This window comes from Rhodococcus sp. NPDC056516 (assembly GCF_042794655.1).
Lineage (GTDB): Bacteria > Actinomycetota > Actinomycetes > Mycobacteriales > Mycobacteriaceae > Rhodococcus_F.
The window spans coordinates 368,940-424,463 of the sequence record NZ_JBHTTG010000004.1 but is presented as its reverse complement, the minus strand read 5'-3'; the positions used below and the strand labels follow the sequence as shown (position 1 = coordinate 424,463).

The 55,524-nt window shown below is 62.0% G+C and carries 60 protein-coding genes and 1 tRNA gene (2 of these 61 running past the window's edge); 24 read left to right on the top strand and 37 right to left on the bottom strand.

Annotated elements, in window-relative coordinates; all coding sequences use genetic code 11:
- Nucleotides 1–845 carry the 5' portion of an alpha/beta hydrolase gene (locus ACFQ6Y_RS14825; RefSeq protein ID WP_378633830.1) on the bottom strand. Its footprint begins 166 nt before the window's first position, so only the first 845 of its 1,011 coding nucleotides appear in the window; its start codon is at nucleotides 843–845; its stop codon lies off the left edge, out of view.
- Nucleotides 846–1,244: 399 nt separating this feature from the next.
- Here ACFQ6Y_RS14825 and ACFQ6Y_RS14820 point away from each other — a divergent pair, with 399 nt between their 5' ends.
- From ACFQ6Y_RS14820 to ACFQ6Y_RS14805, 4 genes are all read left to right on the top strand, one after another.
- Nucleotides 1,245–1,865, top strand: a complete 621-nt coding sequence (locus ACFQ6Y_RS14820; RefSeq protein ID WP_378536672.1) for a LysE family translocator — start codon at nucleotides 1,245–1,247, stop codon at nucleotides 1,863–1,865.
- Nucleotides 1,866–1,890: 25 nt separating this feature from the next.
- The gene (locus ACFQ6Y_RS14815; RefSeq protein ID WP_378633826.1) at nucleotides 1,891–2,295 is read left to right on the top strand and encodes a DUF4259 domain-containing protein; all 405 of its coding nucleotides are present in this window, start codon (nucleotides 1,891–1,893) and stop codon (nucleotides 2,293–2,295) included.
- A 160-nt stretch (nucleotides 2,296–2,455) separates the two neighbouring features.
- Nucleotides 2,456–3,664, top strand: a complete 1,209-nt coding sequence (locus tag ACFQ6Y_RS14810; protein WP_007731694.1) for an aspartate transaminase — start codon at nucleotides 2,456–2,458, stop codon at nucleotides 3,662–3,664.
- A gap of 25 nt (nucleotides 3,665–3,689) precedes the next feature.
- Nucleotides 3,690–4,358 (top strand): 4-carboxy-4-hydroxy-2-oxoadipate aldolase/oxaloacetate decarboxylase, encoded by a 669-nt coding sequence (locus ACFQ6Y_RS14805; RefSeq protein ID WP_007731695.1) that lies wholly within the window; start codon nucleotides 3,690–3,692, stop codon nucleotides 4,356–4,358.
- 59 nt (nucleotides 4,359–4,417) lie between these two features.
- Here ACFQ6Y_RS14805 and ACFQ6Y_RS14800 read toward each other — a convergent pair whose 3' ends face one another.
- The 6 genes from ACFQ6Y_RS14800 to ACFQ6Y_RS14775 form a co-directional block, all read right to left on the bottom strand.
- A complete protein-coding gene (locus ACFQ6Y_RS14800) occupies nucleotides 4,418–5,461 on the bottom strand; it encodes an L-idonate 5-dehydrogenase (protein ID WP_378633821.1) in 1,044 nt (347 codons plus the stop codon).
- A gap of 11 nt (nucleotides 5,462–5,472) precedes the next feature.
- Nucleotides 5,473–6,228 carry an SDR family oxidoreductase gene (locus ACFQ6Y_RS14795; RefSeq protein WP_007731698.1) on the bottom strand — a complete coding sequence of 252 codons (756 nt, stop codon included), beginning with the start codon at nucleotides 6,226–6,228 and terminating at the stop codon, nucleotides 5,473–5,475.
- Nucleotides 6,229–6,323: 95 nt separating this feature from the next.
- Nucleotides 6,324–7,658 carry an MFS transporter gene (locus tag ACFQ6Y_RS14790; protein ID WP_047271513.1) on the bottom strand — a complete coding sequence of 445 codons (1,335 nt, stop codon included), beginning with the start codon at nucleotides 7,656–7,658 and terminating at the stop codon, nucleotides 6,324–6,326.
- Nucleotides 7,655–8,728: a biotin-dependent carboxyltransferase family protein gene (locus ACFQ6Y_RS14785; protein ID WP_007731701.1), complete on the bottom strand. Its 1,074-nt coding sequence runs from the start codon at nucleotides 8,726–8,728 to the stop codon at nucleotides 7,655–7,657. Before ACFQ6Y_RS14785 ends, ACFQ6Y_RS14790 begins: the two co-directional genes overlap by 4 nt.
- Nucleotides 8,721–9,428: an allophanate hydrolase subunit 1 gene (locus ACFQ6Y_RS14780; RefSeq protein ID WP_378633817.1), complete on the bottom strand. Its 708-nt coding sequence runs from the start codon at nucleotides 9,426–9,428 to the stop codon at nucleotides 8,721–8,723. The genes ACFQ6Y_RS14785 and ACFQ6Y_RS14780 overlap by 8 nt, the downstream gene beginning before the upstream one ends.
- Nucleotides 9,425–10,228 (bottom strand): LamB/YcsF family protein, encoded by an 804-nt coding sequence (locus ACFQ6Y_RS14775; protein WP_054827080.1) that lies wholly within the window; start codon nucleotides 10,226–10,228, stop codon nucleotides 9,425–9,427. The genes ACFQ6Y_RS14780 and ACFQ6Y_RS14775 overlap by 4 nt, the downstream gene beginning before the upstream one ends.
- A 191-nt stretch (nucleotides 10,229–10,419) precedes the next feature.
- Between ACFQ6Y_RS14775 and nac the strand changes: the two genes are divergently transcribed.
- Complete coding sequence (gene nac, locus ACFQ6Y_RS14770; protein ID WP_030535780.1) at nucleotides 10,420–11,343, top strand: nitrogen assimilation transcriptional regulator NAC; 924 nt, start codon at nucleotides 10,420–10,422, stop codon at nucleotides 11,341–11,343.
- On the opposite strand, the gene ACFQ6Y_RS14765 is transcribed toward nac, so the two are convergent.
- The 15 genes from ACFQ6Y_RS14765 to ACFQ6Y_RS14695 form a co-directional block, all read right to left on the bottom strand.
- A complete protein-coding gene (locus ACFQ6Y_RS14765; RefSeq protein WP_007731707.1) occupies nucleotides 11,337–12,263 on the bottom strand; it encodes a D-isomer specific 2-hydroxyacid dehydrogenase family protein in 927 nt (308 codons plus the stop codon). The genes nac and ACFQ6Y_RS14765 overlap by 7 nt on opposite strands.
- A gap of 45 nt (nucleotides 12,264–12,308) precedes the next feature.
- Nucleotides 12,309–13,091 carry an SDR family oxidoreductase gene (locus tag ACFQ6Y_RS14760; protein WP_378633813.1) on the bottom strand — a complete coding sequence of 261 codons (783 nt, stop codon included), beginning with the start codon at nucleotides 13,089–13,091 and terminating at the stop codon, nucleotides 12,309–12,311.
- Nucleotides 13,088–13,609, bottom strand: coding sequence for a gluconokinase (locus tag ACFQ6Y_RS14755; RefSeq protein WP_064442978.1), 522 nt, complete (start codon nucleotides 13,607–13,609; stop codon nucleotides 13,088–13,090). Before ACFQ6Y_RS14755 ends, ACFQ6Y_RS14760 begins: the two co-directional genes overlap by 4 nt.
- A gap of 104 nt (nucleotides 13,610–13,713) precedes the next feature.
- Entirely contained in the window at nucleotides 13,714–14,757 is a 1,044-nt protein-coding gene (yut, locus tag ACFQ6Y_RS14750; protein ID WP_378633806.1) for an urea transporter, read from the bottom strand.
- A gap of 34 nt (nucleotides 14,758–14,791) precedes the next feature.
- Nucleotides 14,792–15,739, bottom strand: coding sequence for an urease accessory protein UreD (locus tag ACFQ6Y_RS14745; protein ID WP_378536659.1), 948 nt, complete (start codon nucleotides 15,737–15,739; stop codon nucleotides 14,792–14,794).
- Nucleotides 15,736–16,377 carry an urease accessory protein UreG gene (gene ureG / locus ACFQ6Y_RS14740; protein ID WP_003943822.1) on the bottom strand — a complete coding sequence of 214 codons (642 nt, stop codon included), beginning with the start codon at nucleotides 16,375–16,377 and terminating at the stop codon, nucleotides 15,736–15,738. Before ureG ends, ACFQ6Y_RS14745 begins: the two co-directional genes overlap by 4 nt.
- Nucleotides 16,378–16,387: 10 nt before the next feature.
- Nucleotides 16,388–17,101 carry an urease accessory protein UreF gene (locus ACFQ6Y_RS14735; protein ID WP_378633803.1) on the bottom strand — a complete coding sequence of 238 codons (714 nt, stop codon included), beginning with the start codon at nucleotides 17,099–17,101 and terminating at the stop codon, nucleotides 16,388–16,390.
- Entirely contained in the window at nucleotides 17,085–17,732 is a 648-nt protein-coding gene (gene ureE, locus ACFQ6Y_RS14730) for an urease accessory protein UreE (protein WP_003943839.1), read from the bottom strand. Before ureE ends, ACFQ6Y_RS14735 begins: the two co-directional genes overlap by 17 nt.
- Nucleotides 17,733–17,741: 9 nt before the next feature.
- The gene (locus ACFQ6Y_RS14725) at nucleotides 17,742–19,460 is read right to left on the bottom strand and encodes an urease subunit alpha (RefSeq protein WP_378633798.1); all 1,719 of its coding nucleotides are present in this window, start codon (nucleotides 19,458–19,460) and stop codon (nucleotides 17,742–17,744) included.
- 35 nt (nucleotides 19,461–19,495) lie between these two features.
- Nucleotides 19,496–19,933, bottom strand: a complete 438-nt coding sequence (locus ACFQ6Y_RS14720; protein WP_378536654.1) for an urease subunit beta — start codon at nucleotides 19,931–19,933, stop codon at nucleotides 19,496–19,498.
- Nucleotides 19,934–19,962: 29 nt separating this feature from the next.
- Entirely contained in the window at nucleotides 19,963–20,265 is a 303-nt protein-coding gene (locus tag ACFQ6Y_RS14715) for an urease subunit gamma (RefSeq protein ID WP_003943837.1), read from the bottom strand.
- Nucleotides 20,266–20,316: 51 nt separating this feature from the next.
- Entirely contained in the window at nucleotides 20,317–21,996 is a 1,680-nt protein-coding gene (amt, locus tag ACFQ6Y_RS14710; RefSeq protein WP_378633794.1) for an ammonium transporter, read from the bottom strand.
- A gap of 574 nt (nucleotides 21,997–22,570) precedes the next feature.
- Nucleotides 22,571–23,284 carry a squalene cyclase gene (locus tag ACFQ6Y_RS14705; protein ID WP_378633789.1) on the bottom strand — a complete coding sequence of 238 codons (714 nt, stop codon included), beginning with the start codon at nucleotides 23,282–23,284 and terminating at the stop codon, nucleotides 22,571–22,573.
- Nucleotides 23,277–23,570 (bottom strand): hypothetical protein, encoded by a 294-nt coding sequence (locus ACFQ6Y_RS14700; protein WP_378633785.1) that lies wholly within the window; start codon nucleotides 23,568–23,570, stop codon nucleotides 23,277–23,279. Before ACFQ6Y_RS14700 ends, ACFQ6Y_RS14705 begins: the two co-directional genes overlap by 8 nt.
- Before the next feature lie 91 nt (nucleotides 23,571–23,661).
- The gene (locus ACFQ6Y_RS14695; RefSeq protein ID WP_378633781.1) at nucleotides 23,662–24,357 is read right to left on the bottom strand and encodes an Imm52 family immunity protein; all 696 of its coding nucleotides are present in this window, start codon (nucleotides 24,355–24,357) and stop codon (nucleotides 23,662–23,664) included.
- A gap of 245 nt (nucleotides 24,358–24,602) precedes the next feature.
- Here ACFQ6Y_RS14695 and ACFQ6Y_RS14690 point away from each other — a divergent pair, with 245 nt between their 5' ends.
- Nucleotides 24,603–24,740, top strand: coding sequence for a hypothetical protein (locus tag ACFQ6Y_RS14690; RefSeq protein WP_378536644.1), 138 nt, complete (start codon nucleotides 24,603–24,605; stop codon nucleotides 24,738–24,740).
- 285 nt (nucleotides 24,741–25,025) lie between these two features.
- Here the strand turns inward: ACFQ6Y_RS14690 and ACFQ6Y_RS14685 are convergent, their stop codons facing one another.
- On the bottom strand, nucleotides 25,026–25,703 hold the full coding sequence (locus tag ACFQ6Y_RS14685; protein WP_378633776.1) for a hypothetical protein: 678 nt from the start codon (nucleotides 25,701–25,703) through the stop codon (nucleotides 25,026–25,028).
- Between the two features lie 315 nt (nucleotides 25,704–26,018).
- Nucleotides 26,019–26,420, bottom strand: coding sequence for a hypothetical protein (locus ACFQ6Y_RS14680; RefSeq protein WP_042950357.1), 402 nt, complete (start codon nucleotides 26,418–26,420; stop codon nucleotides 26,019–26,021).
- A gap of 81 nt (nucleotides 26,421–26,501) precedes the next feature.
- Here ACFQ6Y_RS14680 and ACFQ6Y_RS14675 point away from each other — a divergent pair, with 81 nt between their 5' ends.
- Complete coding sequence (locus ACFQ6Y_RS14675; RefSeq protein WP_378633770.1) at nucleotides 26,502–26,684, top strand: hypothetical protein; 183 nt, start codon at nucleotides 26,502–26,504, stop codon at nucleotides 26,682–26,684.
- A 50-nt stretch (nucleotides 26,685–26,734) separates the two neighbouring features.
- Here the strand turns inward: ACFQ6Y_RS14675 and ACFQ6Y_RS14670 are convergent, their stop codons facing one another.
- From ACFQ6Y_RS14670 to ACFQ6Y_RS14650, 5 genes are all read right to left on the bottom strand, one after another.
- On the bottom strand, nucleotides 26,735–28,771 hold the full coding sequence (locus tag ACFQ6Y_RS14670) for a hypothetical protein (RefSeq protein WP_378633766.1): 2,037 nt from the start codon (nucleotides 28,769–28,771) through the stop codon (nucleotides 26,735–26,737).
- Nucleotides 28,768–29,106 (bottom strand): hypothetical protein, encoded by a 339-nt coding sequence (locus tag ACFQ6Y_RS14665; protein WP_378633762.1) that lies wholly within the window; start codon nucleotides 29,104–29,106, stop codon nucleotides 28,768–28,770. The genes ACFQ6Y_RS14670 and ACFQ6Y_RS14665 overlap by 4 nt, the downstream gene beginning before the upstream one ends.
- 62 nt (nucleotides 29,107–29,168) lie before the next feature.
- Nucleotides 29,169–29,561 carry a hypothetical protein gene (locus ACFQ6Y_RS14660; protein ID WP_095969688.1) on the bottom strand — a complete coding sequence of 131 codons (393 nt, stop codon included), beginning with the start codon at nucleotides 29,559–29,561 and terminating at the stop codon, nucleotides 29,169–29,171.
- 91 nt (nucleotides 29,562–29,652) lie between these two features.
- Nucleotides 29,653–30,336 carry an MspA family porin gene (locus tag ACFQ6Y_RS14655; protein ID WP_378633759.1) on the bottom strand — a complete coding sequence of 228 codons (684 nt, stop codon included), beginning with the start codon at nucleotides 30,334–30,336 and terminating at the stop codon, nucleotides 29,653–29,655.
- A 591-nt stretch (nucleotides 30,337–30,927) separates the two neighbouring features.
- Nucleotides 30,928–31,779 (bottom strand): glycoside hydrolase family 43 protein, encoded by an 852-nt coding sequence (locus ACFQ6Y_RS14650; RefSeq protein WP_223257880.1) that lies wholly within the window; start codon nucleotides 31,777–31,779, stop codon nucleotides 30,928–30,930.
- 251 nt (nucleotides 31,780–32,030) lie between these two features.
- On the opposite strand from ACFQ6Y_RS14650, the gene ACFQ6Y_RS14645 reads away from it, so the two are divergent.
- Nucleotides 32,031–32,525, top strand: coding sequence for a DUF1877 family protein (locus ACFQ6Y_RS14645; RefSeq protein WP_378633754.1), 495 nt, complete (start codon nucleotides 32,031–32,033; stop codon nucleotides 32,523–32,525).
- 81 nt (nucleotides 32,526–32,606) lie between these two features.
- On the opposite strand, the gene ACFQ6Y_RS14640 is transcribed toward ACFQ6Y_RS14645, so the two are convergent.
- The 3 genes from ACFQ6Y_RS14640 to ACFQ6Y_RS14630 all read right to left on the bottom strand — a co-directional run bounded on the left by ACFQ6Y_RS14640 (nucleotide 32,607) and on the right by ACFQ6Y_RS14630 (nucleotide 34,540).
- A tRNA-Ser gene (locus ACFQ6Y_RS14640) sits at nucleotides 32,607–32,696 on the bottom strand.
- Nucleotides 32,697–32,747: 51 nt separating this feature from the next.
- Entirely contained in the window at nucleotides 32,748–33,173 is a 426-nt protein-coding gene (locus ACFQ6Y_RS14635; RefSeq protein ID WP_020968140.1) for a MarR family winged helix-turn-helix transcriptional regulator, read from the bottom strand.
- Between the two features lie 128 nt (nucleotides 33,174–33,301).
- Complete coding sequence (locus tag ACFQ6Y_RS14630) at nucleotides 33,302–34,540, bottom strand: lactate 2-monooxygenase (RefSeq protein ID WP_044480920.1); 1,239 nt, start codon at nucleotides 34,538–34,540, stop codon at nucleotides 33,302–33,304.
- Here ACFQ6Y_RS14630 and ACFQ6Y_RS14625 point away from each other — a divergent pair.
- Nucleotides 34,539–35,528, top strand: a complete 990-nt coding sequence (locus tag ACFQ6Y_RS14625; protein ID WP_378633750.1) for an NAD(P)H-quinone oxidoreductase — start codon at nucleotides 34,539–34,541, stop codon at nucleotides 35,526–35,528. The genes ACFQ6Y_RS14630 and ACFQ6Y_RS14625 overlap by 2 nt on opposite strands.
- Before the next feature lie 15 nt (nucleotides 35,529–35,543).
- Here ACFQ6Y_RS14625 and ACFQ6Y_RS14620 read toward each other — a convergent pair whose 3' ends face one another.
- Entirely contained in the window at nucleotides 35,544–36,746 is a 1,203-nt protein-coding gene (locus ACFQ6Y_RS14620; RefSeq protein ID WP_378633746.1) for a cysteine desulfurase-like protein, read from the bottom strand.
- A gap of 132 nt (nucleotides 36,747–36,878) precedes the next feature.
- On the opposite strand from ACFQ6Y_RS14620, the gene ACFQ6Y_RS14615 reads away from it, so the two are divergent.
- From ACFQ6Y_RS14615 to ACFQ6Y_RS14590, 6 genes are all read left to right on the top strand, one after another.
- Entirely contained in the window at nucleotides 36,879–37,448 is a 570-nt protein-coding gene (locus ACFQ6Y_RS14615) for a bacterial proteasome activator family protein (protein WP_378633742.1), read from the top strand.
- Nucleotides 37,449–37,512: 64 nt separating this feature from the next.
- The gene (locus ACFQ6Y_RS14610; protein WP_378536604.1) at nucleotides 37,513–38,385 is read left to right on the top strand and encodes an ABC transporter permease; all 873 of its coding nucleotides are present in this window, start codon (nucleotides 37,513–37,515) and stop codon (nucleotides 38,383–38,385) included.
- A gap of 10 nt (nucleotides 38,386–38,395) precedes the next feature.
- A complete protein-coding gene (locus ACFQ6Y_RS14605) occupies nucleotides 38,396–39,202 on the top strand; it encodes an ABC transporter ATP-binding protein (RefSeq protein ID WP_050655610.1) in 807 nt (268 codons plus the stop codon).
- On the top strand, nucleotides 39,199–40,095 hold the full coding sequence (locus tag ACFQ6Y_RS14600; protein ID WP_019746444.1) for a glycosyltransferase: 897 nt from the start codon (nucleotides 39,199–39,201) through the stop codon (nucleotides 40,093–40,095). Before ACFQ6Y_RS14605 ends, ACFQ6Y_RS14600 begins: the two co-directional genes overlap by 4 nt.
- 198 nt (nucleotides 40,096–40,293) lie before the next feature.
- A complete protein-coding gene (gene rsgA / locus ACFQ6Y_RS14595) occupies nucleotides 40,294–41,382 on the top strand; it encodes a ribosome small subunit-dependent GTPase A (protein WP_378633738.1) in 1,089 nt (362 codons plus the stop codon).
- A 46-nt stretch (nucleotides 41,383–41,428) separates the two neighbouring features.
- Nucleotides 41,429–42,256, top strand: a complete 828-nt coding sequence (locus tag ACFQ6Y_RS14590; protein ID WP_378633733.1) for a TylF/MycF/NovP-related O-methyltransferase — start codon at nucleotides 41,429–41,431, stop codon at nucleotides 42,254–42,256.
- A gap of 3 nt (nucleotides 42,257–42,259) precedes the next feature.
- Here ACFQ6Y_RS14590 and ACFQ6Y_RS14585 read toward each other — a convergent pair whose 3' ends face one another.
- Nucleotides 42,260–44,113 (bottom strand): glycosyltransferase, encoded by a 1,854-nt coding sequence (locus tag ACFQ6Y_RS14585; protein WP_378633729.1) that lies wholly within the window; start codon nucleotides 44,111–44,113, stop codon nucleotides 42,260–42,262.
- A 136-nt stretch (nucleotides 44,114–44,249) separates the two neighbouring features.
- On the opposite strand from ACFQ6Y_RS14585, the gene ACFQ6Y_RS14580 reads away from it, so the two are divergent.
- Entirely contained in the window at nucleotides 44,250–46,469 is a 2,220-nt protein-coding gene (locus ACFQ6Y_RS14580; RefSeq protein ID WP_378633723.1) for a hypothetical protein, read from the top strand.
- Here ACFQ6Y_RS14580 and ACFQ6Y_RS14575 read toward each other — a convergent pair.
- On the bottom strand, nucleotides 46,424–47,107 hold the full coding sequence (locus tag ACFQ6Y_RS14575) for a class I SAM-dependent methyltransferase (protein WP_378633719.1): 684 nt from the start codon (nucleotides 47,105–47,107) through the stop codon (nucleotides 46,424–46,426). The genes ACFQ6Y_RS14580 and ACFQ6Y_RS14575 overlap by 46 nt on opposite strands.
- 107 nt (nucleotides 47,108–47,214) lie before the next feature.
- Between ACFQ6Y_RS14575 and ACFQ6Y_RS14570 the strand changes: the two genes are divergently transcribed.
- Nucleotides 47,215–48,243, top strand: a complete 1,029-nt coding sequence (locus tag ACFQ6Y_RS14570) for a glycosyltransferase (protein WP_378536588.1) — start codon at nucleotides 47,215–47,217, stop codon at nucleotides 48,241–48,243.
- A gap of 2 nt (nucleotides 48,244–48,245) precedes the next feature.
- The gene (locus tag ACFQ6Y_RS14565) at nucleotides 48,246–49,172 is read left to right on the top strand and encodes an NAD-dependent epimerase/dehydratase family protein (RefSeq protein WP_378633715.1); all 927 of its coding nucleotides are present in this window, start codon (nucleotides 48,246–48,248) and stop codon (nucleotides 49,170–49,172) included.
- Here ACFQ6Y_RS14565 and rfbB read toward each other — a convergent pair.
- Nucleotides 49,169–50,176, bottom strand: coding sequence for a dTDP-glucose 4,6-dehydratase (gene rfbB / locus ACFQ6Y_RS14560; RefSeq protein ID WP_378633712.1), 1,008 nt, complete (start codon nucleotides 50,174–50,176; stop codon nucleotides 49,169–49,171). The two genes, ACFQ6Y_RS14565 and rfbB, sit on opposite strands and share 4 nt — an antisense overlap.
- A 107-nt stretch (nucleotides 50,177–50,283) precedes the next feature.
- On the opposite strand from rfbB, the gene rfbA reads away from it, so the two are divergent.
- Genes rfbA through ACFQ6Y_RS14530 form a run of 6 tightly spaced genes read left to right on the top strand, consistent with a single transcriptional unit; the run spans nucleotide 50,284 to nucleotide 55,125 of the window.
- On the top strand, nucleotides 50,284–51,159 hold the full coding sequence (gene rfbA / locus ACFQ6Y_RS14555; RefSeq protein WP_378445567.1) for a glucose-1-phosphate thymidylyltransferase RfbA: 876 nt from the start codon (nucleotides 50,284–50,286) through the stop codon (nucleotides 51,157–51,159).
- A gap of 1 nt (nucleotide 51,160) precedes the next feature.
- Nucleotides 51,161–51,772, top strand: a complete 612-nt coding sequence (locus ACFQ6Y_RS14550; RefSeq protein WP_378633708.1) for a dTDP-4-dehydrorhamnose 3,5-epimerase family protein — start codon at nucleotides 51,161–51,163, stop codon at nucleotides 51,770–51,772.
- The gene (locus tag ACFQ6Y_RS14545; protein ID WP_378445565.1) at nucleotides 51,772–52,242 is read left to right on the top strand and encodes a GtrA family protein; all 471 of its coding nucleotides are present in this window, start codon (nucleotides 51,772–51,774) and stop codon (nucleotides 52,240–52,242) included. The genes ACFQ6Y_RS14550 and ACFQ6Y_RS14545 overlap by 1 nt, the downstream gene beginning before the upstream one ends.
- Nucleotides 52,239–53,069, top strand: a complete 831-nt coding sequence (locus ACFQ6Y_RS14540) for a glycosyltransferase family 2 protein (protein ID WP_378536575.1) — start codon at nucleotides 52,239–52,241, stop codon at nucleotides 53,067–53,069. The genes ACFQ6Y_RS14545 and ACFQ6Y_RS14540 overlap by 4 nt, the downstream gene beginning before the upstream one ends.
- Before the next feature lie 42 nt (nucleotides 53,070–53,111).
- The gene (locus ACFQ6Y_RS14535) at nucleotides 53,112–54,230 is read left to right on the top strand and encodes a S1C family serine protease (protein ID WP_378633703.1); all 1,119 of its coding nucleotides are present in this window, start codon (nucleotides 53,112–53,114) and stop codon (nucleotides 54,228–54,230) included.
- Nucleotides 54,231–54,264: 34 nt separating this feature from the next.
- Complete coding sequence (locus tag ACFQ6Y_RS14530) at nucleotides 54,265–55,125, top strand: RimK family alpha-L-glutamate ligase (protein ID WP_378633700.1); 861 nt, start codon at nucleotides 54,265–54,267, stop codon at nucleotides 55,123–55,125.
- Here the strand turns inward: ACFQ6Y_RS14530 and ACFQ6Y_RS14525 are convergent.
- A protein-coding gene (locus tag ACFQ6Y_RS14525; RefSeq protein ID WP_378633696.1) for an alpha/beta hydrolase crosses the window boundary here: on the bottom strand, nucleotides 55,111–55,524 show its final stretch. The gene runs 558 nt beyond the window's last position; the window shows 414 of its 972 coding nt (coding positions 559–972); the start codon falls outside the window, past its right edge; its stop codon occupies nucleotides 55,111–55,113. The genes ACFQ6Y_RS14530 and ACFQ6Y_RS14525 overlap by 15 nt on opposite strands.

Sequence of the window (55,524 nt, the reverse complement as noted above, 5' to 3'; positions counted from 1 at the left end):
AGCGGTCCGCCTTCGATGGCTGTCTGCAGTCCACTCGGGGTGAAGACGTTGTCGTACTCTCCGGGCGCACCTGTGCCAGAGGACACGTAGATCGTCTTCCCGCGCAGCGTTTCCGCGTTGGTGGACGGGTCGTGCTTCTGCCAGTCGGGGTCCGACGCCGGGCCCCACATGTTGGTGGCGTCGCCCGCCTTGCTGGCCACGGTGAGCCGCACGGAATCCTGCGAGGACGACTCGGAGTTGTCGAGACAGCCACTGTACGAGGCTAATCCGGTGTAAAGCTTCGGGTGATGTGTGATGAGGTTGGCCGCGCCGAGTGCACCCATGGACACCCCACCGACCACGTTAGTCCCGTTTCCGGAGAACGCCGAATCGATCAATGCCGGAAGCTCCTCGGCGAGAAACGATTCCCACTTGTTCACACCGAGATTCGGATCGTCGTTCTTCCAGTTGGTGTAGAAACTGCCGGTACCGCCTACGGGGAGAACGACGTTGACGTTCTTGTCGGCGAAAAACGTTTCGATGTCGGTCTTCTGGGTCCAGGTGCTCTCGGAGTATCCGGATTCCGAACCGGCACTGACGCCGTCGAGTAGGTAGAAGGACGGACGCGCACCGGTATCGGTGGTGGGATGAAGAACCTGCACTTGCACCTCGCGTCGCATCGCCGGCGAATCGACGAACACGACGCTGCGAGTGGGCGACAACCGCTCTATGCGATTGATGTGGGCGCCGGTCTGACCGGCCGGATCTCCTGGTGGATTTTCAGGCGCCGGTTCGGCATACGCCACTCCGGCCACGACAAGCGCGAGCACGACCAACACAATTCCGACAAACCCAAATCTCCGCATCCGTCAAGCGCCCCCTGAGCATCGCACGACTATCGCTAACCCTCGATTGGACAGGACGAACGTCCCGGGGTCAACCCACTGGTTGGGATTTATTACTCGCGGGTATCCAATGGAGTTGGACAGTTCTCCACCGATGCACACACAGGTGTGGATAACTTCATTCACATCCACTTCCCAGTTGTGCATAACCTGTGGACCAAAGGATGAATTACAACAGAGTTATTCCTCCTACCTGCAACGATCCGTTTCCCCACAGTGTGCATAACTTTGTCGAACAGGGCTCGCGAGACGCCGGTTTCCGGGCGTGTCCATGCAGTTCACACCGCCGCGCCACTCTTTGTTCACAGGCACGACACCACCGCCCGACTGTGCTCCCCACCCCGACTTCATACTTGTTGCATGCTGACCGCTCTGCTCGCCGCCACAGCTGTGCTCGCCCTACTGACTCTGGTCCCGGGGCCCGACATGGCCGTCGTGACACAGGCTGCTCTCGGCGCCGGAAGATCCGCCGGATTTCGGGTAGCGGCCGGCATAGTCTCCGGCCTCCTCGTGTGGGGGCTGCTGACCGTTCTCGGGCTTTCAGCGATCCTGGCCGCATCCGCCGAGGCTTACACCGTCGTCAAGCTCGCGGGCGCCGCCTATCTGATCTATCTCGGGGTACGAGCACTGTGGGAGAGCCGGTCTTCGCGCATGCAACACGATGTCGGCACTCCACGGTCGCAGAAAGCCGGAACGTGGAAGACGGGCTTCACCACCAACCTGCTCAACCCCAAGATCGCCGTCTTCTACACCGGACTGTTGCCACAGTTGGTTCCGGCCGGATGGCCCACAGGACCGTCGCTTGCACTGCTGGTGCTCATCCACGCAGCCATCACCATCGTGTGGCTCAGCGGCTACGTCGTCCTTCTCTCGCGGGCACGTAGCACCTTCGAGAAGCCCCGAGTGCGACAGGCACTGGAGCGCATAACCGGAACAGTTCTTCTAGGATTCGGAGCAAAGATCGCGCTCGAAGCGCGCTGAGACCGCAATCGGAAAAGAGCAGACAGTGGGCGCGTGGGGATCGGGACCGTTCGAGAACGACGGTGCAGGGGATTTGATCGCGTCCATCGGGCACGGTGATTTCACCTTCGAATCGGTGGAGTGGGCATTCGAAGACGACTACCTCGAGGTCGACGGCGGCCAAATCGCCGTCGCCTTACTCGAATTGGTGCTGATCGTGCGCGCCGATCGCAAGCGTGACCCTGCCGCCCAAGACCTCGACCTCGACTCCTTCGCCGCGGCCCTGACCAGTGAACGGCTCACCTGGCTGATCGAGATGGTGGAGCGCACCATCGCATCGACCGATTCGGAACTGTTCGAACTGTGGGACGAGCAGGGACCGGAAGAGCTTGCGTCGTGGCGCGTTCCCGTCGTGGACGGTCTCGAGGATCTGCGCGTTCTGTCGGTCTGATTCCGTCGCCGCTCCATCACGTTTGCTTATCGGGCCACAACGGTTCGGTCTTGGTCAGATGCCCTGGTAGGACCCTATGGTCGAACGGATCACCGAGTGAGAACTGTGGCTCGTCGACGACGGGAATCCACGCTCACCCCGGACCCAGGAGCAGACCATCATGGCGACTTTCGTTCCGGCTGCGCGCGTCGACAGAATCAGGGAGTCGCCGAGTGTGGCTGCCGCACAACGAGTGCGCGAGCTGAAGGCCCAGGGCCGTGAAATACTCGACCTGACCGTCGGGGAGCCCGATTTCGACACACCCGACAACATCAAGTCTGCGGCGATCACTGCGATCAACACGGGTCAGACCAAGTACACCGCAGTCAACGGCATCCCGGCTCTACGCGAGGCAATCGCAGCACGCGCGGCTTCGCGAACCGGAATCCAGTACGCGGACAACCAGATCACCGTCGGCGGCGGCGCGAAACAGGTCATCTTCCTCGCTCTCATGGCGACGGTCGAAGCCGGCGTCGAGGTTATCGTTCCCGCCCCTTACTGGGTTTCGTACCCGGATATGGTCCTCGCTCACGACGGAACTCCGGTGATCGTTCAGTGCGAGGAGTCCGACAACTTTCTTCTCACAGCCGAAGCACTATCCGCTGCAATCACTTCGAACACCAAGTGGGTCATCCTCAATGCCCCGGGCAACCCCACCGGATCTGTGTACACCCGCGAGCAGCTGCAGGCCCTCGCCGAAGTGATCGAGGCCAATCCCCATGTCAGTGTGTTGGTGGACGAGATCTACGACGAGATCAACTTCGGCGACGCTCCGATCCCGAGTCTGCTGCAGGTCGCTCCGCACCTCCGTGATCAGGTACTGGTCACCAACGGAGTCTCCAAGTCTCATGCCATGACCGGGTGGCGACTCGGATACGGACTCGGAAATTCCGGATTGATCGGCGCCGTCAACAAACTGCAGGGTCAGAGTTCTTCCTGCCCGTCCTCGATCAGCCAGGCCGCAGCCGTGGAAGCCCTTACCGGCGACCAGAGTTTCCTCACCGAATCCGTACGAAGTTACCGACGACGACGCGACCTCTCGGCTCACCTCCTCAGTGTTGTCCCCGGGCTCGAGCCCGTCGTGCCGCAGGGCGCGTTCTACCTGTTCGTCAACTGTGCCGGCTTGATCGGCAAGCAGACCCCGGATGGCACCGTGATCGAGTCCGACCAGGATCTCGTCCTCTATCTCCTCGACGAGGCGTCGGTTGCCACCATTCAGGGTTCGGCTTACGGCGCATCGCCGTACTTCCGTATCTCCTTCGCCACCTCCGAGGCCGTCCTCGAAAAGGCCGCGGCACAGATCGCCGCGGCAGTCGAACGCCTTTCCTGATCTTTCATACTTTCTGGAGTACAAGATGATTCACGTCAAGACGAAAATTGATCGCGCGGACAAGGACCTGATTGCCGAACTGGGGACGTTCTCCGCGGCCACGATTCACGAGGCACAGGGACGTAAGGGGTCGCTGCATCCGGCGATCAAACCGATCGACCGCGACATGAAGTTCTGCGGCTCCGCCTTCACAGTCAAGTGCCATCCCCGTGACAACCTCATGCTGCAGGTTGCGATCAGCTACGCACAGCCGGGTGACGTCCTGATCGTCTCTTCAGGTGATCAAGCCGCCGGCCAGTTCGGCGATGTCCTCGCCAATGCCTGTGTTGCGCGCGGCATTACCGCACTGGTCACCGACGGCGGAGTGCGCGATACCCGGGAGATCCGCGAACTCGGATTCCCCGTCTTCTCCAAGCACGTGTACATCGAGGGAACCGTCAAGGAATCTCTCGGCCCGATCAACCATCCCCTGGTCTTCGGAGAACAGGTCATTTATCCCGGTGACGTCGTCAAGGGTGACTGCGACGGCGTTGTCGTGGTCCGCCGCGAGGAGGTTGCCGAGGCAATCGAACTCTCGCGTGCCCGTGACGAAGCCGAAGCCGGGTACATCGAGCGTTACAAGCGGGGCGAGACCCCACTCGAGGTGAGCAATCTGACTGCCCTGCTGGAAGCCAAGGGCCTGGTGGTCGAATAACCTGCTGTGCGCCTTTATTAACCGCCCGCGGTTAATAAAGGCGCACAGGGTCGAAGGACTCAGAACCGCAACAGCACCTTCCCCGACACCGAAGCATCCTTGGCGACTGCGAAGGCTTCCAGAGCTTCCTCGACCGGATATTCGTGTGTGAGAACAGCATCGACAGCAAGCGAACCGTCGGCGAGGGCGAGCAGCACCTCGTCGATTTCGTCGTTGAAGCGGAATGAGCCCACCAACTCCAACTCTCGCGTGATCGCCAGCGAAATGTGTACCGGTTGAGGTCCGGACGGAAGAAGCCCGAGCATGACCACCCGTCCACCGCGCGTCGCCCCGCGAATAGCGGATTCGAGCCCGCGATGATTGCCGGTGCACTCGACGACCACGTCGGCATCGGATGCGGCGACTGCCTCGGCGTCGGTGGCCTCGAGAACCCGATCCGCACCGAGCGTCGACGCGATCTGCAGCGGAACGTCGTGCACGTCGACCGCGGTGATCGACTGCGCGCCTGCTCGTCTGAGCACAGCCACGACCAGTGCGCCGATGGGCCCGCAGCCGACGACCAGCGCCTTCTTCGCGCGTACGTCTCCCGCTCGCGAAACAGCGTGCCAGGCAACGCTTGCCGGTTCGGCTACCGACGCAGTCCGCAGGTCCAACCCCTCGGGCAGTTCCCGGAGCATGCGCGTCGGGAGCACTGCGTATTTCACGAAGGCGCCCTCGGTGTGTGGGTACTGCGCTGCACTTCCCAGGTATGTGCAGCAGGGCGAGAGGTTGGGCCGATCGCTCGGGAACCGAGGCGCGGTCCCACCGGGCGTTGCGGGGTGTACGGCCACGGAAGTTCCAACTGCCGGCCCCGTTCCGTCCGCCGCGGCCGTCACGACCGTGCCGACCACCTCGTGACCGAGCAGCATCGGTGCCTTCAGAATCGACTCCCCCGCCGCGCCGTGCGTCCAGTAGTGCAGATCTGATCCACACACACCGCCGTAAGCGATCTCGATCACTGCCTGCTCGGCGGTCGGCGCAGTCAACGCAACATGCTCGACCCGCAGGTCACCTGCCGCATGGGCCACCACTCCGAGCGTCGTTTCCGGTAGTACAAAACTCATGATGCGCTCTCTCAGTCGTTGCGACGGATGAAGTCGAGGCCACCGGGCACCTGGAAGGTGGGGAGCACCTCGATGAGACCAAGATTGACGTGACCAGGGGCGTCGATCGCGAACTCGATGGTATCCGCGATGTCCTTGGTAGTGATGGATTCGTAGCCTTCGTAGAAGGTCTCCCACGCTTCCTTCATGGCTTCGGGCGTGCCGCCGAGGTTGCGACCGAAGATCTCGGTCTCGACCCGGCCGGGGCAGATCTCGGTCACTCGAATCCGCTTGCCGATGCAGTCGTTTCGCAGCTGGCGCGAAATCTGGTGCACCGCAGCCTTGGTCGCGTGGTAGGCAGTGTGGCCGTAGAAGTTGTACAGGCCGGCGATGGAGCTGATGTTGACGACATGACCTAGATCGCGCTCCACCATTCCCGGCAGCAGAATGCGGCACAGGTGCAGCACCGCACGAAGATTCACGTCCACCATCGCGTCGACCGATGCTTCTTCGGCGTCGAGAATGTTTCCGGTTGCGGACACCCCCGCGTTGTTGACGAGGATGTCGATCTCCAGTCCGCCGACAGCTTCGGCGAGCGCGGCGGTGTCGGTGATGTCCACGGGCAGAGGGATCATTCCGGTGCGATCGGCAACCTCACCGAGCTTGTCGGCATTGCGGGCGACGCCGTAGACCGTCAGTCCGCGCTTGGTGAACATCTCGGTGACGGCGGCACCCATTCCGGTGTTGGCGCCGGTGACGAGAGCTGTGCGGTAATCGGAGAAAGGCATTGTGTGCTCCTACAGGAAGAAATTGGTATGACCCGGCGGCCGCCGCGGACTGCAGGCGGCCACCGGGCCGGATCAGGAGTGACTCACGCGAGAAGTCACAGAGTGTCGCGTAGCGGAACGTGGGCGCGATCGGTGATGGTGCTGACCGCGATCAGCGTGCCGATTGCAGTGATGACCGCGTAGAAGGCGGGAACGTAGATACCGAATTCGGGGATCAACCAGGTCATCAACAACGGTGCGGTACCACCGAAGAGTGCGGACGAGATGTTGTAACCCAAACCGTAGGCGGAGTAGCGAACCCGCGTGGGGAACAGTTCGACGATCAGGATGTGGATGACGGCTGTGTGCCCGGCGAAGATCACTGCCATGAGGCAGGCACCGAGAACGGCGAGGCCGACGTTGCCGGTCACGATCATGGCATAGCAGGGGATCGCTCCGATCGCCATTGCCGCAGCTGCACCGGCGATGACCTTCTTGCGACCGATCCGGTCGGAGAGAGCACCCATGAACGGAATCGCGAAGCAGATCGCGACCAGGCTGGATGCGGTGACGAGAAGCGCTGTCCCGGTCGAGAATCCGATCTGATCGCCTTTGAGGAACGTGGGCATGTACGAGAACAGAACGTAGTAGCCGGAACCATTCATCAAGGGGATGAACAGGGCGAGGATCATGGCGCGACGGTGTTCGGGAGTGGAGAATGCTTCCTTGAGCGGATTGCGCGACAAACCGCCGGATTCCTTGAGCCGCTCGAAGTTCGGGGTATCGGAGATCGCGCGGCGGATGTACCAGCCGATGATTCCCATCGGAATGGCCATGAGGAACGGGATGCGCCACGCCCACGATGCGAGTCCGCCGCCGTTGATCGCGTCGGCGTTGAGCCACGGCGACATGGCAAACGCGATCATCGTTCCGGTCAGCAGGGCGAGGAACGACGCGATCTGCGCGTAGCTCGTGATCAAGCCGCGCTTGCCTTCTGGGGCGTGTTCGGCGAGGAACGTCATGGCGCCGGCAGCTTCACCACCGACGGAGAATCCCTGCACGATCCGCAGAAAGATCAGCAGTGCCGGTGCCGCGATACCGATGGCCGCGTAGGTGGGCAGCAAGCCGATACCGGCGGTCGCCACGCTGATCAGCATGATGACGAACACCAGCATCTTCTGTCGACCGATCCGGTCGCCGAGGATGCCGCAGACCACCGCGCCGAGGGGCCGAACGAAGAACGAGACCGCGTAGCCGGCGAACACCAGCATCAGCGCGTCGCTCGACTTCGATACGTCGAAGAACACGATGGCCAGTGCCGTCGCCATGAACGCGAAGACACCGTTGTCGTAGAGCTCGACGAAGATGCCGACGCAGCCCGCTGCGACGACTTTCCGGACCTTGCGCGGGTCGGCTACCTGGCCGTCTACCGCTTCGATGGTGTTGGTCATGCTGTCTCCAAAATAGACGCGCGGCGCGGAGCGCTCGCGGGGCGTGTGGTGCCGACGTGGCTCGGTACTCGGGCTTCCGAGGTGTGAAGAGGTATCCGGAGGGTGGTGAATACGTTCTCCACACGCCGCCTCAGCAAGGCGATGCGGTGCTGCTGTTCGCGGTGCTCTGCAACCGCCGTTGCGACGCTGCAGTTCCGGAATCGGACGCGGTGCCCGGGTCGGGCCTGTCCCAGCTGTGAGAGTGAAACGGTGGTGACGACTGCCAGCACCGGATAACCGGCGGTGACGCCTCTACCTCGATGCAGGACCAGAAGTTCGTTGCCAGCGGGTACTTCGACGGCACCGATGGGGACGCCGCGCGAGAGGACCTCGCCGGTGCCGGTGCGCTGTGGGAGCGGCTGCTCATCGGTAGATGCCAGCCGAAGCCCGATGTGATTGCTCTGATCGCCCACCACGAATTCGGTGCCGAACAGCGCGGCTGCACTCTCCCCGAAGTCGTCGATGTCGGGGCCGTCGGTCACGTCGAGCGTCCACACGTTGCCGAAGGACGGTCGGTCGGGCAACAACCGGAACAGCGGTAGCCGGAAGACCGGGTGGTCGATCGGCGGGCAGTCGGTGTCGACGACCAGCGTCTCCCCCGCGGTCAAGTGACGGCCGAATCCGAGGACCTGGTCGGGAGCGCAGCTGCCCAGGAGGTAGTCGGCCGTCAGCTCTCCGTGGACGGCGACGTAGACGCGCAATCCGTCGTGGATTCCGGTTACGGCAAGCCGCTGACCGGCTCGCCAGACGATCGGTTCCCACTGCGGTTGCCGATGTCCGTCCACGGTCACCGTTGCGGGTGCACCCGTGACGGCGATCAGCAGATCCGTGGACGCCGACGCTGAAAAGTCGAGGGCCGTCAACTCCAGTAGCGGGGCCTCGCGCCTACTACCCACCAACGCGTTGGCGATCTCCGCGCTGATCTGGTCGGCTGCGCCGCCCGTCGCCTGACCGAACTGTGACGCCGATCCACGCCCCAAATCCTGGACGGAGCTGATTCCGGGAGTCAGGACGGTGACGGTCTCAGCCATGGGGATCACCCCCTAAGGGCAGGAGCGAGCGTCCGTCGAATTCGTCCCAGCGATCGGCGTCGATCGCGCGGAAGACGAACAGATCGCCCGGGCGGTAGGCAGAAATCTGCTCCGACGCCGGATCGACCAAGATGAGCGGGGTCCGGCCGATCACTGCCCAACCGCCGGGCGCAGGCCTGGCCGAAACGACTGCCTGACGTCCGGCCACCGCAACGGAACCGGCCGCGACGTGCGGTCGCGGGCTCGATCGGCGCGGGATGGGAAGGCCGAACGCCGGGCCGTCGAGCATCGGGGCGCCGCCGGGTGAGCCGTAGCAACGCATGACCAACGGGGCTGCGGAGTGAAGGCGCACCACTTCGGCTTCGGTGACGCCGAGGAACCGCGCTGTCTCACCCAGGTCCGGGCCGTGTTCGCCCCCGTAGACGACGGGGATCTCGAACGTCCTAGGTTCACCTTCCAGTGGTCGGGGGATAGTCGTTGCTTCGCGAACCAGGCCGCGGACGGCGTCGTGGTCGGTGAGGAGGTTGTCGAACTCGACCAGCAGGGCGTCGTATGTCGGGATGACGCTGACGATGCCGTCGGCACCGAGATCGAAACGTGCAGCGATCGATCGAACGGTGTTCCAGTTCTGCTCGGCGGTCCCGCCGCTGACACTGACGCGAACGGCGGCGTCACCGCAGTCGGCGACGTAGGTCTTCACGCGGGACACCCGACATCACGGGCCCGCCGTGACGCCACGACCCGGGTCAGTGGCGCAATGGTGACACCGGCGGCCTCGAGCGCGGCGCGAATCGCCTTCGCGTTCGCGACGGCACCGGGGTTGTCACCGTGCACGAGGACCGTATCGGCGACAACCGGGATCAACGTGCCGTCCACAGCTTCGACGACTTCCTCGACCACCATCCGAACGGTCCGCTCGACCAGAACGTCGACGTCGTGAATCACCGCTCCCGGCTCGCTGCGGGGCACGAGAGTTCCGTCGGAGTTGTATGCGCGATCCGCGATTCCGACGATGCCGACGCTCAATCCGCGGGCAGTCGCCTCGTCGGCCAACGCCCCGTCCTGGGCGAGCACGATCAACGACGGATCGAAGGCCGCGACCGCATCGACGACGGCGCGCGCGTAATCCTGGCGTACGGCAACAAGATTCCCGAGCTTGCCGTGGGGAGCGATGTGCGACAACGACGTTCCGTTCGCGACCGCAAAGGCGTGAAGGGCGCCGAGTTGGAACAGCACGTCGGTTCGGACCTCGTTCTCACTGAGATCCATCGCGCGACGTCCGAATCCGGCGAGGTCCGGAAAACTCGGATGCGCGCCGATCCCGATACCGCGCGATACGCACCCCCGCACGGTCGCATCCATGGTTCGTGGATCGCCTGCATGGAATCCGCAAGCGATGTTGGCCGAAGTCAGCGTGTCGAGCAGAGCATCGTCGGCGCCCATGGTCCACGTGCCGAAACCTTCGCCGAGATCGGCGACAAGATCGATGCTGGTTGCCATTTCGGTCCTTCCGGTTCGTTTACTTGTTCGTACGGGCGCCGTTGCCCGTGGTTGGTCCGACTGTCGAAGTTCTGTGTGTCGACTTCGGTGTTTCTGGGACGCTACTCAGGAACGCCAAAGGGTTGTTAATACCGTTTCGCGTTGGGGTGATCGGAATTCGATATGTCCGTTGAGCTGGTAGTTTGCACAGCATGGACACGAGAAGGCTCTACTCGTTCGTACGAATTGTCGATGCCGGCAGCATCACCCGAGCCGCCGACATCCTGCACATCGCACAACCCGCCCTGAGCCAACAGATGACGTCGCTGGAAACGCAGTTCGGTCAGCAACTTCTGATCCGCAGCAAACAGGGTGTCGAGCCGACCGATGCGGGGCACGCACTCTATCGGCATGCTCAGGTGATTCTGCGTCAGGTGGAGAGTGCTCAGGCCGAGGTGTCCGTGGTCGGACGGGCGCTGGCGGGTGGCGTCTCGGTCGGCCTCGCCCCGTACAGCACCGCGACGGCAATCGCCTTGCCGCTCTTGGCCCGTGTGCGCGAGCAGCACCCGAATATCTTGTTGCACATCAACGAGAACTTCGGTGGCGTGCTCAGCGAAGCGATGATGACCGGTCGCATGGATCTGGCGTTGTTGTACGACGCCGGCCCGATCAAGGGTGTGACGTTCGAACGCTTGCTCACCGAGGAGCTGGTGGTGGTTGCGCCGTTCGGTACCGGACTGGCAGGCGAATCGGGATCCGACATCTCCCTGCCCGAGATCGCCGAACTGCCACTATTGCTTCCGGGTCGGATGCACACCATCCGCAAGGTGGTGGAGCAGGCTTTCGACCGTGCAGAGCAGCAACCGAACGTCGTGGCCGAAGTGGAATCGGTGATGACGCTGTCCGAGGCCGTACGCACCGGATTGGGTGCGACGGTTCTGCCGTGGTCGGTGGCCCGCAGGGTCATGGACGTCGAAGCGCTCGAGCTACGACGCATCGAGCCGGGCATCGAAGTGCATGTCTCCCTTGGCACCCCGGCCAATCAGCCCCTCTCCAAACCGGCCGAGGCGGTGCGCGATGTTCTGCGCACCGTCGTTGCCGATTACGTGAAGGGAACCAACGCGAGCGGTCAGTAGCCCGCCGACGGATCGATCACGGCGGCGAGGTCCTCACCTGCGGCGAACCGGGCGACGTTGGCTGCAACGTGATCTGCCAGGACGCGGGTAAGCGTCGTAGCCGGGTTGGCGACGTGTGGAGTGATGATCGCGTTGGGCAGCTTCCACAACCGATGCCCGTCCGGCAACGGCTCGGGATCGGTGACGTCCAGTGCCGCCCCGCCGATCGAACCGGCTTCCAGTGCGTCGACCAATGCGTCCGTGTCGACGAGGGTGCCACGCGCGATGTTCACGATCCAGCTCGACTCCGACATCTGGTCCAGTTCGGCCTTGCCGACCAGATGCCGCGTCGCGGATGTCGACGGTGCTGCGATCACGAAGTGATCTGCCTTGGACCAGATTTCGCCGGTGCGGTCGGCCGAGAGCGTTTCGGAAGCACCCTCGACAGGGGTCCCGGAGCGGGTGATCGCGATGACCTTGACTTTGGACGCGGCGAGGTACGGGATCAACGCACGGCCGATTCCGCCGCAACCGATGATCGCCACTGTCGAGCCCTGCAAAGTGCCCACCCGCGGGTCGAACTCTTCCTTGCGCCACGATTGCGCCGCCAATTGTTCGGGGAGAGAACGAACTCCAGCGAGGAGAAGCATCATCGTATGTTCGGCAACATTGCCCGCGTACGCTCCGGCAGCAGACGTCCAGACCCGCTTGTCGTCGATCACCCCGGCGTCGAACCAGGGCTCGATGCCGGCGAACGGCAACTGCACCCAGCGAACCGAATCGGGTAGCGACGACGGGAACGTCTCCGGCCCGTGTACCCACACGACGCCCTCGGCGTCTGCCAGTGGAACGAGAACTCCACCGGCTCGGCGTATTCCGTCGGCGACGTGAGGATCCTCGACGGGACCGAGGTGGATGCGAGGGGCGCTGGCGTCTGTCATGTGGGTGCTTTCTGTTCGAGTAGCGGACGATCTAACAGCGGACAATCAGACGACGGCCGTCATTCCGCCGTCGACGTAGAGGATCTGACCGTTGACGAAATCCGAAGCCGGGGAGGCCAAGAACAGTAGCGACCCGATCAGCTCCTCGGTACGGCCCCAACGTCCGGCGGGTGTCCGCTTGGCGAGCCACGCGGTGAACTCCGGATCGTTGACCAGCGCAGAGGTCAGTTCGGTGTCGAAGTATCCCGGTGCGATCGCGTTGATCTGCAAACCGAAGGGTGCCCAGTCGGCGCACATTCCGCGGGTGAGCATCTTGAGCCCGCCCTTGCTGGCCGCGTACGGTGCGATTCCCGCTCGGCCGAGCTCGCTCTGCACCGAGCAGATGTTGACGATCTTCCCGTGTCCGCGCTCGACCATGCCGCGGGCGAATTCACGTCCGACGTAGAACGCACTGGTCAGGTTGGTGTCCATGACACGCCGGAAGTCGTCGTCGCCGAACTCGAGAAGCGGGGCGCGGTGCTGCACGCCGGTGTTGTTGACAACGATCTCGACCGGGCCGACCTCCGCCTCGATGTGTGTCGCCGCATCCCGGACGGCGGCCGAATCGGTGACGTCGAACGCGCATGCGTGCACCGTTGCGCCGGTCGCGTCGGCGATGCGTCGACGCTCGGCTTCGAGCACGTCGGAATTTCGGCTGTTGAGCACCACCACCGCACCCGCCTCGGCGAGACCAGTCGCGAGGGCCGAGCCGATGCCTCGGCTCGAACCCGTCACCAGCGCGACCTTCCCGGAAATGTCGAACGGGCCGGGGCTTGCGGTGCTACTCACGCTGTGACGCTCCTCTGAGATGTATGGATGTAGTCGACTGCCTCGCCCACCAGTGTGCTCGGTTCGGAGACGACATTCAGCGTGATGCCGCGCTCGTCGTCTGTAAGCGGTTCGAGAGCCTCGAACTGGGAGATGAGCAGACTCTCCGGCATGAAGTGCCCGGCGCGGGAACGCATACGTGCGGAGATAGTCTCGAAATCACCGGCCAGGTGGACGAACTGCACGTCGAGACCGTCCGGGCGCAACCGGCCCCGATAGTCCTTTCGCAGAGCCGAACAGGCAACGACGCCTGTTCGTCCCGCATCGGCACGCTCTGAAAGCCAGGCCGCGATCGCGTCGAGCCACGGCACACGGTCTTCGTCGGTCAACGGTGTCCCCGAACGCATTTTGGCGACATTGGACTCGGGGTGCAGATCGTCACCGTCGACGAAGTCTGCCCCGAGAGACGTGGCGAGACCCACTGCCACGGTGCTCTTTCCAGCACCGGCCACACCCATCACAACTACCTGCACGGTCATGCTTCGACCATGCCCGACTACCGACGGCCAGACAATACTCGAGTGATACCGGTTCGCGAGGGTGCCATAGCGGAACGATCTAGGAACTTCTGCGCGTTCGAGCCCTATCCGTTCGCCTTTGCGATCGAATCCTTGCCCTCGGCCGCTCCACCCTCGATGGTGTCGTGCTGGACAGGAACGAACTTCTTCTTCGGCAACAGGAACAGCCACGTCGCGAAGACGAACGGACCGGTGCCCGCCGGCAGACCGATCGGAGCGAAGGCAGATACCAGGGTGCCGTGGATGACAACAGTCACCAGCACTCCGAAGACCGTGTAGACGAACACGCGCCACGACGGGTTGTAGAACACCGAGCCCAGGGCGATTGCCGTCAGCACCGAACTGAGCCCGTACAGACCATTGCCGATATCGACGGTGTTGGCGCCGAGCGCGAGCACCGAACCCATCGCTATCGCCGAACCGATGAGCGCGAACACCGCCGCCCAACGCGACGCGACCAGCAGCGCGATCACGAAGATGATTCCGGTAATGGTGTTGTTGATCAGGAATATCTGGGACACGTTGCGGAACAGCGTGTCCCACAGAAAGCTGAAGGTGATGTCGGCATGGGCCGACGCGTCCCCGATGTGCTGAGGAAACTGGCCCGCGCTGAGGTCCGACGTTTCGATCCGAAGAAATTGGAATGCTGCCAGGAGAAAGAACCAGTTGACGAGGTTGAACGGAAAGGTCAGCGCCGGTACGCCCCAGGTCTTGAAGACATTGGCGACAGCCAGGAACGCGATGGTCGATGCAGCGGCGCCGACCACCAAGTAGATCCACAGCATCACGCCACCGGCAAGGAAAGTCGGAAAAGCAGCTCCCACAAGAATTCCGTTGTATCCATACAGGCCGATACGCATCGAATCGTCGTCGGAGTGCAGCATCATGCCGGTGACGGTGGATACCACCAGACCCACCACGGCACCGATTGCGACGGTGATCGTGTCCGCGGCTATCGCGCCCCAGAAGATGCCGACCAGAAACAGCAGGCCGGTCAGCGCATTGCCCTGGAACATCACCTGTCCGGAGCCTTTGAGATTCGTGTCGATGAATCTGAGCACGACGTTCTTGTCCGCGACGTCGTCCCAGGGTTTGGTGATGGTGGTCATCGCACGTCCCTCGATCCATATCCGGCGATCCGCGTCATCCCCAGAGTGGGACGGGCGGAATGGTGGTGTCCAGAACTGCCTTTCGTACCAGAGCCCAGAAATCACGAACCTTCGCCTTGACGGGTTCGCTCTCGGGACCGAGGACTTTGAAGATGAGACCGGCGTCGTTCGGTAGCCGACTAGCTCCGGAAACGACCTTGCCGTCACGGCCCGGAACTATCTCCTCGAGAATGGCGTCGGCGTGCTCCTTCGGTGTCAGCAGGATGACATTGCCGAACACGTCGTGGTCACCCATGATTCCGCCGTATCGCACGGGGAAGCGTGCCGGTTCGATCACCAACTTCTCGGTGAAGAGATTCTTCCCGTCCGGACGCTTCGCCTTGATCAATGTGGAGTACAGGTCGTAGACGAATATCTCTCCGCCGTCGTGATACTTGCGACCCGGCATCACGATCTCCGAGAACAACAGCGTTGCAGTCGGATCCACCGTGATGTCGGTGCGCGCGTAATACCTCGCGTTACGGTGTGGGATCGTCACTCCCGGCATCAGTTCGAGATACGAATTCTCCGCGAGCACCACTTTCTGGAGTTGTGACGCGTGGTTGGCATCCATCCGGTGGACTTTCGTGGCTGACTGAGTGGTTACGTGCGCGAGGGAACCCGGCTCCATCTCGATCGTCAGGAACAGCCGATCGCCTTGCAACACACTGCCGGACGTCGAGATCATGTAGACGCACGGCATGGTTGGCAACGCCTCGTCCCAGTACAGCGCCTGCTGAACGAGCAACGGTGTCTTGCGATACATGTCCCGCAGGATCGTCTTGTCGCCGCGGTCGACAAATCGCATCTCGAGAACGCCGGTCTTACCGACCTTGCCGGCCGGCGCCTGCTTCGGCTGGTCCTGGTATTGATCGAGTTCCGGGATGGTCGGGATCGGCCCCGGGAGCGACCGCGATGCTCCCGGGACGGGCGGTGCACTCACGGTACGCTCGCTCCCACTTCCTCTTCGTCGAAGAGGACTCCGTGCACGATGAGGTCCACCACTTCCTTGATGCCTTCCCCGGTCATGCAATTGGTGAAGACAAACGGCTTGTCGCCGCGCATTCCCTTGGAGTCGCGATCCATGACGCCGAGATCGGCGTTGACGTACGGTGCGAGGTCGGTCTTGTTGATGACCAGGATGTCGGACTGCGAGATTCCCGGACCGTTCTTGCGCGGAATCTTGTCGCCTGCGGCCACATCGATGACGTAGATGAAGAAGTCGACGAGAGCCGGACTGAATGTCAGAGTCAGATTGTCGCCGCCACTTTCGATGAACACCACGTCGGTGTCGGGGAACGTCTTCTCCATGTCCTCGACGGCCGCGAGATTCATACTCGGGTCTTCGCGGACGGCGGTGTGTGGGCAGGCACCCGTCTCGACACCGACGATACGTTCTTCCACGAGAACACCTTTGAGAGCCTTGCGCACATGCTTGGCATCTTCGGTGGTGACCACGTCGTTGGTGATGATCAGAACGCTGGTGCCCCGCTTGATGAACTCCGGTGTGATCGCCTCGATGAGCGCGGTCTTACCCGAACCCACGGGTCCGCCGATTCCGATGCGCGTTGTCTTCTTCATCGTTCTCCTTCTAGTTCATGAACATTCGGACGTGCGCCTTGACGTGCACCGCAGCCAGAATGTCGATCATCGGGGCGAAATTGGACATGTCGTCGAGTCCGTAATCACGCACTGCGTCGTACTCGCGGCCGGCGGTCTGATTGACCTCGAACAGAATCTCCTGTGTCGCGAGGTGATCGACTCGGACGATGCGAAGGGCAGCGCCGAGCAACGTCATCGCGACACCGTACTGATTGACCGTGAAAGCGTCCTCTTCCGGGGAACCCATCTCCGCGAACGCAATTCCGAGGCCGACGGGGTAGGTACCCGGCGTCTCCCCCGATGCGATCGCGGCCAACCACTTGTTGAACAGGGTCTCACCGGCCAAGCGCCCGCCGAGTTCGGCCAACTTCTTACCCATCCGGGTACTCATCGTGCGTGCTTCTTCGTTGAGCTTGCGTTCGATCACCGCATGATCGGCCGCGAGGATCGCCGAGAAGTCACCGGCGGTCGCGCCCCGGTGCGCCGCGAGTACGGCGATACCGTCGCACGTCGCGCCCTGATGCGCCGCAGAGAGTACGAACTCCCGCAGCGACGGACCGTCCGTGACAATTCCTTGCGTCACGGCCGATTCCAAACCGTTGGAGAACGAGAAGGAGCCGACCGGGAACATGGAATCGGAAAACTGCATCATCCGCATCGCGCGGTTGATGCTGAGCCCAGATCCCTCAGACGAGAGGGTCATGGGTATGCCCCTCGCCCTCACGCGCGGCCGCACCGAACAAACGGCGTGCCTCGTGTGGAGCGATGTAGGGAATGACCTCGGCACCCGGGATGAAGGTGTACTCGATGCCCTCGAAAGCATGTGTCCGCATCACCGAGCCCATGACTGCCTTGTCGACGGTCAACGGAACATAGACCTTCATTCCCTTCACCACCGCAGGCCAGTGCTGGTTACCCACGGCATGTCCCAACTCCAAGCACGTCTGAATCATCTTCTCGGGCGTGACGTCGACCAGCGCGCTCAGGTCGATCTCCAACACGTCCTTGAGGTTGATCCTGGCCACGACGACGGTGTTCGCCGGCTCGTCCCACAGCAGAATGTCGCCGTCCTGCAACTGGATACCGCGATCGAGCGAGACGGCCAGTTCACGGCCACCGATCGTGGTGCGTCGCAATCGACTCTTCTGTGCTTCCCACTGATCGAGCGACAAGACGTCCACTACAGCCTTTTCGAGTCGACCGGCCCACTCCTCGTCGGTCTCCTTCCCGAGAAGCGCGTCGACTCGCGTCGGCTTGCCGCTCGGCGCTGTCATCTCGCCGTGCGTGTGCGGCGTCGCATCGGCGCCGTGCGTGTGTGTGATTGTTCCCGACACTGGAGACCCCTAACTGAAGAAGTAAAGTTGGTTCAAGCGAATGGATTCGGCGGGTTCGACGTACGCATGGACGCCGTCCGCAGTCACCGCGAAGGTCTCCGGGTCCACCTTGATTTCCGGAGTAGCCGAGTTACGGACCAGATCACGCTTGGTGACCGTTCTCGTCCCCTCGACGGCGACAACCTGACGTTCGAGACCGAGTCGATCCTTGATGTCGTCGTCGAGTGCTGCTCGCGAGACGAACGAGACCGAACTCTGCGGCAACGCCTTTCCGAATCCACCGAACATCGGCCGGTAGATCACCGGTTGTGGTGTCGGGAGCGACGCATTCGGATCTCCCATGGCGTGCCAGCTGATCAGACCGTTCTTGATGATCGTCTTCGGCTTCGCGCCGAAGAATGCGGGCTCCCAGAGAACAAGATCCGCCATCTTCCCGACACCGATCGACCCGACCACATGCGAAAGTCCGAACGTCAACGCTGGATTGATCGTGACCTTCGCGACGTAGCGCAACACGCGGAAGTTGTCGTGTGTCGGTGAATCCTCGGGCAGCTTGCCGCGGGACCGCTTCATGCAGTCCGCTGTTTGGATCGCGCGAAGCCAGTTTTCTCCGACCCGGCCCATCGCCTGTGAGTCACTCGAGAACATCGAGATGACACCCATGTCCTGCAGTACGTTCTCGGCACCGATCGTCTCGGCGCGAACGCGGGACTCGGCAAACGAAACATCCGAGGGCACTTTGGGATTGAGGTTGTGACAGACCATGATCATGTCGAAGAGTTCGGCCTGAGTGTTGATGCCGTACGGCAACGTCGGATTGGTCGACGCCGGAAGTACGTTGTCCTCGCCCGTCACTCGCAGGATGTCGGGTGCGTGACCTCCGCCCGCACCCTCGCTGTGATAGGTGTGAATGGTACGGCCTTCGAAGGCCGCGATGGTGTCCTCGACGTATCCGGCCTCGTTGAGGGTATCCGTGTGAATGGCGACCTGAACGTCCATTTCGTCTGCTACCCGCAGAGACTCACGAATTGTGGCCGGGGTTGCGCCCCAGTCCTCGTGGACCTTCAGACCGGCCGCACCGGCCTTGATCTGTTCGACCAGCGACTGATGCCCGGACGAGTTGCCCTTGCCCAACATGCAGACGTTGACCGGCAAACCCTCGTTGGCCTTGAGCATCATCTCCATGTTCCAGATACCGGAAGTGATGGTGGTGCCGTTGGTTCCGTCGGTCGGGCCGATGCCGCCACCGATCAGCGTCGTCACTCCCCCACTGAGGGCGTGGTACGCCTGCTGTGGTGACACGAGGTGCACGTGTGGATCGATGCCGGCGGCAGTGAGGATCATCTGCTCACCGGAAATCGCGTCGGTCGCCGGGCCGGTGGTCAGCCCCGGGGTGACGCCTTCCATCGTGCTGGAGTTTCCCGCCTTGCCCCAGCCGACGATCTTGCCGTCCTTGATTCCCACGTCTGCCTTGACGACACCGATGGTTGCATCGACGATGACCACGTTGGTGATCACGAGGTCGAGGGCACCGTCGATGCTGCACGACTCCGGATCCTGGCCCATGCCGTCGCGCAGCGTCTTGCCGCCGCCGTAGATCGACTCGTCTCCGATGGTTCGAAGATCTTCCTCGACCTCGATGTACAGGTCGGTATTACCCAGTCTGATCTGGTCACCCGTGGTGACCCCGAACAGACCCGAATACTCTTGTCTCGAAATGCTTGTCATGGGTGTTGCTCTCCTTCGTCCGCCTTGAACGAGAATCAGTCGGTTTGAGGTTCGGACAGGAAGCCGAGTTCTTCGGCACGCTGGACGGCTCCGGGGAGCCTCGGCCGGTAGGCGGCGTGGGTCGGCGCCCAACCGTCGACAAGTCCGTTGAAGCCTTGAACCCGTTGCTTGCCGCCGAACGGCACCAACGTCACTTCCTTCTCGTCGCCCGGCTCGAACCGGACCGCCGTGCCCGCTGGAATGTCGAGGCGCCAGCCGAAGGACTGTTCACGATCGAAGGACAACGCGCGATTGACTTCCATGAAGTGGTAGTGCGAACCCACCTGGATGGGACGGTCACCGGTGTTTCGAACTCGCAACTTCAAACGTGGACGACCCTCGTTGAGTTCGATCGGCTCGTCCCGCAACACGTATCCGCCGACCGGCACTTTCTTCTCGCCGCTGGAATCCTTCTTCGTCGATTTGCTTGCCATCTTGGAGTGCTCCTGACATCTCGGTCGGGCTACTGGATCGGGGAGTGCACGGTGACGAGCCGGCTACCGTCGAGGAACACCGCCTCGACCTGCACACGCGGGATCATCTCTGCGACGCCTTCCATCACGTCGTCGACCGTCAAGGCGTGCGATGCGTCGGCCATGACCTCCTCGAGAGTCTTGCCCTCCCGAGCTCCTTCCAGAGCGGCTGCAGTGATGACTGCGACGGACTCCGGATGATTGAGTTTGAGCCCCTTTGCCTTTCGCCTCAGTGCGACATCCGCCAACATGAGAATTGTCAGCTTGTCGAGTTCTCGCGGTGTCAGATGCATTCCGAACGCTCCTTGTCGATCATGCGGTAACTCCCTGTCGTCGAATACATGTCAGCTCCCCTGTTCCGTCGCTTCGGTGAGAGGTTCGGCCGCTTGCTGGACGAAACCGCTCCTCCTGCCGCCCGAGTACTCGTTGATCGCGTCCAGAACCGCCTGGGCATGTTCCGAGGCGACCAACACCTCGACACGCAAGCGCTCTGTGAACACGACGTCGTTGCGTTGCCCGCGGAACTTGAGTGAGGCCGAGTCACTCGCGGAGACATGCGCTTCCGATACGACTATCGACTCCGCTCCGGCAGCCAGCAGCGCCTCCCGTAGCTTCTCGGACTCGATAGTCTGCAATACCGCGGTGATAAGTTCGTGCTTCGGGGCGCCGAGGTTCGGAACAAGTTTTGCCCCGTCGACCAGGACGCCCGAGTCGAACCCGCTGGTCTGCGGCGCACCACCTGCGTCGACGAATGCGGCGTTGTAGCGGTACGCGTCCATGCCTTGCTGACGACGGTCGATGTCCACCTGGTCTTTCGGGGCCAGCTTGAGACCGATGGTCTTCTCGATGCCCGTGGCGATCAGCCAGGTCACCACGAACGAGAAAGCTATGACGACGATTAACGCCAGCGCCTGCTCGCCGAGTAGCCCGGCGCCGCCGCCGAAGAAGAGTCCGTCGCGGCCGATCGAATTGATCGCCTTTTCGCCGAACAAACCGAGAAGGAGTGAACCGAGGATGCCGCCGATGAAGTGGACCGCGATGACGTCGAGCGCGTCGTCGAACTTGAAGATCGACTTGAGCGCGAGCGCGAAGTGGCAGACCAGTCCGGCAAGCGCCCCGATCGCCAACGCTGAGAAGGTGCTGACGAAGCCGGCGCAGGGGGTGACGGTCGCGAGACCGGCTACCGCGCCGGTGATTCCACCGATCGCCGTGGCCTTGCCCTCGGTGTACCTTTCGATGACGAGCCAGACGACCATGCCGCCCGCTGCGGCGATGTGAGTGTTCATCAAGGCTTGTGCCGCAACACCATCGGCGGCCAATCCGTCGCCTGCGTTGAATCCGAACCAGCCGAACCACAGGATGCCTGCGCCGATCAACGCCAGAGGTACCGAGTGAGGGACTGCCTCGGCGTTGGGCCATCCCGGACGTTTACCAACCACCAGCAAGATTGCCAAGGCGGCGGCGCCGGCGGATGCGTGGACGACAATTCCGCCGGCCCAGTCCTGAGCTCCGCGGAGCGCCAACCAGCCTTCGGGGTTGAAGAGCCAGTGCGCAATCGGGGGGTAGACGATGATCGACCACAGCACGAGCAGAACGGCCCAGCCCAAGGGCTTGAGCCGGTTTGCGGTCGCACCGGTGATCAGCGCGGGCGTGATGATCGCAAACATCATCTGATAGACCACGAACGCCAGAGTCGGTACAGCGACTGCACCTTCGATCAGGTGGAAGCCCGGGGCGGCGGCAGTGTGTATGTCCTGCAAGCCGAACAATTTCAGGTCACCGAGGAAGCCGGAACCCCAGTCTCCACTGAACGCGAAGCTGTATCCGAACACGACCCAGGTAATCGAGACGAGTCCGAGTGGGACGAGGTTCTGCTGCAGCATGACGAGCGCACTGCTACCGCGCACCAGACCGGCGTAGAAGAACGCGAGTCCGGGAACCATGAACAGAACCAGGCCCGCGGAGATCAGCACCCACGCCGTGTCCCCACTGTCTATCACTGCTTCTGCTAACACCATTTCCATCGACATCGACGACCTCCGAGCATTATTCGGACCTGAACAAAGTCATTGGTTAGAGCAGCAATTCGCGACGTTCCGGTTCGCTGCGACAGTTACGCTACGCCCCATAGTTGCACCTTCTGAGCAAAATCGGGGGAACATCCGGTTTTCACGTTTAGTAGATCATTCTTCTGGGAAAAGATGTGACTTTGCCTGAACATTGCGGACGCTCCACAACTTACAATTGAGGGATTAAATCTCGTCGAAAGTGGTTTGAGTTTCACGAAATTGGGAAAGTCGCCGCAGGTGAGCGCGGCTTTCGTTGGACAAATGCCGCTTCCATCTCGGGACTTAGCTCCCTAACCGAGACAGCCGCGAGAGCCTTTCTTGATGACCAACGTCGGTGCCCCACCTATCCAATCGGGTAGGTAATTTCGCCAAACATCTTCTCACTTGTTCAGATGATTAACCATTACACCACTGAGGGCAATCTTGTCGTTAATACAGCTTTCATCCCAGACTGGATATTCGACTGAAATATCGGAGATCACCTTTCGATAACCTTTAGCGATGAATGACTTTTGCTGTAACGCTTTTGTTATGCAGTATCCCGAAGGGAGGATTGATCCCACCAGTCGAGCACACGCATACCGGACAAAGTCAGCCACTTCGACGGCTCCCCCACCTCTGCGTCGACCTCGAACCACACCCGCCCCGGTTGGCGACCGGCCTGGAGCCACGTCCCATCCGAGGCGCGAGCGGCCCGGATCATCTCGATTGCGTCCGCCATTCGCGGATCCGGGTCAATACCGTCAAACAACGACGCTTCACGGAAATACTCGGCCGCGTTGAGCACGTTGTATCGCCACCGGAACGGGTACGCGAACCGGCCGACCCAGGGCCCCACCGGTTCGCCGGTCGAGAGTCTCCGGAATAGCCCGCGCTGCAGCAAGAACTCCTCACCGGATCGTCGAGCCGCGCACGTCTCATTTGTACCCTCGGTCGCGATCTCGTACGCGAGAAGCCCTTTGAGTGAATTGAGGGTCGAATGAAACGACGATCGCGTCGAACCTTCGATCCACTCGCAGTTCCACCCACCATCCGGAAGTTGATGCTGCACAAACCAATCAGCCAGTTCATCAACGCGCATGTCGAGCCACACACCGTTTGCCACCGTCCAGGCGTTGATGCAGCAATCGACCTCGCCGCCCCAGTACGGCCGGCCCACGTACTCCCAGCGCCAGTTCGCCGCGAGCAGTTCTGCGGTACGACGCTTTCGCAGAACACCGGCGTCGAGGCCCCACTCACGCAAGGAGTTGAGCGTCCAGGTTGTTGCCGTCCAGGGTTGCGAACTTTGTTCTGCTGCTTCGGGTCCCGCAAAGCCGAATTCTGACGGGAAGAACGCCCCACCCGCCCATTGGCCGTCTCGGTCCTGCAATGACCGAAAGCAGGCGTGCACCAAATCCATTGGTAGCGATCGACGCGCGCGTCGCCGCCCACACAGTGGGCGCTTCGTTCAGCAGGTCGCGCTCCACCTGCCACCGAATCGCCGGATCCGAATCGAGGAGCCACGCGAGCAAGTCGGTTCGGGGTGCCATCTGGCAATACTATCGAAAGGCGAAGCAGGCCATCCGGTTAACGCACTTCTCGACGTCTGATGCAATGGTGAATTCCGGACCCGTTGCGGGCCTACACCCGGTAACCCAACGCCGCTCGCACCGCCACGATGTCGGCGGCAGCGACCTCCATTGGCTTGTCCCCCAACCGAATCAACGTGCCAGTGGGCAGTTCCTCTACCGCCGCAGATTGGGGCAGCGCGCTGCGATCGAACGTAACTCCGGAATGGAAGTACGTTTCCCATCCCACCTGGATCTGACCTCTAACTCGCGGTTGCAGATCGAGGTAGTCGCCGATGCTCCACCGAGCCCGATCCGGTTCCCAATGCTTGACGATCACTTTCATGATCGCGTCCCCGACATCCGGTTCGAGCAACCGTCGCAATTCGGGGGGAACATCCTTCTCCGTCGGCAACGACACCCGGACACTGTTGGGGGCACTGGTTTCCAGCCCGCCGACCCTGGCGATGATCCGCCGCGCGGTCCCGTCTTCGGGCGACAAGTCGACGTCGTAGCCCGGTCCCGGAGTGTCCGAATACCCCATCTCCTTCGAGCGGGAATGCTCGAAGATTCGCACCAACCCGTCCACGCTGAGATCTGCTGGCACCTTGTCGAACTCGGCAGTCGAGACCCACGGCAACGCCAACCCCGGGTCGATCGCTTCCAGATCGTCGAGGAAGGCCCGCATCGTCTGCGCCACTTCCTGACTCGACTGCACCCGTGTCCCCCAATATCCGGCTAAAGTCGGCCGCCGCCCGAACATGCTCATCGCCCCGCCCTTTCCAACCATTGAACTTAGGAGCCCACGCTCGGCGGTCGTCACCACGTCAGAGGAAGATGGAGACGCCATCACATTCGTGAGCTGGGCGGGAACGCCTGGTGTCAAGTCTAGGGTGCCAGAGCCCTCGTGAACCTTGGGTAGACGCACCTCCGGTCGTTCCGGTCGGCAATCCTGCTGCAACGCGGATGCTTCGGATATCGTCGGCGGCCCACTGGGCGCTTGGATCACGCTGGATGACGATCGTTCTGTTCCTGTACGGAAAAGCCTCCACCCTGGGGCGGGAGTTGTGTTTCGTCGATCAGCAACTCAAGGCCGAAGTAGGTGCAACTGCCCACGATCGCGTCGCCGGGTACCTTGCGCTGAGGCGATGATTCGGTCCGGTGGTAGAGCACGGTGACGCGAGAGTCCCAGATATCGGCCAGCCCCTGTACGACCCTTAACGCCAGCGCAATCAGCGATTCGTCGGCAATGGTGCAGGAAAACGAGTCGATGCGTGAGGTACCCCCCGAAACCGATCATGACCTTGAGATCCCTTTTGGTCAGACAAATTGATCATCTGCTCTTTGGAGACTGGATCCCAGGCACGTGCCACGTGGGGCAAGACCGCACACAAATTGCTTAGACTGTCTCCAGTCTGGATATCCAAGGCGCAGGCTCTAGGCACCGAGTCCGACGTTGGTCCAGATATCAAGGTAAGTGGAGTAATCGACCAGTTCAGGGGGTTCCGTCGATGACCACACAACACCCCTTGTCGATTCCTCACCAAAGTACAAGCAAAGATAACCGCCGCCGCCCGATCTGAATGTCGCGATGCAACGAGCCGGATCTGGGTACTCTTCAGGGGACAGCCCGTCCAGAATAGACCATTCAAAGCTGTCAATTCGAAACATATCTTCAAGAGGCAGTGGCCCGACGGTCTTACCGGCAATATAGTACCAACCATTGTGCAAATTTGAATAAAAATTCTTTAGACTGGGGGGGAATTCATTCCAATACCCTGGAAGTTCATCACCATCCACTACCGGTGGCATACCCAAATAGTAGAGATCGGTCCCGTCTGCCATTTTAATTTTATATAGAAGAAAGAACCTATTTTCAGACCTGAGCAACCGAACATCGGATAGATTCTCTTTAATGTTTCTGTAAGTGTCGCCCAATATCGGTCGCCCAAATACATCCCATTGGTCCAATATCCCCGAAATTCGAGCTGCAAGGTCACCATTTAGTGCATCCAACCAATAATTCGGAAGCGCCATACGTTCAAGTGGTGTCAAGTCGTCAATCTCCACAAGCACGGGCGAGTCGACATACCGCGAAATCTTGACCAGATCCACTACTGAACTCCATTTAATATATTAGATATCATCAACTGTCCAGACGAGGCGGATGCTCGAAAAATGGGATGAGCTGCAGGGACTAAGGGAAGAGGACTACCGCTCGCGATGGCGCTGACAGCTACTGAATTGGGCTGCGCGAAGAGCATCTTCGAGCCATCGATCATCCTGGTTGCTGTACAGCTTGCGCAAACCGGGCAGGTGTACGCCGCCATGTGGAAAGTACTGTTTTCCCATGGCATCTCACTACAAGCTGTTCGGGTACGCGCGAGGGTGGTATCGAGGACGTCACGTCAAAGCGCTCTACGCGCCGGCTCAGGTGTTCACCTGATTTCCGTCAGAATCGGTATCTCGTGCTTGGCGGTCAGTGTCTTTGTAGTGCAGTTTGTCGTACCTGTTTACCGGAGGTGCATCCTTCTGCTCGCGGTATAGCGCCCGTGTCAGCCAAGCACCGAAAACATCGTTGAATCCGGTGGGATGCCTTCGCGTGAGGAAGGGGGTCCACCACCACGCCACGAACACAGCAGCGAAACCGCACAAGAGGACAGGTCCGAGAATCGACCGCTGAGGAGCGGTGAGCCAAGCGAAAACGATGGTCAGGATCGACGAACTCCAGTAGATCGTTCTCGCATGACTGCGGTACATCACGTAGGGCGTGGATACGATCAACGCCACAGCCCCTGCGGTAATCGCACAAATCGCATAAAAGGTGGTCATGGTGCCGATTCCGCTTGAGGAACGGTGTGTCGTCGGTATATGGAACTCTTCGGGAGAAAACGCAAAACGAGGACCGCCGCAGTGCCCGCGACAGCGCCGATCCGGGTGGTCGAATTGTCAGTCACGAGGAAGACCATCCCACTCGCAGCCGTCAACGAAAAGGCCAAGGTTATCGCGCCCCGCATCGGATTGCCTGCTGCGGCATCAAGCGCCGACAGCACCCCCGAGGCTAGGCAGAACGCAATGGCAGCGATCAGCAGGTAATGCACGGTCTCAGTCCCTTCTCTTGGAGCGATCGATCATTGTCTAAGGCTTCAATCAAATGATCGGCCTGCCCGGGTACCCAAGTATGCCCCGAGTAGCGATCCTCCGATTGCACCGATTCCGCCCCCGACTGCGGCACCTATCGGGCCGCCGAGAAACCCGCCGAGTGCGGCGCCACCTTTGCCGCCTGCCCATCCCAATGCGATTGCGCCACCGGAATTTCCCACAGTTTCGCCACGTGGCGCGCCTTCGCGCCAATTGATGACACCCGAGGCAACCTCAGCTGCCACCGATAATCTGCTTAAAACAGTACCCACCGCCGCCGACCGAGCGGCCTGCGCAGCGCTCGGGAGCGAACCAGCATGATGCACACCGGTGTTCGCAAGGGCGCCCGCAGATTGCAAGCCCGAGGCGGGGCCACCGAGCGCGGTGCTGCCTTTACTCAAGACAGTCGCGATCTCGGAATCTGTATAGCCGCGGTCTCGCATCTGATCCACCTGCCATTGCAGGTCGTCAAGTTGTTGCTGTGCGGTCAGAGGGACGTTGCCAGTGAAGTCAGCAGGTACGTCGCCATGGGCGAGCGCCCGTTGGTTCGCGGCCCTCTGCGCGGGGCTGATCAAACTGTTGTTGGGATCAGAGTCAAAGATCCCGAATGGTAGTTCCATTGGAGGATCTGGCTGCGTCTGCGTTTCCATGTCGAGGTTGTCGAGTGGGTTCCACGGAGGCTCGCTCGTATCGGTGCCCGAGTCGGTCGGCGATCCGATATCGAACGGCAGAGGCGTTGTCGGTGCCGGCTGCGTCGGCGGATCCATGTCGAGATTGCCCAGTGGGTCGATCCCGCCGACGTCGTTGTAGGGGGAGTCTGTCGGGACGTTGACCATGACCGGTCCGCCGGACTGGTTAACCACTTCACCGCCGCCTTGAAGGGGTGTAGCGGTGATGTCTCGTCCGGTGACCGGGTCGCTGCCGCCGTAGGGGCCGTCAGCGGTGACCGGGTAGATGACGCCCGGGGTCGGGATAACGACTTGGTAGAGCTTGCCGTCACGGATCTCGTAGTAGGTGGGAACCGGATCGCCGTTGACGTCGTACGCCCACGCAGCGGCAACGGTGCCCCGTAAGTCTCCGTTCGCGTCGTAGACACCGACGGACCCGTCGTCGTTGATGCTCATGTGTCCGCCGGGCGGTAGGTCGACCACCATTTGAGCTTCATGCGAGGAGGTTTCGTCGTGAATGAGGAAGATGGTGCGTTGTCCGCCACCTGGGTCGGGGATGACCACGACGTCCTGACCGCCGACGAAATACGGCATGAACGGTTTCGCGACCGTACCGACTACCTGGGAGAGAACCGACTCCCACGGACGCGCGCTCACACGCGCACTGAACGGTCCCGGCCGCCCGCGCACTCCGATACCCGCAGCGGTGAACGCCGCAGCGCCGATCAGGGTGAGTTCGAGATACCGGTCACGGCCCGAGTCCTCCCCGGTTGTGGAAACATCTACTGCCGGGTCCGGAACCGTTTGGGCCGGTGCGATATTCGAATCCGAATCCGGGGGGATCGGTCCGGGACCACGATCGGTGGTGGTTCCCTCACCCGGGGTGGGTGTGGGTGAGGGAACCGCTGATGCCGATGCATTGGGGAATGCACCGACACCAGTTTCCGAGGCCGGGGACTCGGAAGCAATGGGCGGAACCTCGATCGTCGGCACAGGGACGATGGGGGTGCCGTTGTAGGTGGGAAAGTTCGTCGGAGTATTGGCCCCGACATTCGGGCCACCGCCTGGAGCCTGTGCACCGGGGAGCCCGACGGTGGTCGTCGGCGCAGCTGTCGCCGTCGTGGACGGCGCGCTCAGGCACGGGTTGATGAACTCTGGCGGGATGGGTGCGCCAGGTGGCAGTGAGGCGATGAGATTCAGGTAGATCTGATGATCACGTGCCCGCACCGCCGCGCAGTCTTCTTCCGGCGTCGCGTTCGCCGGAGCGGCGGAGAGTGCAATTCCCGCACCGATCGCTCCGGCCGCTCCGGTCAAAAGCGCCCCAGCGGCAAGCACTCCCGCGAGAGTCCGGCGAAGTCGTCTACCGGACTTCACCGGTGCGCACCACGATTGTCACTCTTCTTCGTTCGGAGTAGCGCGATGAGTTTGTCTGCGCCCCACCAGAACAACCGTCCGGAGATCGACATCCACAAGAAGAACGCCAGGTAAACCAGGACCGTCCCGTAGTCGTTCGCCCAGCCGGCGAGCTTCCCGATCACCGCGAATGCCGCGATCAGCAACCCCAGCCCAACTGCCGTAGCGATCACAGCCTTGGAGAGTGGACTGAGTTCACTGTCCGGATCCCAGTCATCAACGTCTGCAACGTCTTTACTATCGACGGCAGTGGATTCCGACTGGACACTGCGGCGTTCGGCGTTGTTGACGGTCATGGCTGAAACTCCAAATAGGAAGGGAGAGCAAGGACAACGGGTCGCCGGCGTTCGGCCTGGTATCAGTTCCAGTACTGCTCCGTCAGCACTATGTGCCCCTCACTGGCGGGGTGATTCGGGTCGGAGACAAAGACATTGGCATGCCCACCACGCGCTGCTGCTTCACCGAGCACAGCTCCTTCGAGGGCGTCGACCTTGCCATCGGTAACAGTTATCGCGGAACCAGGCGCCAACCAGACCCCCCTCAGCGAACCGGGAACGATGTTCGCAATCGCATCAGGAATCGGGCTCGCCGCCAGCGCCGCCGTTTCGGCATTCGAAAGTGAAAGTCCGATCCGGCCATGTTCCGGTTGCACAATCGGAGTTGCAGCAGATGCCGCGCCGGCGCCGAGAACACCGATCAGGGCGATACCTGCGGTGAGGGTTCCGGCAGTGGCCAAGGTACGAATCTTCATGATTTCTCCTTTGTGAGCGTGATGAGTAACCACCCCGGGACGGGACGGATCAGGAATTACTCGCCAGCAGCGCCGGCGAAGTGTGCAAGGGTCAGAGCCAGGTGGGATCGGAGTACACGAACAACGTGTTGTCCGACGTCGCCGTCGACACCGAGAGTTGTGCATACGAGCGAATCGTCACCGGCCCCATGCACGCATCAACCTTCACGTGCACGTTCTCCGCGGTGATCGACGCCTTCGACGACTCGAGATCCTTCTTCCCCAACGGAATCGTCGTGATCGTGCCCGGCGCAATCGTCGACTGAATACTCGGATTCACCGACGCATTCACACCCACGTTCGCCGACGGGACACCCGAAATACTCACACCGACAGACGGACCGAGCGAAAAGCCAAGCCCCAAGCCAAGTCCGGAGGAGACATCGATCTGGCAGCCGATCTGCAACCCCTGCTCGACATAACCGGTTTTCACTGCCGAATCACCCTGACCGCCGATCGTGCCGGTCACCTTCGCCGACACGAACCCCTCACGGGTGAACGCCGTCGTCGCCAGATTCGGCACCGGGTTCGCCGACAGTTTCGTGGCGGCAAGATCCAACGACCAGTCGTCATCGGTGACCGTGCTCGCGAATTTGTCCGCCAACGCCGTTGGCGTTGCCGATGCGCTCCCTGCGAAGACAACACCCGATGACAGCGCGGCAACCGCACACGCCGCGAGCCCTACCGCGGCCCTCGATCGACGATGGGATACGCCGTTTTGCGATTCGATTGACATGAACTGCTCCTCCACGTGACACAGCAACCAGAGCGGTAGCCGGCAACTAACTGAATTAGTTACCGGACGGTACCAATCGTCCTGTTTGCCCGCCAGCGCGCCATCTCCCCCATCTTGGATTTAGGGTGAACTTTCGGTAACAGATATATATCGACAGGCTTATCAGCAGCGAAAAGGACCTAGGTCCCACTATGAGCAAGGTCACCGTTTGCGGACGAGAAGATCCCTCAGAAACGGTGCGGCAAATCGAATCGAACTTGCATTTCGCGGGCCTCAGAGCAGTTGGAGGCCGAAAGTGCGGGCATCAAGCCAGTGCGCGTACTTGAATATGAAACTAACAGGCATTACTTGGCAATCGATCGCAAATCAAGGCGCCCGAGCGGGGACCTAGGAGCGCAACTCTGCACGGTTCACGCGGAGATACTCACTTCGTGGTCGGCGCGAACTCGTCGGACCCACTGACATCGCATCGTTAGCTCGTCAATCACTGATTCATGCAGACGACGCACACAAGTAGTACGCCAGTACGAGAAAAGGCTCTGACCAAGACCGGAGTCCTTGATCAGAGCCCTACCAACTCGGGGTCGAAAGTTATGCCGGTTCTCTCATGATGCCGAGATGCCGTGCAGTCCCGGACACCCCAGGGACCTCTTGCACCGGAGACCAGGTGTTCAGCCCGTCCGTGCTGTCGGAGTAGAGATACTTTCCTTCGGTATAGGCGTCGAGATAGATCCGCCAGTCGCCGCTCGGCAACTGAACCACGGCCGGACCTTCGACAAGCGAACCCCAATTTCCGGGCGGGACAAACGAATAAGGTCCCGTCACCGAAGGAGCGACCGCATGCTCGACGACCTTCTTCGTCTCGTTCTTGGTGAACGCATGATAGGTCGATCCGACTTTGACCACGGTGGTGTCGATGTGGTCCGCACCGATCCCGGCGAGCGGAACAGGCGGGCTCCACAACCGGAGCGACGGTTCCAACGCCGTCATCAGATACGGCACAAATCCTCCACCGGTCGACATCGACAGGATGACGTTGACGCGATCGCCGTCCACAAACCATTCAGGCGCCCAGGCCTTGGTGACGAATGGTGACAGCGACGGTCCGTCGCTGAAACCGGCCGAACCCGAGAAGCCCGGGGGGCTCGCAGAACCGGTGCCATCTCCCGTGCCAGGCATCAAGGCGCAGCAAAACGGAACCGGATAGTTCCCCAGCGGCGTCCAGTTGATGCGGTCGCTGCTGCGTGCGAACCCGATGTTCGCCCCACCACCCGTCGTGTAGGTGAGGTAGTACAACCCGTCCGTGTTCCGGAAGATGCTCGGATCACGCACGAGCCCAGACGGCGGCCTGTACGCCGACTGCTGGACGAGCTGAAAGCCGGTGCCGTCAGCCGACTCGTAGACATCCATGTCGCGGTCGCTGGCATTGCTGAACGCCACCATTGTGTATTTCCAGTCAGGCGGCGGCGCGGCGCTACTGGCAGGGGCTGCGACCAGCAACCCCGCGACGACGAGGATCACCAGCGATACAACAGAAAGGCCGGTCCGTTTTGTCGGAATCACCGATGAAGTATGTACGACAGCCGGCCCACCATGGGTAACTTCGGCCGGAGGCAGAGCAGGATCGTTACCTGAGGCGATTCGTCCCGTAGTGACGGCGGGACGCCGGCAAGGTCAGCCGTTAGCATCACGCCATGGAACTTGGGGTGCATTTCGCGCTGTCAGACAGCGTGGCAGCGGAACTTCTGGACGCGCGCGGCGACGACGACAAACTCGGCGCTGTGGTCGAGGACATCGAGGAGACGGGCCGATCCGAGTTCTCGTGCGACACGGACAAGGCGTGGGATCCGATCCTGTGCGCCCTCTCCAGCACGGGGTACGAGCGCGTGTCCGAGAACTGGCCGGCCTACGGCGTGATCTTGGGGGACGAAGACCTCAACACCGACACCGACGACCAACTCGTCACCTACCTGGCACCCGATCGGGTCGCCGAAGTCTCCTCGTACCTGGCGGAAATCACCGAATCCGAGTTCGGCGTGCGCTACGACGCGATGCCACTCGACGACCGCAACCCGGAGTACGGCTCCGACGAGCGCGGGTACGCCTGGGGCTGGCTTCGGGAAGTGGCGGACTTTTTCCAGCGCGCGGCCCGAGAGCGTCGCCACGTCGTATTCACCGTGCGGTTCTGACGCCCACTACCCGAGCAGTGTGACTCCGAAAACAGTAAAGGCTCTGACCTGGACCGAAGTCCGAGGTCCGAGCCTTTGCTTTGGCGGAAGCGGAGGGATTTGAACCCCCGGTGGGTTTAACGCCACGCTCGCTTTCAAGGCGAGTGCATTCGGCCGCTCTGCCACGCTTCCGTGGGCAATCCTATCGGGTGTTCCCACGGACCGCGAAAACGGCTCCAGAAGTCAGCGCTCGCCGATGGCTTTGTCGACCTTCTCGAAGACGTCTGCCAGCACGTCCAGTTCCTGGGGAGTCAGCAGATCGACCAGATTGTTCCGAACCCCGGCCACGTGAGTAGGTGCCGCCTCGGCGAGGCGACGCCTACCCTCTTCCGTGATCCGCGCGAGCACGCCGCGACCATCTTCGACGCAAGTGTCGCGCACGACGATGCCCTGAGATTCCATCCGCCTGATCTGGTGCGTGAGGCGGCTCCGCGAAGACAGCACGCCGTCTGCCAGGTCACTCATCCGCAACGACCCGTCAGCTGACTCCGAGAGCATGACCAAAATGCGGTAATCGGCCAACGACAGGTCGTGTGAATCCTGCAGTTCGCGGTTGAGAACCTCCATGAGGCGCTGATTACCGTCCATGTAGCCGCGCCATGCACGCATCTCGCATGGCGTCAGCCACGGTGTCTCACCGTGCGCCGCCTGCGATGTCTCCTCGGTTGTCGCTTCAGCTGTCACAGGTTCCAAGTTTAGACCTGTGTCCGCCCGTCACAGTAAGACTCACCCTAAAGTCACGAATTGGACATCAGGATCGAACGGTCGATTTCGGCGACCGATGCCAGCCCCGCCAGCCCCATCGTCAGATCCAGGTCGGCCAGGAGACTCCGGAGCGCATGACGCACTCCGTCCGCTCCGGCCAATCCCAATCCGTACACCCACGGCCGCCCGTACAGCACTGCATCGGCACCCAAGGCCAGAGCCTTGATTACGTCTGCACCACAACGAATTCCGGAGTCCATCAGGATGTCCACCTCATGCCCCACCGCATCAGCGACGGGACCGAGAGCATCGAGTGCCGAAATCGACCCGTCAACCTGACGCCCACCATGGTTGCTCACGACAATGCCGTTGGCTCCGGCCGCGACGGCCTCACGTGCGTCGTCGGGGTGGACAATTCCCTTCACCGCGATCGGAAGTGTCGTCCACTGGCGAAGTTTCGCGATATCCGCGATCCGCACCGCGTGATTGCCGAACAACGACACCCACGTCAGAACCGCGATCTGCAAGGCTTCTGCACTCTCCTCGGGCGGTGTCGCCAGTTTGGCGCGGAACACCGGATCCGACAGGTAGTTTGCAATACCCTTCGCCTGCAGGAACGGAAGGTGGCCGAGTTCGAGATCCCTTGGACGCCAACCCATACCGGGAGTGTCGGCAGTCAGGACGATAGCCTTCGCGCCCGCCGTCTCCGCTCGGCGGACAAACGACTCCGCAAGTTCGTCGTCGGCCGGCCAGTACAGCTGGTACCACCAGTTCTCGCCGGAGGCCGCCGCTACGTCTTCGATGGTCGAGGATGCCGCCGTCGAGAGAATCGATCCGATCCCCAACTCGGCGGTGACCGAACCGACCGCAACCTCGGCGTCGTCGTGGACCAAGCCGAGCACGCCCACCGGAGCCGTCAGGATCGGTGCAGCCAACCTCGTCCCCAACACCTCGACACTCAGGTCGCGTGCGTCGGGCGCCGCAGTCCCCCGCAACATCCGCGGCACGATCGCATGCTTGTCGAACGCCCGCAGATTCGACACCGCGGTCCGTTCGGTCGACGCGCTACCGGCGATGTATCCGAAAGCCTCCGGTGAGAGTTGCTCGCGCGCGGCATCTTCCAAGCCTGCCGCAGTCATCGGCAAAGCCGGCTTCGCGCCGCTCAGTCCCGTCAGATAGATCTCGTTCTGCATGTTCCCGAAGTAAGTCACGTCCGCGACGGTAGCGGCAAAACACCCGTCAGCGGGGAGATTCGCTAGCGTCGTATCCATGTACGCCATAACGATCGATCAGCCCGGCGGTCCCGAGGTCATGAAATGGGCGCAACAGCCCGATCCTGAACTACCTCGCGGGCACGTACTCGTCGAGGTCGCCGCGACCGCCGTCAACCGCGCCGACCTGCTCCAACGTCAAGGCTTCTACCCGCCGCCGCCCGGCGCGAGTGACATCCTCGGCCTCGAATGCTCGGGTGTGATCACCGAACTCGGCGAAGACGTCACGGGCTGGTCCGTCGGCGACGAAGTCTGCGCATTGCTGGCCGGCGGCGGCTACGCCGAGAAGGTTGCGGTCCCGGCAACACAACTTCTCCCGGTTCCCGCGGGCGTCGATCTCCGTGTCGCCGCGTCCCTGCCGGAAGTGGCGTGCACGGTGTGGTCCAACGTTGTGATGCGCGGCGGTCTCCGACGCGGGCAGGTCCTCCTCGTCCATGGCGGTGGCGGCGGAATCGGCACCCACGCCATCCAGGTCGGCAAAGCCCTCGGCGCCCGCGTCGCAGTTACCGCCGGTTCGGAGGAAAAATTGAACCGCTGCCGCGAATTGGGCGCGGACATTCTGATCAACTACCGCGACAGCGACTTCGTAGCATCACTCGCCGAAGCCACCGACAACCACGGCGCCGACGTGGTTCTGGACAACATGGGAGCGTCGTACCTCGGACGCAACGTCAACGCACTCGCCATGGACGGCCACGTCGTGATCATCGGAATGCAGGGTGGCCGCAAGGGCGAGGTCGACATCGCCAAGCTGATGGGCAAGCGCGGAAATATCACGTCCACAGGCCTGCGCGGGCGTCCGCTCACCGGCCCGGGCGGTAAAGCGGACATCGTCGCCGACGTCCGCGCGAAGCTGTGGCCGCTGATCGCAGACGGATCGGTTCAACCGATCGTGTCGACCGAACTTCCGATCACCGAGGCACCATTAGCCCATCAATTGCTGGATTCGCCGGAAACCGTAGGCAAGGTCATCCTCACCGTGAAGTGAGCCGAGCGGGGTCGATCAGCCCAGGGCGCCGAGTTCGGCGACCAGCTGATTGATCTCGTACCGCGTCGTGTACGGCGCGAGGCCGACGGTGACCGCGCCGCCTTCGTCGTTTACTCCGAGCGCATCGAGCAGCCTGGAACCGCCGTGCGTACCGCTGACCGTCGCGATGCGCTTGTCGGCCAGATGCGCGGCGACCTTGTCTGCCGCCATGCCCTCGAGCGTGAAGCTGAGCGTCGGCACCCGCGTGGGTGCGCCGCCGATCACCATCACGTTGGGTAGGGCTGCGAGAGAACGCATGAGGTGATCGAACAGACCGTCCTGGTAGTCCTGCAGCGAGCTGATCGAGGTTTCCAGTCGCTCGCGCCGAGTTCCGGTTGCCGATTCGTCCAACCCGGCCAGGAAATCGATCGACGACGTGAGCCCGGACAGCAGCGCGAACTGATGACCGCCCACCTCGAGCCGCTCGGCGCCACGGGCATACGGATTGAGAGACACGGCAGGAATTCGGTCGAGCAATCCGGGATCTCGGAAAACGAGCGCACCGACCTGTGGACCACCCCACGACGGCGCACTGACGGCGACGATGTCCGCTCCGAGATCAGCCATGTCCACATGCGCATATGGCGCTGCTCCGACGGCGTCGACCACCATCAGCCCGCCGAATTCGTGCAGACGATCAGCTGCGGCACGGACGTTCGGAGCCGAACCGACGATCGGCGACGCGGCCGTCAAGGCCACCAACCGTGTGGTCGAGGTGATGAGATCGTTGAACTGCCAACTCGGGAGTTCGCACGTTTCGATTTCGACCTCGGCCCATCGCACCTGAGCGCCGTAGCGACTGGCCACGCGAAGCCAAGGCGCGACGTTCGCCTCTTCGTCGAGGCGAGAGAGTACGAGACCGGTTCCGAGGCCCAGACGCGAACTGAGCGACTCGGCGAGCCATGCCAACAACACCGCTCGGTCTGCTCCGAGAACGACTCCCGCAGGATCACCGCCGACCAGATCGGCGACCGCGGTGCGCGCACTCTCGAGGATGGCAGCACTACGACGGTTCGAGACGTGGCGACCGGAGGAAGAAGACGCAGAGGCACGGAACGCGGTGGAGACCGTCCGCGAGACGGCGTCCGGGATCTGCATTCCGGCCTGCGGATCGAGGTGGATCCAGCCGTCACCGAGTGAGGGAATCAACCCCCGTACGCGGGCAACGTCGTAAGCCATGCTCGACACTCTAGGTGCAGACGCCCGCTTAGTCGAAGGCAGTCACCCAATTACCCGCCAGTACAGTTATTCGATAGCTAACTTTTTGGGGGTTAAGCGGCGTTTGTCGCCCACACACGACAAGATGGAAGCATGACGAACCCCGACAAAGAGCAGGTACTCGTTATCGGACCCGACGGTCGACCCGTCGCGATGCCGGCGGCCGAGGCACAGGCCGCCGCCTCCGACACGGCCGAAGGCGCGGAAACAGAAGCCGAGTCCGTCGCCGAGATGGTCGAGCAGCCGGCCAAGGTCATGCGAATCGGCACGATGATCAAACAACTCTTGGAGGAAGTGCGCGCCGCGCCGCTCGACGACGCCAGCCGCAAGCGCCTCAAGGACATCCACACGTCGTCCATCCGAGAACTGGAACAGGGCCTCGCACCCGAACTCCGTGAGGAACTCGAGCGACTGAGCCTCCCGTTCACCGACGACTCCATTCCCTCCGACGCCGAACTGCGCATCGCACAGGCCCAACTCGTCGGCTGGCTCGAAGGACTGTTCCACGGAATTCAGACCGCACTGTTCGCCCAGCAGATGGCAGCGCGCGCTCAGCTCGAACAAATGCGGCAGGGCGCACTGCCTCCCGGCATGAGCATCGGGGCTCCGCATTCACCGGCACATCCGGACCAACAGAGCCCAGGAACCGGCCAGTATCTGTAACCCCGACCACCACGAAGTCCGCGGGAAAACCGGCGCCGACGCCAGGCCGGTAGGCTCGACCTCCGTGTCAGCATCCGCAATCGAATCCGAGACGCCGGGCGCACCCGCGCCCGTGTCCGACTCCCAGACGTTCCGTCGTGCGTTCAAAGACCTTCGCGACGGTCTGAATCAGCGTGAGTTGTGGCTCAGCCTCGGCTGGCAGGACATCAAACAGCGCTACCGCCGGTCGGTGATCGGACCGTTCTGGATCACGATCGCCACCGGCGTGCAGGCCACCGCCATCGGCATCCTGTACGCGGCCCTGTTGGACATGCCACTCCAGGAGTTCCTGCCGTACGTGACGGTGGGCCTGATCGTCTGGAACCTCATCAATGCCTCGATCATCGAGGGTTCCGAAGTTTTTGTCGCCAACGAAGGCCTGATCAAACAGCTGCCATCGGCCTTGAGCGTGCACATCTACCGTCTGGTGTGGCGGCAAATTCTGTTCTTCGCACACAACCTCCTGATCTACGTGATCATGGTGGTCGCGTTCGGAGTCTGGCGGAATCTGAGCTGGGCGTCGCTAGCCGCGATCCCGGCGTTGGGACTTATCGTGCTCAATGCACTGTGGGTCTCGATCGTGTTCGGCATCTTCGCCACTCGATACCGCGACATCGCACCGATTCTGTCTTCGCTGACGTTGCTCCTTTTCGTGCTGACACCGATCATGTGGACAACGCAAAGCCTCGAGGCTCAGGGCGGCGCCGTCCGAGATCGCGCAAAGATCGCCGAACTCAATCCGCTGTTCCATTACCTGGACATCGTCCGCGCGCCGATGATCGGGCAGCCCCAAGAGCTTTACCACTGGTACATCGTCATCACGATCACCGTGGTCGGGTGGGCCGTCGCCTTGCTGGCGCTTCGCAAATACCGGGCCCGCGTGCCCTACTGGGTTTAGGGACATCGCAATGACCGAACATGTGAACATCTCAACGCACAACGCCTGCGTCGACTTCCCGATCTTCGACGCGAAGTCCCGGTCGATGAAGAAGGCATTCCTCGGCAAAGCAGGTGGCGCCATCGGCCGCAACAGTTCCGATGTCGTGGTCGTAGAAGCCCTGAAAGACATCACGATGAACCTCAAAGAGGGCGATCGTGTAGGGCTGGTCGGCCACAACGGCGCCGGAAAGTCCACCCTGCTGCGCTTGCTCTCCGGAATCTACGAACCCACTCGAGGATCCGCCAGTATTCGCGGACGCGTCGCACCTGTTTTCGATCTCGGCGTCGGCATGGACCCCGAGATCTCCGGCTACGAGAACATCATCATCCGCGGCCTGTTCCTCGGTCAGACCCGCAAGCAGATGCTCGCGAAAATGGACGACATCGCCGAATTCACCGAACTTGGTGATTACCTCTCGATGCCGTTGCGCACGTACTCCACCGGCATGCGCGTGCGCGTTGCCATGGGCGTCGTCACCAGTATCGATCCCGAGATCCTGCTACTCGACGAAGGCATCGGGGCTGTCGACGCCGAATTCATGAAGAAAGCTCGCATCCGGCTTCAGAAGCTGGTGGAACGCTCCGGCATCCTGGTATTCGCCAGCCACTCCAACGAATTCCTCGCCCAGCTGTGCAACAGCGCCATGTGGATCGACCACGGCCAGATCCGCATGCAAGGCGACATCGAAGACGTCGTGCGCGCCTACGAAGGTGACGACGCCGCAGAGCATGTGCGCCACGTCATCAAGGAAATGGAACGGGAGAGCACCCCGTGAGCGCACCCGAGAAAATCATCGGGGTCGTCGTCACGCACAAGCGGCGTGAACTACTGGCCGAATCCCTGAAGGTCCTCAGCACCCAGTCGCGGCCGCTCGACCATCTTGTTGTCGTCGACAATGCCGACGAAGCCGATGTGAAAGAGCTCGTCGACAACGCTCCACTGCCGACCAGTTACATCGGTTCTCAGCACAACCTCGGCGGTGCCGGAGGATTTGCTCTGGGCATTCTCTACGCACTTTCGCTCGGCGCCGACCGCGTCTGGCTCGCAGACGACGACGGGCGCCCGGAGGGTCCCGAAGTCCTGGAAACACTGCTCGACTGTGCAATTCGAAACGACCTGGCCGAGGTCTCCCCCGTCGTCTGCGACATCGACAACCCCGACCGCCTCGCTTTCCCACTTCGCCGCGGCACGTCGTGGCGCCGGTTGCGTTCCGAACTCGGCGACGAGGATCTCCTGCCCGGTATCGCGTCCCTCTTCAACGGCGCACTGTTCACCGCCGACGCGATCGATGCCGTCGGTGTTCCGGATCTACGCCTGTTCGTCCGCGGCGACGAGGTCGAGGTACACCGTCGCCTCGTGCGCTCCGGCCTGAAGTTCGGTACCTGTCTGCAAACTGCCTACGTCCACCCCAACGGCGCGGACGAGTTCAAGCCGATCCTCGGCGGACGCATGCACACGCAGTACCCCGACAACGACACGAAGCGCTACTTCACGTACCGCAACCGTGGGTACATCCTCGCCCAACCGGGAATGCGGAAACTGCTTCCGCAGGAATGGGTTCGGTTCGGCTGGTACTTCCTGATCACACGCCGCGATCCGGCAGGACTGCGCGAGTGGATGCGACTGCGCAAGCTCGGCCGGGAAGAAAAGTTCGAACGCCCGAGTTGAGTCAGCCGTCCTGAGTTGAATCAGTTACCCCCATCTCTCTTAAATCAGTTGCACAGTCGCGTCTGCGGCTGAGAGCATTCTGATCCGACGCATGGTGCGTCCCGAGGTTTACGAGGAGTGAGTATTGATGACTGTCGTGTTCCGCAGTTTCAGCACCGTCAACATTCACACTTCTTCATACTCGAGGACACACTCACCATGTCGGAAAACCGCACGCCCCTGACCGAATACGGTTGGAACGCAACACTCTCGAATAAATTCACTACCCTTGCCTCACCGGACTCCGCACCCGGGCGCGTTCTTCGCGTCGACCGCGGGCGGTGTGACGTGGCCACCGCCGAAGGCACCGTCCGCGCACTCAGCGGCAGCGATGCGCTCTGCACGGGCGACTGGGTGTCCGTGGTCGAGGTGCCGGACTCACGCGAGCCCGAAATGCACACGGTCACTTCGATACTCCCCCGATCGAGCAGTATCGTCCGATCCTCGGCATCCGGAAAATCGGAAGGCCAGATTCTGGCGGCCAATGTCGACACCGTCGTCATCGCCACGGCTTCGGACGGCGACGTCGATCTCGGGCGCATAGAACGGCTACTCGCACTCACGTGGGAGAGCGGCGCGACACCTGTCGTCGCACTTACCAAATCCGATGCAGCTCACTATATCTCCGACACTCTCGCCGAGGTCTCTGCTGTTGCGCCCGGCGCAACAGTGCTGGCCGTCAGTGCCGAGACCAACGAAGGAATGGATGTACTCGATGCAGTTCTGGACGGCACCGTGGCGATACTCGGTCCATCCGGCGCCGGTAAGTCGACGCTCGCGAACGCCCTCCTCGCCGACACAGCGCTCCCCACAGAAACCACCGGAAACAACCGACTCGAGACCGGTCGCGTTCGGGCCGGCGACGGAAAGGGACGCCACACCACCGTCACCAGAGAGTTGATCCCCTTCTCCGGCGGTCGGACGCTGATCGACACACCCGGCCTGCGAGGGGTTGGGATGTGGAACGCGGCAGAGGGGATCGACAAGGCGTTCCCCGAGATCGAGGAGCTGATTGCAGAGTGCCGGTTCTCCGATTGCACACACAACTCCGAGCCGGGATGCGCAGTCCTGGGCGCACTCGGGCGCGGCGATATCGATGAGCGAAGACTCGCGAGCTACCGGAAACTACAGCGAGAGAACGCGTGGAATGCTGCGCGAAGCGATGCTCGTCTGCAGGCAGAGAGGACGCGGGAGATCAAAGTGATCTCCCGACAACTCAAGAGTCACTACCGCGGTCGCGAACGGTAGCGAACGAATCCTGGCAGCATGGGGGTGATCCCGACGAGAGGTTGCCATGTTCGAGCGGTTCCGTTCAAGCGCCAGGACCAAGCTTCAGCGTGCGGTATCCGAGGTGGTCGAGGCCGCCGACCGGCGCAGCGCAGATCGCACGCAACAGATCCTCGATGCGCTGACGCTCTCACGTGAGGAACTGGCCGGGGCCCGCGGTGACATCGCGGGCCTCCGGTCCAGGATCGACGAGCTGGAATTTCGTCAGCGACGGGATCTGGCCTACGCCGTGGACCTGGAAGCGACAGCGTCGACTGCGAAGTTCATCCTCGAGCACCTTCGAGTCGCGGAGACATTCGGCCACCCGCACGACACGCTTCGCCATGCCCTGAGTTTGATCGAAATACCCGGCATGGCACTCGAATTCGGCGTTGCCAGCGGAACCACACTCAGGATCGTCTCGGAGGCATTCACCGAACGCGAGGGAACCGTCGCGGGTTTCGACGTGTTCTCCGGCCTTCCGGAGACTTGGCGGACCGGGTTCCCGGCCGGCGAGTTCGCTCAGGAATTCATCCCCGAAGTCCCAGGGGCGCAACTTGTTCCGGGCCTCTTCGAGGACACCTTGCCCTCGTTCCTGAACGACGAACCCGGCCCCGTTGCGTTCCTGCACCTCGACGCCGACCTCTACTCGTCCACCAAGACGGTGCTCGATCTCCTCGGCGACCGACTGGTACCCGGGTCGATTGTCGTCTTCGACGAGTTCTTCAACTATCCCGGATGGAAGCAGCACGAGTACCGGGCGTGGACGGAGTTCGTCACACGCACCGGCATCTCGTTCGAATATCTCGGGTACACCGTCGACAACGAGCAGGTCATCGTCGAGATCACCAGCTGAGAATCACTTCTCGTAAAGACGTGCCCAGTTCTCTCGACTCGTGAGTTCCGGCATCGCAGCACGGTACTTCGCCGACACGGCAGGGGCTTCCTTCTGGAACCGACGCAGTAGCTTGACCGTTCGGACAAGGAGAGCGCGCGCCGTAGCCTTGTCTCTCTGCCGGATGCGTACCCCCGATTGCGAAGCATCGGTGACGACAACATGGTCGAACCGCGAGATGTGCCACCAATGCGCGTCTTCGCGCGGGATATTGATCAGTCCGCCGCGGGTGCGACCCAACCACTGGTCCACCGCACGCTTGGCCAGGATCACTCGCATCAGGCTCGGTTCGCCGCCGGCGCGCTCGGTGTGGAGTTCGTTCGAGGGAACCGGAGCCGTGGCAGCGTCGTGTTTGATCGTCTCCGCATATTGCGCTCGGCCGGCGCGGATACTTGCCATCGCCTCGATGCCGCCGTCCCGCAACGCCTCCGGACCGTCGAGGTAGTCCTCGATGCCCTTCAGCGTCGTGAATGCCAGGCCGTATTGCATTCCGACGAGGAATTCGGAGATCTGACGGAAGAACTGACGTGAGAGTCCCTTGGTGTCAAGGTCGCTGTGCAGTGACCCGACGACGAGCGAGTTGCGCGTACTGAAGTAGCGCGCCCAGTCGTCGAAGTCCTTCCAGTAGAAGTCGGCATGCCACACGGCAGCGTTGGGCAACGTGACGGTGACGAATCCCGCTTTCCGAGCACGGATTCCGTACTCCACGTCATCCCACTGGAAGAAGATCGGAACGGGCAATCCGATGGCTTCGACAACTTCGGCGGGAATCAGGCATGTCCACCAGGCGTTGTATCCCGCGTCGACTCGACGCTCTTGGCGCTTCTTGAGCATGCTCGTGTTGATGAGAGCCTTGGGCACTCGCTGCCCGTGGTGCAGGGTCTTCAGATCCACGTCTTCTGCGCCGACATTGAGAAAATCGGGATTGAGCAGATACATCATCTGCGCACCCACCAAAGTCGGTTCCACCGTCATATTGGCAAAGGCATTGAGGCGCAACACTGTTTCCGGCTCACACAGAATGTCGTCATCCATCAGGATGACGTCGGCGACATCCACCCCCGTGGACGTCGCCTCGAACAATCCGCGTGAAAAGCCGCCTGCTCCACCGAGATTCGGCTGCTGAAGATACTGCAACTTGTCGCCGAGCTTGTCTGCCGCCTCGACGAAGCGCGCCCGATCTTTCACCAAGTCGTTACCCTGATCGACGACATACACCGAACTGATGAGGGCACGCACGGTAGCGTCGGAGGCCAGCGCAGCAACCGTCTCGGCGCAATCGTCGGCCCGATTGAAGGTGCAGATCGCCACCGAGACCGGGCGAACCGTCTCCGGAGCTGCCACGGTCCATTCCAAGTTCTCGATCACCATCGGAGCGTCGAGGGAATCCACCTCGAGCCACAGGGCGCCGCCGTCGACGAACTTGTCCAACGGTGAGGTCAATGCGACCTCCGAAGACCCCGATCCGTCGCGGGTTTCGAGGATGCGGCGATGCCCGGCGATATCCGAAGCGACCATCCGGACGCGGAACCGGCCCTCGCTCTCGATTCGCAGCGATGCCTCGACCTCGGTGACAGTCGTCCACCGCTGCCAGTAGCTGGCGGCGAAACGCCCGAAGTAGGTGTTGGTGCTGATCCGCGCGCCCTTGTCGAGAGCAATTCGGTGCCGGGTCCGCTCACCGGAGCCTTTCCGGAACTCGACGTACAGGTCGTCGTTGACTATCGGCGACATCCCGACGAACACGCCGCGCTGGACCACCAAACGGTGAGCCTTGACCTGCCCGTTCTCCGGCACCCCCACCTTTACCTGCTCGGGCATATGACTCCTACCGTGAATCTTGAAAAATCTGTACCTGTCACTCGCAGGGTATCCGAGGTGGAATTGCCCCCGAAACTCGAAAACACGGCCTCGGCTACTGTCTCTGGTGCATCCACCCGTGCGACCTGGAGATCCCTTGACACTCGAACTACCCGCTCCCACCCGTCGGGAACGCTGGAGCTGGGGCGCTGTGATCCCAGCAGTCGTGTGCCTCGCATTCTTGGCGATCGTCACGGTGGACCCTCGCTACTTCTACGTCGACGACACCGAATCCGGTGCTGTCGGCAACTGGGTTCAGCTGGGCCATCTGATGAGAGAGGGTCAATTCCCGTCCCTGGTCCTGGATCAATGGATGGCGGGAAACTATCCGGTCGAAGGCCAGGGTGGGCTGTGGAACCCGGTACAGATCTTCATCAACTACATCGCACCGTCCGTCGACAATCTCGCTCTACTGGCCACGCTGGTCAAGCTGGCATTCGCGATCATCCTCGGGTGGGGCGTCTATCGAGTCTGTCTCGAATACGGAGCTCGCCCTTATTGGGCGGCCGTCGCCGGAAGCGCAGTTCCCTTTGCCGGTTTCACTCTGTATTTCGAGTACCCGTCGTGGGTTACGTCGGTGATCGGAATGGCGTGGGTGGTGCAGGCATGGGCAAGCGGCATTCGCTATGCCCGCGGCCGGTCGGGGCCGATACCGGTGTTCGTCTTCCTCTACCTCGCGATCAGCGTCGGCTACGTCCACGCGGCATTGATGGCCGGAGTAACCGTCGGGGCACTGATGCTGGGCGAATACATCCGCAGTCCGCAATGGCGGACAACGGTGAAGCTCGGTCTTGTCGGCATCGCGGCCGCCGCCTGCGGAGCCATCACATTTCTGCCCGGCCTGCTCTCCTCTGCGGTCACCTGGCGCACCGGCGAAGAAGGCACGTTCAACGACAACTTCCTGACCGCTCCGTGGTCCGAAACACTCACAGCGAGCATTCCGTCGTCGGTCTCGAGCATCGAGTCCTGGACAGGTGAGACCACCTACGCACCGATCACGTACATCGCGTGGTTCGCGATACCGGCGCTGGCCTTCATCGGCTGGCGGAAAGCACAGGGGTCGCTGCGCGATTTGGTAACCCCGCTGCTGCTGCTGGCGTTCATTCTGCTGTTCACCGCGGGTCCCAGCGACATCGGTCAGATTCGGTGGCCGGCACGGCTGCTTCCCTTCGTCGCGGTGTTCTCCCTGGTGTTGCTCGGTGTGCTGCTGAGCCGATTCGGGACTTTGGACAAGCTGCGATCCCGCGTCACCGCTGCAGCGTTGATCGTGTTCGTCTTGATGATTCGCGCCAGTTCTTCGGGTCCGCAGTACTTCATCCGACATCTCACCTGGGCTGTCGTGATCATCGCCGTCGGAGCACTCGCCATCTACCTCGGCCGTAGGTACGGCGCCCCGGCGATCGCGGGTCTACTGATTCTCACCATCGCTCCGGTGACCCTTTATCAAGTGATCGCGTACCCGCAGGCACTGAACAAGTGGTACCTACCGACCAGCCAATCCGAAGCCAAGGCGAACTTTCCGGATTTCCCGGGCACGACCCTTCAGCTCGGCAATCGCGCGCTGATCCGAATCGATGCCGAAACGACCGAACTACCGTGGACTTCGCAGGTGTACGGAAACTACGCGAAGGTCCTCGATCTCGACTACGTGAACGCGTACACCCCCGTCGGCCACGCCGACTTCGCATCACTGTTGTGCATGGGATTCGATGGCTCGACCTGCGACGACGCTTATCGAAATGTGTTCAGGCCGGACGAATACACCGGCAGAACCAGCGCAGACCTGATGCTGCTCGACCGCGTCGTCCTTCAGCGCAAGCAGTACCCGGGCGCCGACAACGAGCCCGCCCCGCCCGGATGGCACTGGGCAGACGTGCCCGAGGTCGCCCAAGAACAGATCTACATCCTCGAACGCGACGCCGGCCCGATCTCCGATCAACCGGGCCGGGTGTCCGCAACGGTCAATGCCGACGCACAGTCCGAGTACATGAGCGTCAAGAGCGAGCGTGTACGAGTCAGCTCACCGGGCGGTGGCAGCGTCGTCTTCGCACGGTTGGCATGGCCGGGCTACACCGCGACCCTCGACGGCGAACCCATCCCCACCAAAGGTCTCGGCGGAACGTACCTCTACGTCGATCTGCCGCCAGGCACGGACAACGCCGAACTCGTGATCAACTTCCGGTCTCCAGGACAGCGGATCGGCTTCGTCGGAATGGGCTTCGGACTCGTTCTCCTCGCCGGTCTCTCCGTGATCTACTACCGCGACAGGCGTCAGAGCCTGGACGGAACCTCCGCGATCACCACGGACTCGTTGTAGATGAACGGCTTCCCCATCCACCGAGGAAAGGGGAACGACAGCGAGCGCCTGACGACAAGACCGTTGTCCGCACAAATCTTTTCGAGGTCGACGCCGTCGAGGAAGACGGTGTGCGTGGGATCGCTGGCGAAGCCACGCTCCTGAGGGCAGATCAGCATGACTGTCGCGCCCGGTTCGAGGAAAGGAAGGTACTCGGCGACGATGCCGGAGGCTTCGCCCGCCGGAAGGTGCTCGAGGAGATGCGCCATCAGCATTCCGTCGAAGGTTCGCGGATCGCTTTCGGCATGAAATTCCGCCGACGAGTACGCCTCGAAACCGAGCGATCGGCAGAACTCCACCGAATGTTCGTTGTGGTCCACCCCGACGCTGCCAGGGGGAAGATTACGCAGATTCCGGCCGATTCCGCAGCCGACATCGAGGACTCTCCGGCCACCGAGGAATCGTCTGATATTCCACTGATAGGGCGCTTGGACATTCAGGACGCGCTTCCATCTGGCGCCTTGTAGCTCCCGCAACCTCGCGGTGTACTCGGTGTCGGTGGTGTCACCGCCGTCAGCCATGTCGGCTCTCCCAGGAACGCCGGTGTTCTCGCGATTGTTCTTGCGTCGATCGTTGGTGTGATCTTCGAACTCGGCCACCGGGACTCACTTTCGTCGAGTGATCCGGATCATAACTACACGATTCGCCGACACGTACGCCCCCACGCCGAGAAGCCGACCCCTGGCGACGTATACACTCCCCGCCTGTGAAGACCGATGGCACACCCGAGTCGGTGCAACCGCACCGAATTTCCGTCGTCGTGCCGGTTTACCAGGGCGAACGCACTCTCAATGCTCTCATCGACGAGATACTCCCCCTGACGAAAACGCAGACCACTCCCGGCGGGCGACCGCTGGTCGTCGAAGAAGTCCTTCTCGTCTTCGACCACGGTCCGGACGGATCAGCTGCCGTCATCCGTGAACTGGCGAGACGACACGACTTCATCCGACCCATCTGGCTCTCACGCAACTTCGGCCAACACCCGGCAACACTGGCGGGAATGGCATCGAGTGGGGGCGAATGGGTCGTCACCATGGACGAGGACGGCCAGCACAACCCGGCGGACATCGGTGGACTCCTCGACACTGCACTGGACCAACAAGCCACCCTCGTCTACGCGCAACCAGTGAACGCGGCACCCCACGGAGCGCTACGGAACGCGGCGTCGAAGTCGTCGAAATGGCTGACCACCAAGATTCTCTCGTCCGAGAACTCCGTGAAGTATCAAAGCTTCCGCCTCGTCCTCGGCGAGGTCGGACGGTCGGTCGCCGCATACGCCGGATCCGAGGCATATCTCGACGTGGCGCTCGGCTGGATCGCCGGCGAGGTCACCACCAGTCCGGTTCAACTGCGCGAGGAACGCGGACGCGCATCTGGATACCACCTCAGAAGCCTGCTGTCGCATTTCTGGCGAATGGTGCTCTCCAGCGGCACCAAAGGCCTTCGCATGGTCAGCCTGATCGGTTTCCTGTTTGCCGTCGGTGGCCTCGTCATCGTCCTCTACGTGTTGGCGTCGTACGTGTTCTTCGACGCCGGCGTCGAGGTACGTGGATGGGCGTCGACGATGATCGTGATGCTGTTCGGTTTCGGGGCAGTGCTCTTCTCGTTGGGTGTGATCGCCGAATACATCGGTGTCGCGGTCAAGACAGCAATGGGAAAGCCGCCGTATCTCATCGTCAGCGACCCCGCGGCAGGCCCATTGGGGCGCCGGAACGCCACCGAGCCACCCGCGTAGCAATGAATGTCCCCACGTGGGTAGTCGGCAGCGGCGGCCTCCTCGGCAGCTCTGTGGCCCGCGAACTCGATCGCCGTGGGGCCGATCTTCGCACCAGCCGCGTCCCGTGGGGCGAACCCGCTCTGGCCAGGAAAATCCTGTTCGCCGATGCCAGAAAACTGGTTACGGACGCATCCGGTGGCCCGTGGCGAATGGCGTGGTGCGCCGGCGCAGGTGTGAACGGTACGAGCAGTGACGAGTTCGCTCGCGAGAACCAACTCATGAAGGACGTCCTGGACGAGTTGAGGACCGCAGGTGCCGGCGTCGGGACCGTCTTCCACGCTTCGTCCGCCGGCGGCGTCTACGCCGGGACTCCTGGCGCACCGCACACCGAAACAAGCGCGACCAGACCACTGGCCGACTACGGGCGAGCAAAGCTCGATGCCGAATCGATTGTTCACGAATTCGGCTCCAGAAGCGGAAACCGTACTGTCATAGGAAGATTCGCGAATCTATATGGTCCGGGCCAGAATCTCGCGAAACCCCAAGGCCTGATTTCGCATCTGTGCCGGGGCTATCTACTGTCGATGCCCATTTCGATCTATGTCCCCATGGACACGCTTCGGGACTACATCTACGTCTCCGATGCCGCCGAAATGGTGGTCGACAGCTTTACTCGAGCGGAAACATCGCCGGAAGCAACGATCACCAAGATCTACGCGTCCGGACGCAGCGTCACCATCGGAGCGATCCTCGGCGCCTGCCACACGGTATTCAGAAAACGCCCGAACGTGGTGCTCGCCAGTTCTCCACTCGCCTCGGCGCAAGCCCGCGACCTGAGGCTGCGATCGACCGTGTGGACTGATCTGGACCAGCGCACACATCGCCCGTTGCCTGCCGGAATAGCGTCGACCCTCGACTCCATCCGTCGTAATCTGGCTGCACGCTAGGAGGTGGTCTTCTCCCCCGCGGCCACGTATGCCTGCTCGGTTGCGTCCTTCTGCGGACGCCACCACGCTTCGTTGTCGCGGTACCAGTCGATTGTTGCTTCGAGACCACTGCGGAAGTCCTCGTAGCGAGGTGACCAGCCCAGTTCTTCCCGGAGCAGACTCGAATCGATCGCGTACCTCACGTCGTGACCCGGGCGATCGGTGACAAAATCGAACTCGTCGGCGCCGCGACCCAATATCTGCAGAATCGACTCCATGACGGTTCGGTTGTTCACCTCACCGTCGGCGCCGATCAAGTAGGTCTGACCGATCCGGCCACCGTCGATGATCGCCCAGACCGCGCTGTTGTGGTCGTCGACATGAATCCAGTCACGGACGTTCAAACCGTCGCCGTACAACTTGGGACGCAATCCGGCGAGAACATTGGTGATCTGACGCGGGATGAACTTCTCGACATGTTGATACGGGCCGTAATTGTTCGAACAGTTCGACAGGGTCGCCCGGACGCCGAACGAACGCGTCCACGCGCGCACCAACATGTCGCTCGATGCCTTGGTCGACGAGTAGGGGCTCGACGGGTTGTACGCCGTGGACTCCGTGAAACGGTCCGGATCGCCCAGTTCGAGATCTCCGTACACTTCGTCGGTGGAAATGTGGTGATACCTGACATCGTGCTTGCGCACAGCCTGCAGCAGCGTGAACGTTCCCACGATGTTGGTCTGCACGAACGGCCACGGATCAGCGAGCGAATTGTCGTTGTGCGACTCGGCGGCAAAATGAACGACGACGTCCGCAGCGCCCACCAGTTCATCGACGAGAGATGCATCGGTGATGTCGCCGTGAACAAACCTGATGCGGTCGGCTATCGAATCGAGCGAAGACTTGTTGCCTGCATAAGTCAGCGCGTCGAGCACCGTGACCTCGGCATCAGGACGCTCCGCAACCGTCTGATGGACGAAATTGGCGCCGATGAAGCCTGCCCCGCCAGTCACGAGAACTCTCACGTTTGCGCCTCCACGATCACCGAATCGAACCGATCAACCTACCGGCCACGCACGATACCGTGCGCCCGAGATTTGTTTCTCCAGCGAACACTGGAACACTTCGAGGCATGCGCGGAATCATTCTGGCGGGCGGCACGGGGTCGAGGTTGCACCCCATCACGCTCGGCGTGAGCAAACAGCTGGTCCCCGTCTACGACAAACCGATGATCTACTACCCGCTCAGCACCCTGATGCTGGCCGGGATCCGCGACATCTTGATCATCACCACAGAAGACGACGCACCACAGTTCCAGCGGTTACTCGGCGACGGCTCGCAGTTCGGCGTCGACCTGACCTACCAGATCCAGCACGAGCCGAACGGTCTCGCACAAGCATTTGTACTCGGCGCCGGCCATATCGGCTCCGAATCCGCGGCGCTGGTCCTCGGTGACAACATCTTCTACGGCCCGGGTCTGGGCAGTAAGCTCACGCGCTTCGAGAACATCGACGGCGGCGCCGTCTTCGCGTACTGGGTTTCCGACCCCACGGCCTACGGAGTCATCGAGTTCGACCGCGAGGGCAAAGCCGTCTCGCTGGAGGAGAAGCCGACAAACCCGCGCTCGAATTATTCGGTGCCAGGATTGTATTTTTACGACAACGACGTCGTCGCCATAGCCAAAGACCTCGAACCATCGGCACGCGGCGAATACGAGATCACCGACGTCAACCGCGCGTACCTCGAAGCTGGTCGCCTCCAGGTCGAAGTACTTCCACGCGGCACCGCGTGGCTCGACACCGGAACTTTCGATTCGCTTCTCGACGCGTCGAACTACGTTCGCACGATCGAGGAGCGTCAGGGACTAAAAATCGGCGCGCCCGAAGAAGTTGCCTGGCGGCACGGATTCATCACCGACGACGAGCTACGCATTCGGGCTGAAAAGCTCCTGAAATCCGGATACGGAAAATACCTTCTCGAACTTCTCGACCGCGGCAAGGACTGGTGACATGGCAGATACTCACGTGATGAGCCAGTATCGCGAATTGAAGGTTCCCGGCGCCTGGGAATTCACGCCCAAGCAGTTCGGCGACGACCGCGGAGTCTTCCTCGAATGGTTCCGCGAACCCGGATTCTCCGAGATCACCGGCCGCACACTCGACCTTCAGCAGGCCAATTGCTCGGTCTCCGCTGCCGGTGTCCTCCGCGGCATTCATTTTGCCGACGTCCCTCCCGGCCAGGCCAAATACGTCACGTGTGTCAAAGGCGCGATCCTCGACATCGCCGTCGACCTACGCGTCGGATCGCCGACCTTCGGCCAGTGGGATTCGGTCCTTCTCGACGATGTCGACCGCAGAGCGATCTTTCTGTCCGAGGGGCTGGGGCATGCCTTCATTTCCCTCGAGGACAACTCGACGGTGGTCTACCTGTGCTCGACGGGATACGCCCCCGAACGCGAGCACGAGGTTCATCCCCTCGATCCCGACATCGCGATCGACTGGCCGACCGTGGGTCGTGGCGGTGAGCCCTTGAACATCACGCTGTCGGCAAAGGACACAGCAGCACCGTCGCTTCAAGATGCTTTGTCAGCCGGGCTACTGCCCACGTTCGGCGAAGGCTGATGGCTTCACCGGATTCGACTGCAACACCCCCCGCCGGAATGGACGGCAGGCCGGGTCCGTTGATGCGCGTCGTCAAGAATCAGGCCCTTGCGTTCCTGCTCGTCGGTGGAGTCAACACAGTTCTCGGAACTGCCTGGTTCATTGCCTGGCAGATCGCGCTCGGCGATCAGTTCGGCTACCACTTCGCGATCGTTGCCGGATACGTCTGCAACCTGCTGTGTGCTTTTGCGATGTACCGCTACCTGGTCTTCGAAGTTCGCGGTCACTTCCTGCGCGACTTCTGGCGATTCGTCGTCGTCAACTTCGGCGCCTTCGTGATCAACCTCGCGCTGATGACCGTCGCCGTCTCGGTCCTGCACTTTCCGCCCATCCCGTCACAACTCGTCATCACAGCAGTAACCGCAACAGCAAGTTTCTTCGGTTACCGCGATTTCTCGTTCAGTCGAAACAAGAGAACAGGCACCTCATGACTCCGCGTGTTTCCGTCGTCGTCCCGGCCTACAACAATGCCGACTACATTGCCGAGACGATCGACTCGATCCTGAATCAGACCTATCAGGACTTCGAACTGATCATCTCGGATCATTCGTCGACCGACGACACCGTCAAGGTCCTCGCCCGGTACGCCGACGATCCGCGAATCGAAATCCTGACGACCGAAGCCGGCGGCGGAGCGAAGCGAAACTGGGACCGGGTCAGCGAAGCCGCGAACGGCGAACTCCTGAAACTCGTGTGCGGTGACGACACCATCTACCCCGAGTGCCTGGCGGAACAGGTCGCGGCATTCGACGAGCACCCATCGGTTGTACTCGTGGCCTCGCAACGCAAACTGGTTGATGCAAACGGAAAGACCATCCTTTCCGCGCGCGGACTGGCCGGGTTGAAGGGACTGGTCACCGGGCGTGACGCAGCCCGGAAGACGGTGACGGCAGGAGCGAACATCTTCGGTGAGCCCGGATGTGTGCTCATGAAGCGGTCCGCTCTCAAGGCAATCGGTTGGTGGGACGACACCAACCCGTACGTCATCGACGAAGCCACCTACACCGCAGTCGCACTGCAGGGCGACGTTTATGCGATCGCCAAGCCGCTCGCGTCCTTCCGGGTCAACGCCGGACAGTGGAGTGTTCGTCTGGCCAAAGATCAGGCACGCCAGGCAGCGGCATTCCACAAAGATCTCCGGGAATCGGATCCGACCCTGATCTCGGCGATGGACGTCCGAATCGGCGATGCTCGCGCACTCGCCACCTCGTTCATGCGTCGCGGTGTCTACATGTTGTTGCGCCATCGCATGTCTTGATCGTTGCCGGTTGGGTAATCTTCAGCTTTCACACTCGATGGGATGACGACCGGCGGGACGGACGGCTGGATGACCAAACGTGCGAGCAGACGCGGCCTGTGGACGGCCGTCGTTCTCGCAGCCGGACTCGGCGGCCTCGCACTGGTCGCCCCACCCCTGACTCCAGGCACGATCGAGTCCGCCCCCGTCACGGTCATCACGACCACCCCACCCGCGCCGGTTGTTCCGCTCTCCCCGGAGGAGCTCGCGGCCCGGGTGGTCCCCACCATCGTCACCATCACCGCGCCGGCCGGATTCACCACCACCGCAGGAACCGGGATCGTGCTCTCCCCTGACGGAGTGGTGCTCACGAATCACCACGTCATCAGCGGAGCCTCGGACGTCACCGCCGTCAGCATGTCCAACGGACTGATCTACGACGCCGAGATCCTCGGTTACGACAGCGTCAGCGACCTTGCCGTCCTGCGCCTCGCGGGCGCCACCGATCTGCCGGTGGCAGTGGTCGGCAAGTCCGCGGAAGCCGCTCGTGGGGATGCCGTCACCGCTATCGGAAATGCCGAAGGTGGCGGAGTACCCGTCCCGGCTCCCGGCGTCATCACCAACCTCGGTGTCACCGTCAACACCCGCAACGTGTCCGACGGATCGCGAAACCAGTTGAAGGGCCTCATCGAGGTGGACGCGGACATCCGGCCTGGCGATTCCGGTGGCCCCCTGGTCAACGCCGTTGGCGAGCTGATCGGCGTCAGCAGCGCGGGCAACGCCGTCACCGACCGCACCGAAACCTCACCGGCGCCTCAGTCCTACGCGATACCGATCGACACCGCACTACCGATCGTCGAGCAGGTACTCGGTGGCCGCTCCTCCGAGACCGTGCGTGTGGGACCGACACCCGTACTCGGTGTCGCGGTGAAGGATCACGCGGACATGCCGGCCGGCGCCGAAGTTGTTGCCGTGAGCTTCGATTCGCCGGCCGAGCGGGTGGGGCTGACCAAAGGTGCGGTCATCACCGAGTTCGGTGGCAGCCGGATCGCGTCGTCCGCTGATCTCAACGCGGCGATGAGCTCGCGCCGCCCCGGCGACACCGTCGCGGTGACGTGGGTGGACGCAACGGGGCAGCCCGGAACCGGTTCCCTGGTCCTCGACGAGGGGCCACCTCGCTAGCCTCCAAAGGCGCTAGCCGTGAAAGCATCGTGGCATGACCACGGTTCTCCTGCTCACCTGTGACGGCGCCGCCCGCGAGGCGGATGTCGAAAGCAAACTCGTCATGGAAGCTCTCACCACCTACGGCATTGCGTCGACGATGGCGCCGTGGTCGAGCCCGTCCCTCCTCGATATCGACGCCGACCTGGTTCTGATCCGGTCGACATGGGACTACACGCAGCGCCTCGAGGAGTTTCTCGCCGTTCTCGATCAGCTGACCGCTCCGATCGCCAATCCGCTCTCGATCGTGAAGTGGAACGCCCACAAGGGATACCTGACCGGACTTGCCGCGGCCGGCGTACCCATCGTCCCCACCGCTGTGATCACCGCCGGAAAGAGCGAATTACTCACCCTCCCTTCGTTCGAGAGTGCCGACGTCATCGTCAAGCCTGCGGTGTCCGCCGGCGCTGTCGGAGTGGGAAAATTTGCCGCCGGGTCCGCGCAGGCCCACGCTCACCTCACCTCCATCCTCGAGAGCGGCAACGACGCATTGGTCCAGCCCTTCATCTCGGACGTCGTCGACGGCGAGCGCTCGATCATCCACATCGGCGGACGCTACTCCCATGCGGTCCGGAAGATCCCGGCCGTCAACGACTTCCGCGTGCAGGAATACCACGGCGGAACCAACCACCTCCACGAACCGTCCACCGCCGAACTCGCGTTGGCGGACGCGGCACTGGCCGCGACCCTATGCGGCCCCGGCGAATTGCTTTATGCGCGTGTGGACGTCGTGGGTCCGGTGGATCAACCACTGCTCATGGAAGTGGAATTGATCGAGCCCGAACTCTTTCTGCCCTTCGCCCCCGGATCTGCCGACGCCCTCGCACGGGCAGTTGTCGCGTCACTGCGCACGTGACGCCTGGGGCGGGACCGCATCCAGCCTGGTGCGAATGAAACTGGCAACGTCTCGTAGCGCCGCCCGGCTCTCCGGCAAGCCGGGCCAGACGGCGGGAAACGCGTGAACCTGGCCGTTCCAGATCTGCAGCGAGCACTGCACCCCCGCGGCAGCGAGCCGCTGCGCCATCACCTCCGAATCGACTCTGAGCACCTCGGATTCGGCGGCGATCAGCAACGACGGCGGCAGCGCGGCCAGATCGCCGTCGACGGGCGAGTTCATCTGGCCGCCAAGCTTTCCGATCGCCATCAGGGCCGACACCGGAGCGATCACGTCGCGTCGAGCGTTGGCATGGACCGACTTGGTAGTGCAGTCGAGATCGAGAAGCGGCGAGAGCCCGACAAGACCGGCCGGAACCTC

Coding starts and splice junctions, on each gene's coding strand:
- ACFQ6Y_RS14820 (WP_378536672.1), top strand. CDS start 1,245: ATGCTGACCGCTCTGCTCGCCGCCACAGCTGTGCTCGCCCTACTGACT.
- ACFQ6Y_RS14810 (WP_007731694.1), top strand. CDS start 2,456: ATGGCGACTTTCGTTCCGGCTGCGCGCGTCGACAGAATCAGGGAGTCG.
- ACFQ6Y_RS14805 (WP_007731695.1), top strand. CDS start 3,690: ATGATTCACGTCAAGACGAAAATTGATCGCGCGGACAAGGACCTGATT.
- ACFQ6Y_RS14800 (WP_378633821.1), bottom strand. CDS start 5,461: ATGAGTTTTGTACTACCGGAAACGACGCTCGGAGTGGTGGCCCATGCG.
- ACFQ6Y_RS14795 (WP_007731698.1), bottom strand. CDS start 6,228: ATGCCTTTCTCCGATTACCGCACAGCTCTCGTCACCGGCGCCAACACC.
- ACFQ6Y_RS14790 (WP_047271513.1), bottom strand. CDS start 7,658: ATGACCAACACCATCGAAGCGGTAGACGGCCAGGTAGCCGACCCGCGC.
- ACFQ6Y_RS14785 (WP_007731701.1), bottom strand. CDS start 8,728: ATGGCTGAGACCGTCACCGTCCTGACTCCCGGAATCAGCTCCGTCCAG.
- ACFQ6Y_RS14775 (WP_054827080.1), bottom strand. CDS start 10,228: ATGGCAACCAGCATCGATCTTGTCGCCGATCTCGGCGAAGGTTTCGGC.
- nac (WP_030535780.1), top strand. CDS start 10,420: ATGGACACGAGAAGGCTCTACTCGTTCGTACGAATTGTCGATGCCGGC.
- ACFQ6Y_RS14765 (WP_007731707.1), bottom strand. CDS start 12,263: ATGACAGACGCCAGCGCCCCTCGCATCCACCTCGGTCCCGTCGAGGAT.
- ACFQ6Y_RS14755 (WP_064442978.1), bottom strand. CDS start 13,609: ATGACCGTGCAGGTAGTTGTGATGGGTGTGGCCGGTGCTGGAAAGAGC.
- yut (WP_378633806.1), bottom strand. CDS start 14,757: ATGACCACCATCACCAAACCCTGGGACGACGTCGCGGACAAGAACGTC.
- ureG (WP_003943822.1), bottom strand. CDS start 16,377: ATGAAGAAGACAACGCGCATCGGAATCGGCGGACCCGTGGGTTCGGGT.
- ACFQ6Y_RS14735 (WP_378633803.1), bottom strand. CDS start 17,101: ATGACCCTCTCGTCTGAGGGATCTGGGCTCAGCATCAACCGCGCGATG.
- ACFQ6Y_RS14725 (WP_378633798.1), bottom strand. CDS start 19,460: ATGACAAGCATTTCGAGACAAGAGTATTCGGGTCTGTTCGGGGTCACC.
- ACFQ6Y_RS14720 (WP_378536654.1), bottom strand. CDS start 19,933: ATGGCAAGCAAATCGACGAAGAAGGATTCCAGCGGCGAGAAGAAAGTG.
- ACFQ6Y_RS14715 (WP_003943837.1), bottom strand. CDS start 20,265: ATGCATCTGACACCGCGAGAACTCGACAAGCTGACAATTCTCATGTTG.
- amt (WP_378633794.1), bottom strand. CDS start 21,996: ATGGAAATGGTGTTAGCAGAAGCAGTGATAGACAGTGGGGACACGGCG.
- ACFQ6Y_RS14700 (WP_378633785.1), bottom strand. CDS start 23,570: ATGGCACCCCGAACCGACTTGCTCGCGTGGCTCCTCGATTCGGATCCG.
- ACFQ6Y_RS14695 (WP_378633781.1), bottom strand. CDS start 24,357: ATGAGCATGTTCGGGCGGCGGCCGACTTTAGCCGGATATTGGGGGACA.
- ACFQ6Y_RS14690 (WP_378536644.1), top strand. CDS start 24,603: ATGACGATCGTTCTGTTCCTGTACGGAAAAGCCTCCACCCTGGGGCGG.
- ACFQ6Y_RS14680 (WP_042950357.1), bottom strand. CDS start 26,420: ATGACCACCTTTTATGCGATTTGTGCGATTACCGCAGGGGCTGTGGCG.
- ACFQ6Y_RS14665 (WP_378633762.1), bottom strand. CDS start 29,106: ATGACCGTCAACAACGCCGAACGCCGCAGTGTCCAGTCGGAATCCACT.
- ACFQ6Y_RS14660 (WP_095969688.1), bottom strand. CDS start 29,561: ATGAAGATTCGTACCTTGGCCACTGCCGGAACCCTCACCGCAGGTATC.
- ACFQ6Y_RS14655 (WP_378633759.1), bottom strand. CDS start 30,336: ATGTCAATCGAATCGCAAAACGGCGTATCCCATCGTCGATCGAGGGCC.
- ACFQ6Y_RS14650 (WP_223257880.1), bottom strand. CDS start 31,779: ATGGTGGCGTTCAGCAATGCCAGCGACCGCGACATGGATGTCTACGAG.
- ACFQ6Y_RS14645 (WP_378633754.1), top strand. CDS start 32,031: ATGGAACTTGGGGTGCATTTCGCGCTGTCAGACAGCGTGGCAGCGGAA.
- ACFQ6Y_RS14635 (WP_020968140.1), bottom strand. CDS start 33,173: ATGCGTGCATGGCGCGGCTACATGGACGGTAATCAGCGCCTCATGGAG.
- ACFQ6Y_RS14625 (WP_378633750.1), top strand. CDS start 34,539: ATGTACGCCATAACGATCGATCAGCCCGGCGGTCCCGAGGTCATGAAA.
- ACFQ6Y_RS14630 (WP_044480920.1), bottom strand. CDS start 34,540: ATGGATACGACGCTAGCGAATCTCCCCGCTGACGGGTGTTTTGCCGCT.
- ACFQ6Y_RS14620 (WP_378633746.1), bottom strand. CDS start 36,746: ATGGCTTACGACGTTGCCCGCGTACGGGGGTTGATTCCCTCACTCGGT.
- ACFQ6Y_RS14615 (WP_378633742.1), top strand. CDS start 36,879: ATGACGAACCCCGACAAAGAGCAGGTACTCGTTATCGGACCCGACGGT.
- ACFQ6Y_RS14605 (WP_050655610.1), top strand. CDS start 38,396: ATGACCGAACATGTGAACATCTCAACGCACAACGCCTGCGTCGACTTC.
- rsgA (WP_378633738.1), top strand. CDS start 40,294: ATGTCGGAAAACCGCACGCCCCTGACCGAATACGGTTGGAACGCAACA.
- ACFQ6Y_RS14590 (WP_378633733.1), top strand. CDS start 41,429: ATGTTCGAGCGGTTCCGTTCAAGCGCCAGGACCAAGCTTCAGCGTGCG.
- ACFQ6Y_RS14585 (WP_378633729.1), bottom strand. CDS start 44,113: ATGCCCGAGCAGGTAAAGGTGGGGGTGCCGGAGAACGGGCAGGTCAAG.
- ACFQ6Y_RS14565 (WP_378633715.1), top strand. CDS start 48,246: ATGAATGTCCCCACGTGGGTAGTCGGCAGCGGCGGCCTCCTCGGCAGC.
- rfbA (WP_378445567.1), top strand. CDS start 50,284: ATGCGCGGAATCATTCTGGCGGGCGGCACGGGGTCGAGGTTGCACCCC.
- ACFQ6Y_RS14550 (WP_378633708.1), top strand. CDS start 51,161: ATGGCAGATACTCACGTGATGAGCCAGTATCGCGAATTGAAGGTTCCC.
- ACFQ6Y_RS14545 (WP_378445565.1), top strand. CDS start 51,772: ATGGCTTCACCGGATTCGACTGCAACACCCCCCGCCGGAATGGACGGC.
- ACFQ6Y_RS14540 (WP_378536575.1), top strand. CDS start 52,239: ATGACTCCGCGTGTTTCCGTCGTCGTCCCGGCCTACAACAATGCCGAC.
- ACFQ6Y_RS14535 (WP_378633703.1), top strand. CDS start 53,112: ATGACGACCGGCGGGACGGACGGCTGGATGACCAAACGTGCGAGCAGA.
- ACFQ6Y_RS14530 (WP_378633700.1), top strand. CDS start 54,265: ATGACCACGGTTCTCCTGCTCACCTGTGACGGCGCCGCCCGCGAGGCG.